Annotated in this window: 46 protein-coding genes, 1 pseudogene and 1 riboswitch (1 of these 48 running past the window's edge); of the genes and pseudogenes, 16 read left to right on the forward strand and 31 right to left on the reverse strand. The window is 66.3% G+C overall.

Features of this window, described 5'->3' with window-relative positions; translation table 11 throughout:
* From IFT58_RS05515 to IFT58_RS05525, 3 genes are all read right to left on the reverse strand, one after another.
* Positions 1-256: the 5' end (the start) of a HAMP domain-containing sensor histidine kinase gene (locus IFT58_RS05515; protein WP_188326107.1), read on the reverse strand. 1,016 nt of this gene lie to the left of the window's left edge; the window shows 256 of its 1,272 coding nt (coding positions 1-256); its start codon is at positions 254-256; its stop codon lies off the left edge, out of view.
* Positions 257-360: 104 nt separating this feature from the next.
* Positions 361-1,074: a response regulator transcription factor gene (locus tag IFT58_RS05520; RefSeq protein ID WP_042613699.1), complete on the reverse strand. Its 714-nt coding sequence runs from the start codon at positions 1,072-1,074 to the stop codon at positions 361-363.
* A gap of 88 nt (positions 1,075-1,162) precedes the next feature.
* A complete protein-coding gene (locus IFT58_RS05525; protein WP_192081211.1) occupies positions 1,163-1,807 on the reverse strand; it encodes an arylesterase in 645 nt (214 codons plus the stop codon).
* A gap of 75 nt (positions 1,808-1,882) precedes the next feature.
* Between IFT58_RS05525 and IFT58_RS05530 the strand changes: the two genes are divergently transcribed.
* The 4 genes from IFT58_RS05530 (at position 1,883) to IFT58_RS05545 (ending at position 6,801) form a co-directional block, all read left to right on the forward strand.
* The gene (locus IFT58_RS05530; RefSeq protein WP_188326105.1) at positions 1,883-2,530 is read left to right on the forward strand and encodes an ATP-binding cassette domain-containing protein; all 648 of its coding nucleotides are present in this window, start codon (positions 1,883-1,885) and stop codon (positions 2,528-2,530) included.
* Positions 2,527-5,043, forward strand: coding sequence for an FtsX-like permease family protein (locus IFT58_RS05535; protein ID WP_192094118.1), 2,517 nt, complete (start codon positions 2,527-2,529; stop codon positions 5,041-5,043). Before IFT58_RS05530 ends, IFT58_RS05535 begins: the two co-directional genes overlap by 4 nt.
* A 212-nt stretch (positions 5,044-5,255) precedes the next feature.
* The gene (locus IFT58_RS05540) at positions 5,256-6,398 is read left to right on the forward strand and encodes an alginate lyase family protein (RefSeq protein ID WP_192094119.1); all 1,143 of its coding nucleotides are present in this window, start codon (positions 5,256-5,258) and stop codon (positions 6,396-6,398) included.
* A 64-nt stretch (positions 6,399-6,462) separates the two neighbouring features.
* Positions 6,463-6,801, forward strand: coding sequence for a DMT family protein (locus IFT58_RS05545; RefSeq protein ID WP_188326102.1), 339 nt, complete (start codon positions 6,463-6,465; stop codon positions 6,799-6,801).
* A 120-nt stretch (positions 6,802-6,921) separates the two neighbouring features.
* Here IFT58_RS05545 and IFT58_RS05550 read toward each other — a convergent pair whose 3' ends face one another.
* The 3 genes from IFT58_RS05550 to IFT58_RS05560 form a co-directional block, all read right to left on the reverse strand.
* Positions 6,922-7,479 (reverse strand): Hemin transport protein, encoded by a 558-nt coding sequence (locus tag IFT58_RS05550; protein WP_249405108.1) that lies wholly within the window; start codon positions 7,477-7,479, stop codon positions 6,922-6,924.
* A 174-nt stretch (positions 7,480-7,653) separates the two neighbouring features.
* Entirely contained in the window at positions 7,654-7,848 is a 195-nt protein-coding gene (locus tag IFT58_RS05555; protein ID WP_188326101.1) for a hemin uptake protein HemP, read from the reverse strand.
* A 329-nt stretch (positions 7,849-8,177) separates the two neighbouring features.
* On the reverse strand, positions 8,178-9,152 hold the full coding sequence (locus IFT58_RS05560; protein ID WP_192094120.1) for an aldo/keto reductase: 975 nt from the start codon (positions 9,150-9,152) through the stop codon (positions 8,178-8,180).
* 190 nt (positions 9,153-9,342) lie between these two features.
* On the opposite strand from IFT58_RS05560, the gene IFT58_RS05565 reads away from it, so the two are divergent.
* The 4 genes from IFT58_RS05565 (at position 9,343) to IFT58_RS05580 (ending at position 13,788) form a co-directional block, all read left to right on the forward strand.
* Positions 9,343-10,641 carry a nucleoside transporter C-terminal domain-containing protein gene (locus IFT58_RS05565; RefSeq protein ID WP_192094121.1) on the forward strand — a complete coding sequence of 433 codons (1,299 nt, stop codon included), beginning with the start codon at positions 9,343-9,345 and terminating at the stop codon, positions 10,639-10,641.
* Between the two features lie 42 nt (positions 10,642-10,683).
* Positions 10,684-11,646: a ribokinase gene (locus tag IFT58_RS05570; RefSeq protein WP_192094122.1), complete on the forward strand. Its 963-nt coding sequence runs from the start codon at positions 10,684-10,686 to the stop codon at positions 11,644-11,646.
* A gap of 276 nt (positions 11,647-11,922) precedes the next feature.
* The gene (dusB, locus tag IFT58_RS05575; protein ID WP_192081207.1) at positions 11,923-12,918 is read left to right on the forward strand and encodes a tRNA dihydrouridine synthase DusB; all 996 of its coding nucleotides are present in this window, start codon (positions 11,923-11,925) and stop codon (positions 12,916-12,918) included.
* Between the two features lie 42 nt (positions 12,919-12,960).
* Entirely contained in the window at positions 12,961-13,788 is an 828-nt protein-coding gene (locus IFT58_RS05580) for a methyltransferase domain-containing protein (RefSeq protein WP_192081206.1), read from the forward strand.
* Positions 13,789-14,143: 355 nt separating this feature from the next.
* On the opposite strand, the gene IFT58_RS05585 is transcribed toward IFT58_RS05580, so the two are convergent.
* Complete coding sequence (locus IFT58_RS05585) at positions 14,144-15,178, reverse strand: metal-dependent hydrolase (RefSeq protein WP_192094123.1); 1,035 nt, start codon at positions 15,176-15,178, stop codon at positions 14,144-14,146.
* 252 nt (positions 15,179-15,430) lie between these two features.
* Here IFT58_RS05585 and metK point away from each other — a divergent pair, with 252 nt between their 5' ends.
* On the forward strand, positions 15,431-16,642 hold the full coding sequence (gene metK / locus IFT58_RS05590; protein WP_188326095.1) for a methionine adenosyltransferase: 1,212 nt from the start codon (positions 15,431-15,433) through the stop codon (positions 16,640-16,642).
* Between the two features lie 187 nt (positions 16,643-16,829).
* Positions 16,830-17,336, forward strand: a complete 507-nt coding sequence (locus tag IFT58_RS05595) for an acyl-CoA thioesterase (protein WP_188326094.1) — start codon at positions 16,830-16,832, stop codon at positions 17,334-17,336.
* 294 nt (positions 17,337-17,630) lie between these two features.
* Here IFT58_RS05595 and ppc read toward each other — a convergent pair whose 3' ends face one another.
* A complete protein-coding gene (gene ppc / locus IFT58_RS05600; RefSeq protein ID WP_192094124.1) occupies positions 17,631-20,342 on the reverse strand; it encodes a phosphoenolpyruvate carboxylase in 2,712 nt (903 codons plus the stop codon).
* A gap of 159 nt (positions 20,343-20,501) precedes the next feature.
* Complete coding sequence (locus tag IFT58_RS05605) at positions 20,502-23,006, reverse strand: prolyl oligopeptidase family serine peptidase (protein WP_192094125.1); 2,505 nt, start codon at positions 23,004-23,006, stop codon at positions 20,502-20,504.
* A 109-nt stretch (positions 23,007-23,115) separates the two neighbouring features.
* A riboswitch (S-adenosyl-L-homocysteine riboswitch) is annotated at positions 23,116-23,190 on the forward strand.
* 35 nt (positions 23,191-23,225) lie between these two features.
* Between IFT58_RS05605 and ahcY the strand changes: the two genes are divergently transcribed.
* The gene (gene ahcY, locus IFT58_RS05610) at positions 23,226-24,671 is read left to right on the forward strand and encodes an adenosylhomocysteinase (RefSeq protein WP_188326091.1); all 1,446 of its coding nucleotides are present in this window, start codon (positions 23,226-23,228) and stop codon (positions 24,669-24,671) included.
* Between the two features lie 140 nt (positions 24,672-24,811).
* On the opposite strand, the pseudogene ybaK reads toward ahcY, so the two are convergent.
* From ybaK to IFT58_RS05625, 3 genes and pseudogenes are all read right to left on the reverse strand, one after another.
* A pseudogene (gene ybaK, locus IFT58_RS05615) lies at positions 24,812-25,276 on the reverse strand (Cys-tRNA(Pro) deacylase); the annotation flags it as partial.
* 448 nt (positions 25,277-25,724) lie between these two features.
* Entirely contained in the window at positions 25,725-26,282 is a 558-nt protein-coding gene (locus IFT58_RS05620; protein ID WP_192094127.1) for a DUF3228 family protein, read from the reverse strand.
* A gap of 30 nt (positions 26,283-26,312) precedes the next feature.
* Complete coding sequence (locus IFT58_RS05625; RefSeq protein ID WP_192094128.1) at positions 26,313-26,735, reverse strand: hypothetical protein; 423 nt, start codon at positions 26,733-26,735, stop codon at positions 26,313-26,315.
* A gap of 385 nt (positions 26,736-27,120) precedes the next feature.
* Between IFT58_RS05625 and metF the strand changes: the two genes are divergently transcribed.
* Positions 27,121-27,948: a methylenetetrahydrofolate reductase [NAD(P)H] gene (metF, locus tag IFT58_RS05630; RefSeq protein WP_192094129.1), complete on the forward strand. Its 828-nt coding sequence runs from the start codon at positions 27,121-27,123 to the stop codon at positions 27,946-27,948.
* Positions 27,949-27,994: 46 nt separating this feature from the next.
* The gene (locus tag IFT58_RS05635; RefSeq protein ID WP_192094130.1) at positions 27,995-28,570 is read left to right on the forward strand and encodes a DUF4124 domain-containing protein; all 576 of its coding nucleotides are present in this window, start codon (positions 27,995-27,997) and stop codon (positions 28,568-28,570) included.
* 152 nt (positions 28,571-28,722) lie between these two features.
* Here IFT58_RS05635 and IFT58_RS05640 read toward each other — a convergent pair whose 3' ends face one another.
* The 4 genes from IFT58_RS05640 to IFT58_RS05655 form a co-directional block, all read right to left on the reverse strand.
* A complete protein-coding gene (locus tag IFT58_RS05640) occupies positions 28,723-29,679 on the reverse strand; it encodes a Nudix family hydrolase (RefSeq protein WP_192094131.1) in 957 nt (318 codons plus the stop codon).
* A 117-nt stretch (positions 29,680-29,796) separates the two neighbouring features.
* The gene (locus IFT58_RS05645; RefSeq protein WP_192094132.1) at positions 29,797-33,471 is read right to left on the reverse strand and encodes an autotransporter outer membrane beta-barrel domain-containing protein; all 3,675 of its coding nucleotides are present in this window, start codon (positions 33,469-33,471) and stop codon (positions 29,797-29,799) included.
* A 901-nt stretch (positions 33,472-34,372) separates the two neighbouring features.
* Complete coding sequence (gene secA / locus IFT58_RS05650) at positions 34,373-37,099, reverse strand: preprotein translocase subunit SecA (protein WP_188326083.1); 2,727 nt, start codon at positions 37,097-37,099, stop codon at positions 34,373-34,375.
* A 264-nt stretch (positions 37,100-37,363) separates the two neighbouring features.
* A complete protein-coding gene (locus tag IFT58_RS05655; protein WP_188326082.1) occupies positions 37,364-38,317 on the reverse strand; it encodes a M23 family metallopeptidase in 954 nt (317 codons plus the stop codon).
* A 12-nt stretch (positions 38,318-38,329) separates the two neighbouring features.
* Between IFT58_RS05655 and IFT58_RS05660 the strand changes: the two genes are divergently transcribed.
* Positions 38,330-38,770 (forward strand): DUF721 domain-containing protein, encoded by a 441-nt coding sequence (locus tag IFT58_RS05660; protein ID WP_192094133.1) that lies wholly within the window; start codon positions 38,330-38,332, stop codon positions 38,768-38,770.
* A gap of 273 nt (positions 38,771-39,043) precedes the next feature.
* Here IFT58_RS05660 and lpxC read toward each other — a convergent pair whose 3' ends face one another.
* From lpxC to mraZ, 15 genes are all read right to left on the reverse strand, one after another.
* Positions 39,044-39,955, reverse strand: coding sequence for a UDP-3-O-acyl-N-acetylglucosamine deacetylase (gene lpxC, locus IFT58_RS05665; protein ID WP_192081193.1), 912 nt, complete (start codon positions 39,953-39,955; stop codon positions 39,044-39,046).
* 220 nt (positions 39,956-40,175) lie between these two features.
* The gene (gene ftsZ / locus IFT58_RS05670) at positions 40,176-41,441 is read right to left on the reverse strand and encodes a cell division protein FtsZ (protein ID WP_188326079.1); all 1,266 of its coding nucleotides are present in this window, start codon (positions 41,439-41,441) and stop codon (positions 40,176-40,178) included.
* 164 nt (positions 41,442-41,605) lie between these two features.
* Positions 41,606-42,841, reverse strand: coding sequence for a cell division protein FtsA (gene ftsA, locus IFT58_RS05675; protein ID WP_042613652.1), 1,236 nt, complete (start codon positions 42,839-42,841; stop codon positions 41,606-41,608).
* A complete protein-coding gene (locus tag IFT58_RS05680; RefSeq protein WP_188326078.1) occupies positions 42,838-43,569 on the reverse strand; it encodes a cell division protein FtsQ/DivIB in 732 nt (243 codons plus the stop codon). Before IFT58_RS05680 ends, ftsA begins: the two co-directional genes overlap by 4 nt.
* Complete coding sequence (locus IFT58_RS05685; protein WP_192094134.1) at positions 43,566-44,543, reverse strand: D-alanine--D-alanine ligase; 978 nt, start codon at positions 44,541-44,543, stop codon at positions 43,566-43,568. The genes IFT58_RS05680 and IFT58_RS05685 overlap by 4 nt, the downstream gene beginning before the upstream one ends.
* Positions 44,540-45,976, reverse strand: a complete 1,437-nt coding sequence (murC, locus tag IFT58_RS05690; protein ID WP_188326076.1) for a UDP-N-acetylmuramate--L-alanine ligase — start codon at positions 45,974-45,976, stop codon at positions 44,540-44,542. Before murC ends, IFT58_RS05685 begins: the two co-directional genes overlap by 4 nt.
* Positions 45,977-46,019: 43 nt before the next feature.
* Complete coding sequence (murG, locus tag IFT58_RS05695; protein ID WP_192094135.1) at positions 46,020-47,111, reverse strand: undecaprenyldiphospho-muramoylpentapeptide beta-N-acetylglucosaminyltransferase; 1,092 nt, start codon at positions 47,109-47,111, stop codon at positions 46,020-46,022.
* Positions 47,108-48,469 carry a putative lipid II flippase FtsW gene (ftsW, locus tag IFT58_RS05700; protein ID WP_188326074.1) on the reverse strand — a complete coding sequence of 454 codons (1,362 nt, stop codon included), beginning with the start codon at positions 48,467-48,469 and terminating at the stop codon, positions 47,108-47,110. Before ftsW ends, murG begins: the two co-directional genes overlap by 4 nt.
* Entirely contained in the window at positions 48,469-49,554 is a 1,086-nt protein-coding gene (mraY, locus tag IFT58_RS05705; protein WP_188326073.1) for a phospho-N-acetylmuramoyl-pentapeptide-transferase, read from the reverse strand. Before mraY ends, ftsW begins: the two co-directional genes overlap by 1 nt.
* Positions 49,544-50,938 (reverse strand): UDP-N-acetylmuramoyl-tripeptide--D-alanyl-D-alanine ligase, encoded by a 1,395-nt coding sequence (gene murF, locus IFT58_RS05710; RefSeq protein WP_192094136.1) that lies wholly within the window; start codon positions 50,936-50,938, stop codon positions 49,544-49,546. The genes mraY and murF overlap by 11 nt, the downstream gene beginning before the upstream one ends.
* On the reverse strand, positions 50,935-52,422 hold the full coding sequence (locus IFT58_RS05715; protein ID WP_192094137.1) for a UDP-N-acetylmuramoyl-L-alanyl-D-glutamate--2,6-diaminopimelate ligase: 1,488 nt from the start codon (positions 52,420-52,422) through the stop codon (positions 50,935-50,937). Before IFT58_RS05715 ends, murF begins: the two co-directional genes overlap by 4 nt.
* Complete coding sequence (locus tag IFT58_RS05720) at positions 52,419-54,272, reverse strand: penicillin-binding protein 2 (RefSeq protein WP_192094138.1); 1,854 nt, start codon at positions 54,270-54,272, stop codon at positions 52,419-52,421. The genes IFT58_RS05715 and IFT58_RS05720 overlap by 4 nt, the downstream gene beginning before the upstream one ends.
* Entirely contained in the window at positions 54,269-54,532 is a 264-nt protein-coding gene (ftsL, locus tag IFT58_RS05725; RefSeq protein ID WP_188326069.1) for a cell division protein FtsL, read from the reverse strand. Before ftsL ends, IFT58_RS05720 begins: the two co-directional genes overlap by 4 nt.
* Positions 54,529-55,497 carry a 16S rRNA (cytosine(1402)-N(4))-methyltransferase RsmH gene (gene rsmH, locus IFT58_RS05730; protein ID WP_192081350.1) on the reverse strand — a complete coding sequence of 323 codons (969 nt, stop codon included), beginning with the start codon at positions 55,495-55,497 and terminating at the stop codon, positions 54,529-54,531. Before rsmH ends, ftsL begins: the two co-directional genes overlap by 4 nt.
* A 14-nt stretch (positions 55,498-55,511) precedes the next feature.
* Positions 55,512-55,958, reverse strand: a complete 447-nt coding sequence (gene mraZ / locus IFT58_RS05735; RefSeq protein ID WP_042613641.1) for a division/cell wall cluster transcriptional repressor MraZ — start codon at positions 55,956-55,958, stop codon at positions 55,512-55,514.
* A gap of 324 nt (positions 55,959-56,282) precedes the next feature.
* Between mraZ and IFT58_RS05740 the strand changes: the two genes are divergently transcribed.
* Both IFT58_RS05740 and IFT58_RS05745 read left to right on the forward strand, forming a co-directional pair.
* Positions 56,283-57,035, forward strand: a complete 753-nt coding sequence (locus IFT58_RS05740; protein ID WP_192094139.1) for an NRDE family protein — start codon at positions 56,283-56,285, stop codon at positions 57,033-57,035.
* Positions 57,036-57,180: 145 nt separating this feature from the next.
* A complete protein-coding gene (locus IFT58_RS05745; protein ID WP_192094140.1) occupies positions 57,181-57,666 on the forward strand; it encodes a DM13 domain-containing protein in 486 nt (161 codons plus the stop codon).
* The last annotated feature ends 5 nt before the right edge of the window (positions 57,667-57,671 follow it).

Below are 57,671 nucleotides of genomic sequence, written 5' to 3' on the forward strand. Positions count from 1 at the left end.
TCGCTGGCAGATTCAGGCTGGAACGCCCGGTTTCCACCAGATAGCCACGGATGTTCTGGGTGTTGGGCGGAGGCTGCGAGGGCGATGCGTCGTGCAGCGTCCAGTAATAGGCCGCCTCCTCGCGCAACGCCGCACTGACCAGACTGTGCTTGATCACCAGCGAGACCAGCCAGGCACCGAGAAGGATGCCAAGGCTGGCCAGCACGGCCTGCAGGATGAAGGCGATACGTATCTTGCGCGGCAGGCCGTGCGGCATCGGACGGGATCACTACAGAAGATGGCCGCGCCGAGTATAGGCAGCGGGTACGTCAGCCCCCTGTGCAGGCGTGGATGGCCTGCACAGGGGGCATGACTGCGACTTCAGCCCATCGGCTGGGCGATGTCCGCGATGCGGTAACCGGCGCTCTGCACGGTGTGCAGCAGCGGGCGATCGAAGGGCTTGTCGATGATCTTGCGCAGGTTGTACAGATGGCTGCGCAGGGTGTCCGAATCCGGCAGCCCATTGCCCCATATCTCACGCTCGATTTCCTGGCGTGTCACCACGCGCGGGGATTCACGCATCAGGATGGTCAACAGACGCAGGCCGATCGGCGAAAGCTGCAGCTCGGTGCCGGCACGCGTAGCACGCATGCTCACCGGATCCAGCACCAGATCAGCGACCTTCAGCACTTCCGAACCCACCTGACGACGCTCGCGACGGATCAGGGCACGCAGACGCGCTTCCAGCTCCTGGATGGCGAACGGCTTGGTCAGATAGTCATCTGCACCGAAACCCAGGCCAGTGAGCTTGTCGTCCAGCGTGTCGCGCGCGGTCAGCATCAACACCGGCGTGGACTTGCGGGCGTCGTTGCGCAGGCGGCGGCAGACTTCGATGCCATCCAGGCGCGGCAGCATCAGGTCCAGCACGACGACGTCGTAACTGTTCTCAGCCGCCAGACGATAACCGTCCAAGCCGTCCTGGGCATAGTCGACCTCGAAACCGCGGCCTTCCAGATACTCACCGATCATCTCGGAGATATTACGGTTGTCCTCCACGACCAGAACAAGGCCGGAGGTTTCCTTCGTCTGACGCATGGTCTTCCCTCTAACTTCAGCTTTGTGAAACATGCCGGATCGAGGGTGCACGGGATGTGAAGTGCCTGCACGGTGCAGGCAACGTGTTTCAGAGCAGCGGCTGCAACAGCGGCCAGACGTTGGCCAGCACCTTGGGTTGCGCCTGCGCGGTGGGATGCAGGCCGTCAGATTGCATCATTCCGGGCTGCAGGGCCACGCCTTCCAACAGGAACGGGAGCAGCGGCACCTTGTACTGGTCGGCCAGCGCGCGATACACCGCGGCCAAGCGCTGGCGGTAGGCCGGCCCATAGTTGGGCGGCACGTCGATGCCCAGCATCAGCACCTTGGCCCCGCTTTTCTGGCTGGCCTGGATCATCTTCTCCAGGTTGCCGCGGATCTGGGCCGGGGTCAGGCCCCGCAGGGCATCGTTGCCGCCCAGGGCAAGCACCACCACCCCCGGTTTCTCGCGTGCCAGCAATCCCGGCAGCCGGGTTGCCGCGCCGGCGGTGGTTTCACCGCTCATGCTGGCATTGACCACGCGGGCTGTCGGACCCGAACGGGTGCTGAGCCGCTTGCCCAGCAGGTCCACCCAGCCGCTGCCGGCCGGGATATTGTGGGCAGCGCTGAGGCTGTCGCCGAGCACCAGCACCGGCCCGGCTTGACCTTTGGCACACGCCAGCACCGGCAACAGCAGCAACCATGCCAGCAGCATCCCCATCCGGCCCCACGGCCGGTTCTGTCCTGTAATGCGCATTGGAGTCTCCTTATCGACAGCCTGTCCCCCCGCAGCGCGCCCGTCGCCATCGCCGTCGACCAGGTCGGCAAATCCGTGCATGGCCCGGAGGGTGAAGTCCACATACTGGACAACATCAGCATGACCGTACATGAAGGGACCTCGGTCGCCATCGTCGGCGCGTCCGGTTCCGGCAAGACCACCCTGCTCGGGCTGCTGGCCGGGCTGGACCTGCCCAGCCGCGGCCGCATCACGCTGGCCGGCAGCGAGCTCGGCACGCTGGACGAGGAAGCGCGGGCGCAGCTGCGCGCACGTGAAGTCGGCTTCGTGTTCCAGAGCTTCCACCTGCTGCCTGCCCTCACCGCTGCCGAGAACATCGCGCTGCCGCTGGAGCTTGCTGGCCGCGAAGACCGCAAGCGGGTGGACGAGGTGCTGGCGGCAGTGGGCCTTTCGCACCGTGCGCGCCATTACCCGCGCCAGCTGTCCGGCGGGGAACAGCAGCGCGTCGCACTGGCGCGTGCCTTCGTGGCCCGTCCGCGGATCCTGTTCGCCGACGAGCCCACCGGCTCGCTGGACCAGTCCACCGGCCAGCAGATCAGCGATCTGCTGTTCGCCCTGAACGCCGACACGGCCACTACGCTGGTGCTGGTCACCCATGACCTGCGGTTGGCACAACGCTGCCAGTACATCCACCGCATCGACAATGGACGCCTGCAACAGGTGCACCACGAGGCCGTCGCATGAACCTGCTGCGCCACGCCCTGCGTTCGCTGCGACGGGAAGCGCTGGCCGGCGACCTGCTGACGGTGTTTGCCGCGCTGGTGCTCGGCGTGGCGGTGATGACCGCGGTGGGTACGTTGGTGGACCGGGTCAACCTTGCGCTTGCCAACAGCACGGCTGAAATGATCGGTGGCGACCTGGGCGTCAGTGGACGCGCCGAGCCGCCTGCGGAATTCGCCGCCGAGGCCACGCAGCGCGGTCTGCGCAGCACCCGCATCGCCGCGTTCGGCAGCGTGTTGTTCCATGGTGAGGCCAGCCAGATGGCCACCATCAAGGCCGTGGAAGCGGGCTATCCGCTACGCGGGCAGCTTCGCATCCGCACGGGCAGCGATGCGCGGCTGGACGATGCCGCCGCCGCGCCTGCACCGGGCCAGGCCTGGGCCGACCCGCGCCTGCTGCAGGCCCTGGACCTGCGCATCGGCGATGACCTGGAGTTCGGCGCGGGCACCCTGCGCATTGCAGGCAGCATCGAAGCCGAGCCGGACACCTCAAGCGAGCTGCTGACCCTGTCACCGACGTTGCTGGTCAACCGTGCAGACGTGGAAGGCACCGGCCTGCTCGATCCGGGCAGCCGCATCAGTTATCGCACCATGTTCGCCGGCGAACCGGAGGCCATCGCCAGCTTCCGCGCGTGGCTGCAACCGCGCGTGCAAGGGCTGCGGCTGGTCGGGCTCGGCGATACCCAACGCGGCGTGCGCGAGTCGTTCCAACTGGCCGGACGCTTCCTCGGCCTGAGCGCTCTGCTGGCCGTACTGCTGTCCGGCGTGGCCACCGCGCTGGCGGCGAACCGGTTCGCCCTGCAGCGCATCGATCAGGTCGCCGTGCTGCGCTGTCTGGGCGCCCGCCAGCGCGACATCCTGGCCGGCCTGGCCCTGCAGTTGCTGCTGATGGCCATCCCTGCCTGCCTGGTCGGCGTGCTGATCGGCATGGCCGCGCAGGAAGGGCTGGTGCAGATTCTCGGCGGACTGGTCCCGCAGCGTTTGCCGTTGCCGCAGGCGATGCCGGCCCTGACGGGCGCAGGTATCGGCTTGCTGCTGCTGATGGGCTTCGGCCTGCCGCCCCTGCTGCGCCTGCGCAACGTCGCGCCGATGCGCGTGCTCAACCGCAGCTTCGCCACCCTGCCGCCCACCTCGGTCCTGGTGTACGCCGGCGCGTTGCTGGCCAGCCTGGCGCTGACCGTGCAGGTCACCGGCGACCTGAAACTTGCCCTCTGGGTACTGGGCGGGCTGGCCGCGCTGGCACTGCTGGCCGGGATCGGTGGCTTCGCGCTGCTGACGCTGGTGCGCGGGGTGCAGCACCGGCTGCATGGCAACTGGCGGCTGGGCCTGGCCGCGCTGACCCGCCGCCGAGGCCTGGCGGTGATGCAACTGGTGGGTCTATCGCTGTCGCTGTGCTCGCTGCTGATGCTGGCCGTCGTGGGTCCGGGCCTGCTGCAGCAGTGGCGTGACCGCCTGCCGGCCGACACCCCGAACTATTTCCTGATGAACATCCAGCCGGACCAGCGCCAACGTGTGCTGGACGCATTGCAGGCGCAGGGTGCCGTGGATGCGAGTGTGGAACCGTTCGCGACCGGTCGCCTGCTGGCGTTGAATGGTGAAGCCCCGCGCCGACGGGGTGATGATCAGCAAGCCGAGCAGGATAATGGCCCGCAGCAGCCTGCCGGGGCCGACAACGATCGCGACCGGCCACTGAACTTCAGCTGGCGCACGACCTTCCCGCCTGCGAACCAGCTGCTGCAGGGTCGGTTCTGGGCAGCCGACAGCACCGCGGCGGAGGCCTCCGTGGAAGAAGGCTGGGCCACGCGCTACGGCGCCAAGCTGGGGGACCGCATCACCCTTCAAGTGGGCGAGCAGCAGCGCGACTACACCGTCACCAGCATCCGCAAGGCCGAATGGAACAGCTTCCGGGTGAACTTCTTCCTGCTGGTGAATGCCAATGCGGTGGGCGATGCGCCCTACAACCTGATCTCGGCCTTCCACCTGCCGCGCGCGAAGGCCGCGGGCTTGGGCAAGCTGGTGCGCGAGCAGCCCAACCTGTCGCTGCTGGATATCGATGGCCTGATCAGCGAGGTGCGGCAGGTGATGGACCGCGTTGCGCAGGCGATCCAGGTGGTCATGGGGTTCAGCCTGCTGGCCGGCGTGCTGGTGCTGCTGGCTGCATTGCAATCCACCGCCGGTGAGCGTCGCTATGACAGTGCGGTGCTGCGCACGCTGGGTGCCACGCGCCGGCAACTGCGTGGCGCGGTGCTGGTGGAATTCGGTGCGCTGGGCCTGCTTGCGGCGATCCTCGCCGTGGGTGCGGCCGCGATCATCGGCGTGGTGGTGTCGCGGCAGGTGTTCGAACTGGCCTTGTCGCCGCCGTGGACCGGGCTGTTGCTGGGTGGCGCAGGCGGTGTGGCGCTGAGCGTGGTCGCCGGCTGGTGGGGCACGCGGCGCATCCTGCACACCCCGCCGGCCCTGGCGCTGCGCGAGGTATAGGGGAACGGGCGGCCACCCGCCTGACCCTCTGACCGGTTCCGGAAACTGAAAAACGGTAGCGCCGAGCCATGCTCGGCGGAACGTGTCCGAACCCATCGGCAACGCGCCGCCGCGCGTCGCAGTCGTGTACCGACGCGCACGTCAGTGCTTGGCCGATGACCTCTGGATTCCGACGCGATTAGCGTGGAGGCTCCTTCAAGGAGGTCGCTCCGATGCGCACACCTGCGTTGCTGCTCTCGTTCACCCTGCTGTCCCCCGCCATCGCCCAGGCGCAGGCCTTCATCCATCCCGGCATCCTGCTCGATGCGCCGGCGCTGCAGGCAACACGCGAAGCGCTGCGCGCAGGCGATCCGCTCAAGACCGCCGCCATGGCCGCCCTGCGGCAGAGCCCCTTGGCGTCGCTGGATCATGTCGCCACCCCGTTCGCGAAGGTGGAATGCGGGTCGTACGACAAGCCCAGCATCGGCTGCAAACCCGAACGTGATGATGCCAAGGCCGCGTACACCCACGCGTTGCTGTGGGCGTACCTGGGCGATGAGGCGCATGCACGCAAGGCCGCGGAGATCATGGACGCCTGGGCGACCACGCTTTCCGGCGGCCACGAAAACAGCAACGCGCCGCTGCAGGCATCGTGGACGGCGCAGCTGTGGACGCGTTCGGCAGAGATCATCCGCCACACCAGCACGGTGTGGCCGGCAGGGGATGCGCGGCGCTTCGGTGATTGGCTGATCGCGCAGTACCTGCCCGACATCAACCGGATGGGGGCGTGTCCGGGAGGAAACTGGCATGCCAGCGGTATCGAGGCACGCATGAACATGGGCATCTACACCGATCGACGCGATCTCTACGACAGCGCGGTGAATGATTGGAACACCCGCTTGCCTACCTATGTGTACATGCCGGTGGATGGCGCCACCCCGCTACCGCGTCCTGGCTGCGCGACGCCCATCGAAACCTTGTGGTTCGGCCAGACGGTCATGGCGGCCGGACTGGCAGAGGAGACCTGCCGCGACCTGGAGCACACGGCCTACGGCCTGGCCGCCTACCTCAATGCAGCGGAGACCAATCGGCTGCAGGGGGGCAGCCTGTACCAGGCGCAGGGCGAGCGGCTCATGGCAGCGATGGAGTTCCACACCGATATGCTGGGCCGCCCGGACATCCCGACGTGGTTGTGCAAGGGGAAACTGGTATCGGATGTGCGCGGCACGCTGGAGATCGGCTATTCCCATTTCGCCGGCCGCCTGGGGCAGGCACTTCCACACACCGCCGGATGGCTGGCCACGCACCGTCCCAGCCAGGGTGACTTCCATTTCCTGTGGGAAACCCTGACGCACGGCTCCGCACTCAAGGATTGAAGGCCGTTGACCTGTCGCCCACGCCGCAGGCGCATAATCCGCCCACTCCACCGGCGTGATCGACATGGCCCAGTACCTTTATCCCGTGTTGCTGCTCCTGGGCAGCAACATCTTCATGACCTTCGCCTGGTATGGGCACCTGAAGTTCAAGACCGCGCCGCTGATGACGGTGATCCTGATCAGCTGGGGAATCGCGTTCTTCGAGTACTGCCTGCAGGTACCGGGCAACCGACTGGGCAGTGCGGTGTATTCGGCCCCGCAGCTCAAGGGCATGCAGGAAGTCATCACCCTGGTGGTGTTCGCGGTGTTCTCTGCGTTCTACCTCGACCAGCCGCTGAAATGGAACCACTACGCCGCGTTCGCGCTGATCGTGGTCGCCGCGCTGCTCATGTTCAAGGAGTGAGGGAGCGCCCCGGTAGCGACGGCCGCCGGACGCGGTAGTGACGGCCGCTGGCCGTCAGCTGTTCTGACTGGCACCGGGCAGGCCGTGCGCCTGTCACCGGGCAACGCGTCGCTGTGCGTGCTACAGCAGATGCAGCGCCGCCCGGGGCGACGTGTCAACGGCGCCGTCGGCACTTTCCAGCCGCGCGATGCGTCGAGCTGCCGCGCTTCCCAGCGACGACAACGGCGCCAGGCTTGCCGCGAGGCCACTGCCCTGCTCCACCGCGTGCAACTGCACAACACACATGCGCCACCGCTGACCACCGAGGCTGCCGGCGAGACGGCGCCATAGTCGCTCGCCCACGCTGGCATCCTCGCTGCCTACCGGGCGTACGGCGAGACCGCTGACAAGCCGGTCCCATGCCAGGAAGTCACTATCAGGCAGCAGGTACAGGCGCCAGCAACAGCGGCCTCGCGCATCGGTGAAGCACAGACTTTCGCGCACGCCTTCGCTGTCCAGGCCTTGGCAGGCGTGGGCGGCCACTGCCTGTTGCCAGCCGGCCAGTTCATTGCTGTCGGCGCGATAAAGGCACAGCACGGTTCCGAGCGCCGCGAGCTCGGAGGCGCTCGGGCGGTGGATGGGCTGCAGCGGCAGGCTGCGCGGCAAGGACGCGCGCACTGCAGGCAAGGCTCTGCTCATGGAATCACCTCGTGGAGATCGCAAGGAGCGGAAGAGGAGCCCCCGGCCGCCGCCATCGCCACGAGGGCAATGGGCGGAAGACGAGGGGGAGAGAGACAGGTGGGGCGACCGCCTGTGACAGTGGCAGCGCACCGGGTGCGCTGACACCGGGAGGGAGGGAGGCGGCCGACCCGGTTACTTGGTCAGGATCAGCTTGTCGTTGCTGGTATGGCGCAACCGGTAGAACCGGTCACCGTGCTGGATGAGGATCTCGCGGCGCCCTTTCAGCAGGGCTTCGCTGTCGATCACTTCCTCGGCAGGCACGGCGCGGACCGGGCGATCGCGGAGGGTCAGGACTTCGGGGCGCAGCAGCACAGCTTGAGCATTCATCGTCTGGACTCGTTGCGAGGGGCGATTCAAATGATAACGATTCTCAGTTCGCAATCAACACCCATTCTCAATTTGATTGATGGGATTGATGATCGCTTAATCAATATCGATAGCCCCTATCTATCAAATTAACGTGTTTCGGGAGATTGGTAGCGCCGAAGGAGGCGGCAGGAGCCGCCGCCAACGTCGCTTGCGACGGCCCGCAGGGTGCCGGTCAGGACGACCCGCATAGCCACGCTCGGCGAGCGCGCAGCGCAGCGCGGTGCTTCAGCTGCCCGCCGAGCACGGCTCGGCGCTACAGGGAGGATGCGACACGTCCGCCCCGGGCCTCAGCCGGCGAACACGGCCTCGACCTGGGCCCATACCTCGTCATCCACTGCGGTCAGCAGCTCCAGCGCCTGCAGGTTCTGCAGCAACTGCTCCACCCGGCTGGCACCGAGGATCACGCTGGACACGTTCGGATTGCGCAGGCACCAGGCAATGGCCAGCGTGGCCGGCGACTGTCCCAGATCGGCTGCCAGTCGTGCGTAGCGACGCAACTGTGTCATCCGCGCCGGACCGTCCGCCCCCAACACCAGGTCCTGCAGCCATTCCATCCCGTCCCGCCCCAGTCGGGAGCCGGCGGGGAATCCATCGTTGTATTTGCCGGTCAGCAGCCCGGACGCCAGCGGCGAGAAGGTGGTGATGCCCAGGCCCGGATGCGCATACAGCGCGGCGTACTCGCGTTCCACCCGGTCGCGATGCAGCAGGTTGTACTGTGGCTGCTCCATGGTCGGACCGTGCAGGTTGTGGTGCTGCGCAAAATCCACCGCCTCCTGGACCTGCAGCGCCGACCATTCAGAGGTGCCCCAGTACAGCACTTTGCCCTGCCGCACCAACGTATCCATCGCGCGCACGGTCTCCCCGATGGGCGTATCCGGGTCAGGCCGGTGGCAGTAATAAAGATCCAGATAGTCCACCCGCAGCCGCTTCAACGCCGCATGGCAGGCATCGGTGACGTGCTTGCGCGACAGCCCGCGCTGGGTCGGCCCCGGGTCGGCCGCACTGCCGAAGAAGACTTTGCTGGACACGCAGAAACCATCGCGCGGCAGGCGCAGGTCGGCGATCACATCCCCCATCACCTGTTCGGCGCGACCGTTGGCATAGGCCTCGGCATTGTCGAAGAAGTTGATGCCGTTGTCCCACGCCGCAGCTACAAGATTGCGCGCCTGGTCCCGGGCGATCTGCTCGCCAAAGGTGACCCAGGCGCCGAAGGACAGCGCGGAAAGCTTCAGCCCGGAAGACCCGAGACGGCGGTAGAGCATGCAAATCTCCTGCTGCAGGCCCGCAGACCGGGCTTCAAGGTCCATATTCTACCTGCAGGGATGCCTTGCCCTGCCTGCCACCCGCGGGCCGTTTCGCCGCTGATCGCATCTTGCTCGCCGCTTTTCCTTGCCCCCGCCCCTGCCCTGCACTAGGCTTCCCGTTTTTCGCGGTGCCCTCAGGGGATTCATCATGGTCGAAGGTTTGGGCAGGATCGGCTTCGGCCTGTTTGGTCTGGCGGTGCTCATCGGCATCACTTGGCTGTTCTCCAACAACAAGCGTGCGGTGGACTGGAAACTGGTCATCACCGGCCTCGTCCTGCAGATCGCCTTCGCCGCGGTGGTGCTGCTGGTGCCGGGTGGTCGCGATGTGTTCGATGCACTCGGCCACGGTTTCGTGCGCGTGCTGAGCTTCGTCAACGAGGGCTCCGGCTTCATCTTCGGCTCGCTGATGAACGTGGACAGCTACGGCTTCATCTTCGCCTTCCAGGTGTTGCCGACCATCATCTTCTTCTCTGCGCTGATGGGCGTGCTGTATCACCTGAACGTGATGCAGGCGATCGTGCGCGTGATGGCGCTGGCGATCACCAAGGTCATGCGGGTATCCGGCGCGGAAACCACCAGCGTCTGCGCCAGCGTGTTCATTGGTCAGACCGAAGCTCCGCTGACGGTGCGTCCGTACATCTCCAGGATGACCGAGTCCGAGCTGCTGACGATGATGATCGGCGGCATGGCGCACATTGCCGGCGGTGTCCTGGCGGCGTATGTGGGCATGCTGGGCGGTGGCGATCCGGAGGCGCAGGCGTTCTACGCCAAGCACCTGCTGGCCGCCAGCATCATGGCCGCGCCGGCCACGCTGGTCGTCGCCAAGCTGCTGATTCCGGAAACCGGCACGCCGCTGACACGCGGCACCGTGAAGATGGAAGTGGAGAAGACGTCCAGCAACATCATCGATGCGGCCGCCGGTGGCGCCGCCGATGGCCTCAAGCTGGCCCTGAACATCGGCGCCATGCTGCTGGCCTTCATCGCCCTCATCGCGCTGATCAACGCACCGCTGACCTGGATCGGTGATGTGACCGGCCTGGCGGCAGCCATTGGCCGCCCGACCAACCTGTCGACCATCTTCGGCTATCTGCTCGCGCCGATCGCCTGGGTCATCGGCACCCCGTGGGCCGATGCCAGCACGGTCGGTTCGCTGATCGGCCAGAAGGTGGTGATCAACGAATTCGTCGCGTATTCCGAGCTGTCGCGCATCATCAACGGCCAGGTCGCAGGGGTTACCTTGTCCGACGAAGGCCGCCTGATCGCCACCTACGCACTGTGCGGCTTCGCCAACTTCAGCTCCATCGCGATCCAGATCGGCGGCATCGGCGGGCTTGCGCCGGAACGCCGCCACGATCTGGCCCGTTTCGGCCTTCGCGCGGTGTTGGGCGGTACCATTGCCACCTTCATGACCGCCACGATCGCCGGCGTCCTGACCCACTTTGGTTGATACGCTTCGGATCAACCGCGCTTCACTGAGAACAGTTTTCCTATGAGCAGCAACGTCGTTGTCGTCGGTTCCTTCAATGTCGATCATGTGTGGCGCTGCGAAGCGCTGCCGGCACCCGGGGCGACCATCGCCGGGCGCTACAGCACCGGCCCGGGCGGAAAGGGCTTCAACCAGGCCGTCGCGGCACGCCGCGCCGGTGCAGACACCACCTTTGTCTGCGCCTTGGGCGACGACGCGGGTGGCGCCATGGCCCGTGGCCTGGCGGCACAGGACGGCTTCACCCTGACCGCCGAGGCGAGCAGCGAGCCGACCGGCACGGGCGGCATCTACGTCGATGCCCGTGGCCGCAACACGATCGTCATCGGCCCCGGTGCCAACGCCGCCCTGAGCATCGGCTTCGTCCAGCAGCAGCAAGCGCTGCTGGCGGCTGCCAAGGTCGTGCTGGTGCAGCTGGAATCGCCCGTGGAGACCATCGAAGCGGCGCTGGCGCTGGCCCGCGAGGCCGGTGTCACCACCGTGCTCAATGCGGCACCGGCCGACGCGCCGTCCAGCATCGGCCTGCTCAAGCTGGCCGATGTGATCACCCCGAACGAAACCGAGTTCGCCGCCCTGCTCAGCCGCCACGTAGGCGAGCGGATCGACCCGAACGATGTCGCCGCCTTGGACGGCGCCAGCCTGCATGCGCTGTGCCGCAAGCTGGTGGGCAGTGGTACGGTCGTGGTGACGCTGGGCGCCGTGGGCGTGTTCGTGTCGCACGACGAAGATACCCTGCGCGGTGACAACCAGCCTTACTACCGCGTGGGGGCCGAGCAGGTCCACGCGATCGACACCACCGGGGCCGGCGATGCCTTCAACGGTGCGTTGGTGGCGTCCATCGCACACGCGCCGGATGCTCCGTTCGCGCGCCACGTGCGTTTCGCCAACCAGTTCGCCGGGCGTTCCACGGAAAAGGAAGGCGCGGCCGCCGCCATGCCGCACTTCACCCCGGACGACCAGCACGCCTGATCAGCGAATGGTGACGGCCGCTGGCCGTCACGGTGTCGCCGCTACGCTCGCCGAGCGTGGCTCGGCGCTACCCTTGTTTGCCTGGCAGCGCCGAGCCATGCTCGGCGGGGTTCGTTCGACAGACCCAGCCGCCCACCATGGCCCCGCGCTGCGACCGGCGGAAGCAACCGTCAAGCATCTGCTGATGCCGGTGCGGCATGAGCCCCTTCCAGATCGGCCTGAACCGGGCCGCAGCCGGGCGTCTTCGGCCCGCACACCGGCACTACAATGGCCGCCATGCAGATCGGCCCTTATTCCATTGCCCCCAACGTCGTGCTCGCGCCCATGGCCGGGGTCACCGACAAACCGTTCCGCCTGCTGTGCAAGCGGCTGGGCGCAGGGCTGGCTGCCTCGGAAATGACCATCAGCGACCCGCGCTTCTGGACCACGCGCAAGTCGCTGCATCGCATGGACCACGCGGGCGAGCCGGATCCGATCAGCGTACAGATCGCCGGCACCGAGCCGCAGCAGCTGGCCGAGGCCGCGCGCTACAACGTCGACCATGGCGCGCAGATCATCGACATCAACATGGGCTGTCCGGCCAAGAAGGTGTGCAACGCCTGGGCCGGATCGGCCCTGATGCGGGATGAAGACCTGGTCGCGCGCATCCTCAGCGCGGTGGTCGGTGCGGTCGACGTGCCGGTCACCCTGAAGATCCGCACCGGTTGGGACTGCGACCACCGCAATGGGCCGCGCATCGCCCACATCGCCGAAGACAGCGGCATCGCCGCACTGGCGGTGCACGGCCGCACCCGCGACCAGCACTACACCGGCCAAGCCGAGTACGAGACGATCGGCGCGATCAAGGCCGCACTGCGCATCCCGGTGATCGCCAACGGCGATATCGACTCGCCGCACAAGGCAGCGCAGGTGCTGGCGAAGACCGGCGTGGATGCGGTGATGATCGGCCGCGCCGCGCAGGGCCGACCCTGGATCTTCCGCGAAGTCGCCCACTATCTGGCGACCGGTCAGACCCTGCCGCCGCCCTCGCTGGCAGAGGTCCGCGACATCCTGCTCGGTCACCTGTCCGCACTGCACGCGTTTTACGGCGAGCCTCAGGGCGTGCGCATCGCGCGCAAGCACCTGGGCTGGTACGCCAAGGATCGGCCTGAGAATGCCGCGTTCCGCGCAGTGGTCAACCGCGCTGAAGACCCGAACAGCCAGATCGCCTTGACCACTGAGTACTTTGATCGGTTGATCGCCGATGCGCGCGAGACAGCGCTCGTCGACTGACCCTTTCGCCGAGCACCACTCGGCGCTACCCGGATACCCCCCATGACGCCGCCGATTTCTTCGCCCACCTACCTGCATGGCTTTTCCAGCACGGAACAGGAGCGCCTGATGACCCAGGCGCGCCTGCTCGAACCCACCATCTTCGGGCAGATCGACTACACCGGCGTCAGCCGGCTGCTTGAAGTCGGCAGCGGCGTGGGCGCACAGACCGAGATCCTGCTGCGCCGTTTCCCGGAACTGCATGTCACCGGCGTGGACCTGAGCGAAGCCCAGCTGGCGACCGCGCGGGCCAACCTTGAGAAGACGCCGTGGTGCAGCGACCGCTACGTGTTGCATCACGCCGATGCCGGCGAACTGCCGTTCGGTGCGCGCTCGTTCGACGGCGCGTTCCTGTGCTGGGTGCTGGAACATGTGCCGTCGCCGGCGCGGGTGCTCAGCGAAGTGCGCAGGGTGCTGTCTCCGGGCTCGCCGGTGTACATCACCGAAGTGATGAATGCCTCTTTCCTGCTCGATCCGTACTCGCCGCACATCTGGCGTTACTGGATGGCGTTCAACGATTTCCAGCATGATAACGGCGGTGACCCGTTCGTCGGGGCGAAACTGGGCAACCTGCTGCTGGCCGGGGGCTATCGCGATGTACACACCGAGATCAAGACGATCCATCTGGACAACCGCGAACCCGCCCGCCGCAAGACGATGATCGCGTTCTGGGAACAGGTGCTGCTGTCGGCGGCCGAGCAGCTGCTGCAGGCCGGCACCGTGGACGAAGAGACCGTGGACGGCATGCGCCGCGAGTTCCGCCAGGTGCAGAACGATCCGAATGCCGTGTTCTTCTTCTCGTTCGTACAGGCCCGCGCCACGGTCTATTGACCGTCGCCCCGATACGCACGCGATCTGCCCTGGTAGCGCCGAGCCGTGCTCGGCGAGCGCGCAGCGCGGCCTGCGTCAGACACCATCACGCCGGACAGATTCCGCCGAGCATGGCTCGGCGCTACCCCTTACGCACGCGATCTGCCCTGGTAGCGCCGAGCCATGCTCGGCGAGCGCGCAGCGCGGCCTGCGTCAGGCACCATCACGCCGAACAGATTCCGCCGAGCATGGCTCGGCACTACCCCTTACGCACGCGATCTGCCGTGGTAGCGCCGAGCCGTGCTCGGCGAGCGCACAGCGCGGCCTGCGTCAGACACCATCACGCCGGACAGATCCCGCCGAGCATGGCTCGGCGCTACCGTACGGGTTCGTGCCAGATGCGGTCCCACATCTCGCCCAACCGGCGACTGACGTCGGCGCGCGCTTCGGGACTGCTGTAATCACTGCGCAGCTGCTCCGGCACGATGCCGCGCCATTGCCCGTCGCGCTGTTCGGCCACTGCGAAGTTGAACGTGTAATCCGGTTCCAGGCCCATCCGCAGGTCACTCAACACCAGACGCCCATCGACCACCTGCGCACGCATGAAGCCACGATTGAACCAGGTCAGGCGCTTCACCGACGGGATATCACCGGCTTGCCGCAGCGCCTGTACGTTGGAGGCGAAACCTTCAAAGTGCATCGGCCCCTCATCGGCCACCAGCGAACGGTCCGCCACCACATACCCGCTCGGCGTCATCGCCACCACCCGCCACAGCAGCGTGTTGAACGGCATCGGCACGGAGAACCGCGGGGCGTCCCCCAGCCCCATCGACGCCAAGCTCTGCTGCGCGGCGCGGTCGACCTGTGCCTTGGCCAACAGGCTCCAGCCCAGATAGCCGCTGCTGACCACCAGCGCGACCGCCAGTGCCCTGCCCGCCCACGGCCGGCTTCGGCCGAACCACGCCAACACACAGCCCAGCAGCAACCACACCGTGTACAGCGGATCGATGATGAAGATGTTCGAGCCCATGGCCGGCGAGGGCTGCAGCGGCCACCACAGCTGCGTGCCATAGACCGTCATCGCGTCCAGCAGCGGATGGGTGACCAGCGCCAGCTGCATCGCCCAGAACCAGCGCACCGGCGCCTGCGCCACGCGTCCGTTGCCGAACCGTTTGAACAACCACCACAGCACGGCGGCGACCCACGGCAGCACCAGCAGCGAGTGGCTGAAGCTGCGGTGCTCGGTCATCACCGCGACCGGGTCGGCCGCCATGAAGCCCAGCCACAAGGCGTCGAGATCCGGCAGCGTGCCCAGCGCGGCGCCGGCCAGCAACGCAGCGCGACGGTGGCCGGCCGGGGCGATGACAGCGGCTACGGCGCCGCCAAGTACGATCTGGGTAAGGGAGTCCATCGGCCGATGCTAGCAGCCGCGCGCTGCGTGTGGACTGTTGCCGCTGCGCTCGCCGAGCGTGGCTCGGCGCTACCCAAGCCGCCGAGCATGCCGCCGCGCTACCACGCGCCGGTCATCGTTCCCCGCTACCCTCACATCCGGGCACAACACCTTAACCACGGGCAACCCGTTGCAGTCCACAATGCACGTGCGACGCGCGCCGTGTATCATTCGCGCCCATCTTTCCATCCGAATCAAGGGATATAACGCCTGATGTCCAGCTACCTGTTCACATCCGAATCGGTCTCCGAAGGCCATCCGGACAAGATCGCCGACCAGATCTCCGATGCGGTTCTGGATGCGATCCTGGCCAAAGACCAGCGCGCCCGCGTGGCCTGCGAAACCATGGTCAAGACCGGCGTGGCCATCGTGGCCGGCGAGATCACCACCAGCGCGTGGATCGACCTCGAAGCCCTGACCCGCCAGGTCATCCTGGATATCGGCTACAACAGCTCCGACGTCGGCTTCGACGGCGCCACCTGTGGCGTGCTGAACCTGATCGGCAAGCAGTCCCCGCACATCGCGCAGGGCGTTGACCGCAAGAAGCCCGAAGAGATGGGTGCGGGCGATCAGGGCCTGATGTTCGGCTACGCTACCAACGAAACCGACAGCTACATGCCGGCGGCGATCCACCTGTCGCACCGTCTGGTCGAGCAGCAGGCGAAGATCCGCAAGAAGAAGAATTCGCCGCTGTCGTGGCTGCGTCCGGACGCCAAGAGCCAGGTCACCCTGCGCTACGAAGACGGCCAGGTTTCGGCCATCGATGCCATCGTGCTGTCCACCCAGCACGCCCCGGGCATCAAGCAGAAGGACCTGATCGAGGCCGTCCGCGAAGAGATCATCAAGCCAGTGCTGCCGGCCAAGTGGCTGCACAAGGGCACCAAGTTCCACATCAACCCGACCGGCAAGTTCGAGATCGGCGGCCCGGTGGGCGACTGCGGCCTGACCGGCCGCAAGATCATCGTCGACACCTACGGCGGCTGGGCCCGTCACGGCGGCGGCGCGTTCTCGGGCAAGGATCCGTCCAAGGTCGACCGTTCGGCGGCTTATGCGGCCCGCTACGTCGCCAAGAACGTCGTGGCGGCCGGCCTGGCTGATCGTTGCGAAGTGCAGGTCTCCTACGCCATCGGCGTGGCCGAGCCGACCTCGATCTCGGTCACCACCTTCGGCACCGGCAAGATTCCGGACGAGCAGATCGAAAAGCTGATCCGCAAGCATTTCGACCTGCGCCCGTACGGCATCATCAAGATGCTCGACCTGATCCACCCGATGTACCAGCAGACCGCGGCCTACGGCCACTTCGGCCGCAAGCCGAAGGAGTTCAGCTACATCAATGGCACCGGCGACACCGTCAATGCCACGGCCTTCTCCTGGGAGAAGACCGACCGCGCCGCCGCCCTGCGCGCGGATGCGAAGCTGAAGTAAGCGGAACACAACACGTACTACCCGAAGGGCCGCGCAAGCGGCCCTTTTTTTTTCGCCAATCGAACGCCCGCGTAGGTTGCGGGTAGAGCCGACTTCAGTCGGCTGGCGTTTTCCATCAAGGCCCCGCAGCCGACTGAAGTCGGCTCTACCAGGGCACTGGCTTGCCGCCCCATGCGAAGATGGCCACATGTCGACCGAACTCAAATCCCACCAGCTCACCATGACGGTGTTGATGACACCGGACATGGCCAATTTCTCCGGCAAGGTCCATGGCGGTGCCGTGCTGCGCCTGCTCGACCAGGTGGCCTATGCCTGCGCGAGCCGCTTCGCCGGTCATTACGTGGTCACTCTGTCGGTGGATCAGGTGATGTTCCGCCAGCCTATCGCCGTGGGCGAGCTGGTCACGTTCCTGGCGTCGGTGAACTACACCGGCACCTCGTCGATGGAGATCGGCGTCAAGGTCGTGGCCGAGGACATCCTCAAGCGGAGCGTGCGCCACGCGAACAGCTGCTTCTTCACCATGGTGGCAGTGGATGAGGAAGGCCGCCCCACGGCCGTGCCTGCGTTGCAGCCGACCTCCTCCGACGAGAAGCGCCGCCACGCCGCCGCACTGCTGCGTCGCCAGTTGCGGCAAGAGATGGAACAGCGGCATCTGGAACTGCTTGCATCGAACCCGCCTGCGCCGGAAGGATGAGGTAACGCTGACCCGTGCGCGGCGTGTGCCACACACCACCGTGCCGGACAGATTCCGCCGAGCGTGGCTAGGCGCTACGGACGCACGGAAGCGGCCCACCTGGTAGCGCCGAGCCATGCTCGGCGAGCGCGCAGCGCGGCCTGTGCCACACACCACCGTGCCGGACAGATTCCGCCGAGCGTGGCTCGGCGCTACAGACGCACGGACGCGGCCCACCCGGTAGCGCCGAGCCATGCTCGGCGAGCGCGCAGCGCGGCCTGTGTCAGACCTCAGCTGGCTGGGCGCACCCAAGCGTCAGCCGGTATTCTGCACGCCCTGCGACACCCCATTGACACACGCCACCAGCGCGCGCAGCAGGTCGTCGTCTTCGCCGCCGCTGGCCCGCCAGCGCTGCAGCAGATCCACCTGCAGCACGCTGATCGGGTCCACGTAGGGGTTGCGCAGGCGGATCGACAGCGCCAGCCGCTGGTCGTGCTCCAGCAGTGACGGCTGGCCGGTCAGCGCCAACAACCAGCGCTCGGTCAGGGCCCACTCGTCCTGCACCTTCGGGAAGAAGCTGCCGTGCAGTTCGCCGGACAGCCGTGAGAACTGTTCGGCGATGGTGATGTCGCCCTTCGAGAGCACCATCGCGATGTCATCCAGGAAGGTGCGGAAGAACGGCCAGTCCTGCGCCATCTGCCGCAGCGTGTCTTCGTGGCCGGCATCCACCGCGGCCTGCAGGCCAGTGCCCACACCGTACCAGCCCGGGATCACCGCACGCGCCTGGCTCCAGGCGAACACCCAGGGAATGGCGCGCAGGTTGGTCAGCGCTGCGTCCTGGCCCAACCGGCGCGAGGGACGCGAACCCAGTGTCATCCGCTCGATCACATCGATCGGCGTCGCGGTGCGGAAGTAATCCATGAAGCGCGGTTGTCCGACGAACGCACGGTAGGCGGTGCTGCTCGCATCGGCCACCATGTCCATCACCGGCCGCCATGCCTCCTCGCGCGGCTCAGGCGCGCGAGGACGCAGGCTGGAACGCAGCACCGCGCCGGTGGCCTGCTCCAGCGAGCGCACCGCCAGCGCGCGGATGCCGTACTTGCGATGGATTACTTCGCCCTGTTCGGTGACCCGCAGACGACCGTCGATGCTGCCACGCGGCGAGGCATCGACCGCGTGCGTGGTTTTACCACCGCCGCGACTGATCGAACCACCGCGGCCATGGAAGAAGGTCAGCGCGATGCCGTTCTCAGCGGCCACGTCCAGCAGTTCCACCTGGGCGCGCTGCAGGCCCCAGCGCGATGCCGCGATGCCGCCATCCTTGCTGCTGTCGGAGTAACCCAGCATTACCATCTGCACGTCATTACGCGATGCCAGATGAGCGCGATAGACCGGATCGGCCAACAGGTCGCGCAGGGTCGCGGTGCCATGACGCAGATCGTCCACCGTTTCGAACAGTGGTGCGATGTCCAAGGGTACAGCGCCCTCCTCATCCACCAATCCGCCGCGGCGGGCCAGCGCCAGCACGGCCAGCACGTCACCGCGATCATGCGCCATCGAAATGATGTAGCTGCCCAGCGCATCGGCACCGTGGCGTTGGCGTGCGTCAGCGAGTGCGGCGAACACCGCATCCAGGCGTTGGTTACCCTCTTCATCGGTGACCGGCAGCGCCTCGTCACCACTGGCATACGGCCCCAGCAGCGCAGCACGCGCTGCGACGTCGCGGGCCTGCCAGGCGTCTTCGCCGTCCAGCGACAACGCCAGCGCACGTGCATGCACGCTGGATTCCTGGCGTACATCCAGCCGTGCCAGATGGAAGCCGAACGTCTTTACTCGCCACAGCAGCCGCTGTACTGCAAAGCCGCCGGCGTGTTCCCCGCGATTGGCGATCAGGCTGTCCAGAATCAGCTGCAGGTCCTCGATCAGCTCACCCGGGCCCGCATAGGCGCCGTCGCCATCATCCAGCGTCGCCTGCAGGCGAGCGCGCATGCGGTCGTTCAACAGGCGGTACGGCATGTCGGCATGGCGCGGCCGCGACTGCACGTCGGGCAGGCGCTGCAGATAGTCGTCCAGCCTTGCCTTCAATGCAGGACTCACCGCCACCCGCTCGGTGGACTGGCTGAGCAGGCTGGCCAGCTGCAGCAGTTCCTTCTGGTACTGGCCCAGCACCGCGCGGCGCTGCGCATCCAGTGTGTTGCGGATGGTGCTGGCATCCACGTTGGGGTTGCCATCCATGTCGCCGCCCACCCATGTGCCGAAGCGCAGCAGGCGTGGCAGCGGCAGATTCTCGCCGTAGGTGTCGCGCAGCGCCTGCTGCAGCGACTCGTACAGCACGGGAATCACGCGGTACAGCACCTGCACCAGATAGAAGCCGACATGTTCGCGCTCATCATCCACGGTCGGCCGCACCGGTGAGGAATCGGTCGTCTGCCAGGACGCGGTCAACGCCATGCGGAAGCGTGCATCGTCGGCAGCCGCTTCCCCGGGCGTTCGCTGGCCGTCCAGGTTGTCCACCAGGCTGGCGACCATCAGTTGCTCTTTCTCCAGCAACGCGCGTCGCACCGCCTCAGTGGGATGCGCGGTAAACACCGGCTCGATGTCGATGCGCGGCAGCCAGCGTTCCAGCTCGTTCAACGTCACGCCCTGCGATTTCAGGTGCTGCAGCGCATCCTGCAGGCCATCGGGCTGCGGGGCGTGCGTGCCAGCGCGCTGGTAATCGCGGCGTCGGCGGATGCGATGCACACGCTCGGCGATGTTGACCACCTGGAAGTACGTGCTGAAGGCCCGGACCATCGCCTCGGCCTCCTGCGGCGAGCGGCCCGCCAGGCCGTCGGCCAGGTCGGACAGCGGCGACGCGTTCTCGCGGCGGGCAATGGCCCGCGTGCGCACACTTTCCACGTCGTCGAAGAACGCCTCTGATACCTGCTCCACCAGCAGGTCGCCCACAAGGGCGCCAAGCCGGCGCACATCGTCGCGAAGCGGGATATCGGGGGTGGCGAACATGATGCTGCTGCGGAACTCGTTCATCGGCGACGCACGAACCTCAAGCCAGGAGCCTGTACCAAGCGTAGCGCAGTTCAATTGCGTGCCGACGGTTGGTTTCAACGGTGACGGCCGCGGCCTCGATACAGACGGCCGCCGCGTCGGTAGTGACGGCCGCTGGCCGTCAGATGCATCCGGCTCCGGTCACCGGCCGATGCGCTCGCCCTTGCCGATGGTCTGTTCCAGCCAGCGCTCACTCTCGGCCAGCATGGTCATGATCGACTCGCGTGCGCGGTACGCGTGCGATTCGTTGGGCAGCATCACCAGCCGCGAGGTCCCACCCAGTCCCTTCACTGCCGCGAACATGCGCTCGCTCTGCATCGGGAAGGTGCCGGAGTTGTTGTCGTCCACGCCGTGGATGAAGAGGATCGGGTCCTTGATGTTGCCCGCGTAGTTGAAGGGCGACATCTTCAGATAGGTGTCCTGCGCCTGCCAGTAATTGCGCTCCTCGGCCTGGAAACCGAAAGGTGTCAGCGTACGGTTGTAGGCACCGCTACGGGCGATGCCGGCTTTGAACAGGCGGCTGTGGGCCAATAGGTTGGCGGTCATGAAGGCACCATAGGAGTGCCCGCCGATGGCGATGTGGTCGCGGTCGGTAACGCCGCGCCGTACCACTTCATCCACCGCGGCCTGTGCGTTGGAAACCAGCTGCTCCAGATACGTATCGTTGGGCTCCTTGTCGCCCTCGCCGATGATCGGCATGGTCGGGCTGGCCAGCACCACATAGTCCTTCGCAAGGAACGCCTGCGGACCCCAGTAGCTGATGGCATTGAACAGATAGGGCGAGCCGGTGACCTGACTTGCGGCTGCCGCACTCTTGTACTCGCCCGGGTAGGCCCACATCAGCAGCGGCCGCGGGCCATCGCGCTTGGGGTCATATCCCGGTGGCAGCAGCAGCGTTGCAGTGAGGTCAACGCCATCCTTCCGCTTGTAGCGGATCTGTTCCTTGCTGACACCCCGCAGCGCCGGCAAGGGATGGGCGAAGGTGGTCAGCGCGCGCGGTGCCACGCCAACGGCAGCGTCACCCAGCGGCTGCACGTAGAAATTCGCGGGCTGCTCCGGGCTCTCGCGGGTGAACAACAGCGACGATGCATCAGCACCCAGCAGGGCGATGGGCACCGAGTACGTCGGCGCCTGCGAATGGAAGAGCCGCGTGGTCTTGCCGCTGGCCAGCTCATAGCGGTCAAGGAACGGCCGGTCGCCTTCCGGCGATGCACCGGCTCCATAGAAGTAAATACTGTTGCCATCGGCGCTGGTCTGCAGCAGCGCGCGGCCGTTGTCATCGCGCAGCGTGCCCGGCTTGCCCGGATCGCTGTAACGGTCCTGTGCATCGCGGTCGAACAGCAGCCTCGGATCGGTCGCTGCCTCATCCGGGGCGATCAGCCAGGTCTTGCTGCGGCGCGTCTTCCACCACGCTTCGTTGAGCAGGGCCAAGTCACCGCGCGCCCAGGTGATGCCGGCATAGCGGCTACCCAGTTGCGCCAGCGTCACCGGCGGTTTGTCGAACGGTGCGGCCTGCATCAGCACCGCATCGCGGATCGCCGCCTCGCGGTTCGGGTCGCCGCCGTCCTGCGCCTCGGCCCATACCAGGGTTGCCGGCACATCCGCGCGCCAACTGATGTCCCGCACGCCGGTCACCTCGGCGTCGTTGCCGGTCGGCAGGCCCTCCACCAGCGGCCGCACGGCGACGGTGTGGACCAGCTTGCCGCCGCGGTCGAGCACCTCGATGCGGCGCGGGAAGCTGCTCACCGGCACCACATAGGAATAGGGCCGCTGCGCACGTTGGCTGAGCAGGTAGCCGCCATCAGGCGACAGGCTCAGGCCGAGGTATACACCGGCCATGCCCACCGCCTTTGCCTGTCCGTCCAGACCGATCTCGGTCGGTTGGCTGGTGGCGTAGTAATCGAACAACCGGGCGTCGGCTTCGTTCTTCAGCAGGTCCTGATAGGTGCGGATGGACACCACACCGGCGCCCGCACTGGTCTGCTGCACGGCCGGGCCGGTGGGGGCGACATCGCTGGACGGTGGCGCGCCTGCGTTGGCAAGGCGGCTCATCACCAGCAGGCCGCGACTGTCCGGCAGCCATTGGTAGCCATCGCCGAGCACGGTATTCAGGTCACCGCGCAGGCGTCGTGCACTGGCATTGGCCACGTCCACCAGCCACAGCTCATTGGCGCCACTCGCCGGATCGACCTGGTTGAAGGCCAGCCACTTCTGATCCGGTGACCACGCCAGGCTGGCAACAGACAGCACGGGCGGCAGCCCGCTGATCTGCCGGTCCTTGCCGTCCCCGATGCCCATCAGCCACAGCTTCGCACCGTAACTGAAGCGGCTGTCAGAGAACGTGCGCGGATTGATGCGGCGGCCGGCGAGCTTCAGCTCGGGCTGCGCCACCACGCCAATGGAGGGCAGCGGCGGCATCTGCAGCATGGCGGCCAGGTCACGCTGCGGCGACAGGAACAAGCCGGGTGCGCGCGGCTGGTCGACGACCGCCTGCAACGCGGCGGAGGGAAGCTGGTAGCCGGCGACCTCGGTACTGGCCGTTGTCACCTGCGGGGTCGCGGCCCACGCGGTCGGCATGACCGCCAGCAACGCCATCGACAGCACCGCCCCCTTCCATCGGCCCGAACGCCGCACACGCTTGCTCATGTCCACCCCTTCAGTTGCTTGTTGAACCCCGACCTTAACAGCCGCCGCGCCGTTCACACCCTGCCGATGGTTGGGGCCCCCCCGGGCCGCGATATAATGGGCCTCTTCCCCTGCCGAGGGGCGCTGCGACCGGACAACCCGGCCAGGCTCGGAGGGTGGCAATGTAAAACGGCGCCCGGCTAGATACGAGCAACCGCTCGTCCACAACCGGAGCAATGAATGAACGCTGTTGCCAAGACCTTCTCCACCGAAGGTGATTACAAGATTGCCGATATCTCGCTGGCCGACTGGGGCCGCAAGGAACTGGACATCGCCGAGCACGAGATGCCGGGCCTGATGTCGATCCGCCGCAAGCACCAGGCCGACCTGCCGCTGAAGGGCGTGCGCGTGACCGGCTCGCTGCATATGACCATCCAGACCGCCGTGCTGATCGAAACGCTGAAGGACATCGGCGCGGACGTGCGTTGGGCGTCGTGCAACATCTTCTCCACCCAGGACCATGCGGCCGCTGCGATCGCCGCGACCGGCACCCCGGTGTTCGCCTGGAAGGGCGAGACGCTGGAAGAGTATTGGGACTGCACCCTGGACGCGCTGACCTTCACCCTGGCCGATGGCACGCTGACCGGTCCGGAACTGGTGGTCGATGACGGCGGCGACGTCACCCTGCTGATCCACAAGGGTTACGAGCTGGAAAACGGCAGCACGTGGGTGAACGAGCCGGCGGCATCGCACGAAGAACAGGTCATCAAGAACCTGCTCAAGCGCGTGGCCACCGAGCGCCCGGGTTACTGGGGCCGCGTCGTCCAGGATTGGAAGGGTGTCTCTGAAGAGACCACCACCGGCGTGCACCGTCTGTACCAGCTTGCCCAGGCCGGCACGCTGCTGATCCCGGCGATCAACGTCAACGACTCGGTCACCAAGAGCAAGTTCGACAACCTGTACGGCTGCCGCGAGTCACTGGCCGACGGCCTGAAGCGCGCGATGGACGTGATGCTGGCCGGCAAGGTGGCCGTGGTGTGCGGTTACGGCGACGTCGGCAAGGGCTGCGCGGCCTCGCTGCGTGCCTACGGCGCGCGCGTGGTGGTTACCGAGATCGACCCGATCTGCGCCCTGCAGGCGGCGATGGAAGGCTTCGAGGTCAACACCCTTGAGTCCACCTTGGGCCGTGGCGACATCTATGTCACCACCACCGGCAACAAGGACATCATCCGCATCGAGCACCTGAGCAAGATGAAGGACCAGGCCATCGTCTGCAACATCGGCCACTTCGACAACGAGATCCAGGTCGATGCCCTGAACGCCCTTGCCGGCGTGCAGAAGATCAACATCAAGCCGCAGGTCGACAAGTACGTGTTCGACAATGGCAACGCGATCTTCCTGCTGGCCGACGGCCGCCTGGTGAACCTGGGCTGCGCCACCGGCCACCCGAGCTTCGTGATGTCCAACTCGTTCGCCAACCAGACGCTCGCGCAGATCGACCTGTGGGCGAACAAGGACAGCTACGAGAAGAAGGTGTACCTGCTGCCGAAGAAGCTGGACGAGGAAGTGGCGCGTCTGCATCTGGAAAAGATCGGCGTGAAGCTGACCACGCTGAGCAAGGAACAGGCCGATTACATCGGCGTGCCGGTGGAAGGTCCGTTCAAGCCGGATCACTACCGCTACTGATCCAGCGGTTCACCGCGATGATCCATGGACGGGCGCCTTCGGGCGCCCGTTTCTGTTTGAGGACTGCCGTTGTGCCTGTCGAACACGGTAGCGCCAAAGGCAGCGGCAGGAGCCGCTGCCACCGTGCACCGCTCGGCATACCGTCCGATCGCGCAGAAGATCGCACGGGTGAGCCGCGCCAGATCACCCGGCGCCAGCTCCACTTCCAGGCCGCGCCGTCCCGCACTGACATTCAGTGTTGCCAGCGACTCGGCGCTGATATCGATGAACGTGCGCAGCCGCTTCTTCTGCGCCAGCGGACTGATGCCACCGACCAGATACCCTGTCGCGCGCTGCGCGGCGTCGACATGGGCGAGCTCGCACTTACGGCAATTTGCGCTGTGCGCCAATGCTTTCAGATCAAGCTGCCCGGACACGGGCACGAGGGCGACCAGCAGTTCGTGGCCCTCGGTACTGACCACCAACGTCTTGAACACCTGTTCCGGCATCAGTCCCAGCTTTTCCACCGCCTCGTGACCGAAGGAATCCGCGTGCGTGTCATGGACGTAGCTGCGCACGGTGTGATCGATCTTTTCGCGCTTGAGCAGGTTGATGGCGGGCGTCATCGCGCCATGGTAGCGCCGAGCCGTGCTCGGCGAGCGCAGCGGCGGCTCCTACACGGCCAGCCGGCAGGGCGCAGAGCACCGCGCGGGGCGCTCGCCGAGCGTGGCTCGGCGCTACCAGGGCCGCTGATCGGCCCACACGCTTCCCGCCTGCGCGCATCGTTGGTAGCGCCGCTGATCGGCCCACATGCATCACGCCTGCGCGCATCGTTGGTAGCGCCGAGCCGTGCTCGGCGAGCGCAGCGGCGGCCTCTACACGTCCAACCAGCAGGGCGCAGAGCACCGCGCGGGGCGCTCGCCGAGCGTGGCTCGGCGCTACCAGGGCCGCTGATCGGCCGACACGTATCCCGCCTGCGCGCATCGTTGGTGGCGCCGCTGATCGGCACGCACGCATACCGCCTGCGCGCATCGTTGGTAGCGCCGAGCCGTGCTCGGCGAGCGCAGCGGCGGGTTATGGGCGCCAGTTGGCGTTGCTGTCCCAGAACGCGACCGCTCGCGCGTAGGCATTGCGGTCCAGCGGCACGCCGGATCCGCCCTCTTCCACGCCCAGGGCGTTGCGCATCATGGTGATCGGTGCCATCGGCACTTCTTCCGGCTCGGCGGTGTAGATGCAGCCGACGATGCCCCACTCCGCATCGATCGGTGAGCCTTCCTTTGCCAGCTGCTCGGCGCTGTACAGAATCACCACCAGATAGTTCGCCACCGGCGACTCCACGCCTTCGAACCAGCGGACCAGCACCGGCAACTCGTCACGATTGCGCGCTTCATAGCCGCTGCGCAGCAGGTGCTGGTTCTGCGCGGTGATGGGCACGGTCAGGCAGCGGGTGCTTGTCCAGTTTTCATACACGAAGAGTTTGCAGAACGGCGCGTAGCCCTCGAGCACCGTCAAGGGTGCGTGGCCGTTGAGGTGCTGCACGAACTGCTCGGCCGTGCAGTCCTGGATGGTGTTGGCGCGGGGCTTGCGCGGGAACAGGCGGGGACGGGCGAACTCGGTCAGGACGATGGACATGGCAGGCACGGCGGGGCGGGAAACGTAGGCCTAGGGTACAGGCGCGCCGACGCTGACGCGCAGCTCCACACCCAGCGCACGCAGGGCGCCCAGCACCGTGCTGAAGGTCAGCGTGCGGCGGCCGGACAGCTGCCGCTGCAGCACATCGAAGGAGAGCCCACAGGCCTGTGCGATGCGGCGCAGGTCGCCGGGATCGGTCACATCCCGCAACGCCTCGGCCAAGGTTCCGGGATCACCGCCGCTTTCAAAGATGCAGGCATCCAGATGATTGGCGATGTCCAAGGGGGTGCGCGGCCTTTCCTGCTCTACAGCGGTGCGCAGGCCCGTGGGATCGCGCATGCCGTTGCGTTCCAGAAGGCGTTCAACGTGCTGGGCCACCTCGGTGGCAAGTTCGCGCACGTCATCACCGATCAGCGAACGCAGGCGCGCAACAGGGAGAGCGGGATCCGTCATGGGGTTTAGCCTCGCTAACGTGGAGGCCGCCTGCGCCAGGGCGCGAGGCGGCGGACGATGCGGGTTGGAGTACCGGGAGCTAACCAAAAAAACCGGCGGATATGATCCCCACGCATCGCCCGCCAGAGAGCTGGCGCGGAGATGCATTCTCCGCCGTGCCCAGAGGGCAAAACAGAGGCAAAAGGGTTAGCTGTGCAGGACTCCAATCCCGGCCGGTGCTTCTACGTCACCGGCCTGCACATCCTGCCCAGTAGGGCCCGAGCCGGTCCATCAGGAAACCTGCAATGCCACGAGACGGCTGCCGCGCGCTGCCCCGACCTTGATGACTTGCATATCCATCGCGATGGAGAGATATAATGAACTCAAGCCCGCTGCCGCTACCGCCATGACCTCTCTCAGCTTCGAGTTCTATCCTCCCAAGACCGACGAACAGCGCGGCCAGCTGGACCGTACGGCGGCCAAACTGCGCAGCTTCGCGCCCGAGTACGTGTCGTGTACGTTCGGTGCCGGCGGGTCCACCTTGAGCTATACCTCCGAGACCGTACGCCACCTCAAGCAGCACCACCGTTTCGAGTCCGCACCGCATCTGTCCTGCGTGGGCGGCAGCCGGCAGGAAATACGCGAGCTGCTCAAGCTGTACCGCGCCATTGGCTGCACCCGCATCGTCGCCCTGCGCGGCGACCTGCCCTCCGGCATGGGCCATCCCGGCGACCTGCGCTATGCGGCCGAGCTGATCGATTTCATCCGCGCCGAGCACGGCGACGCTTTCCGCATCGAAGTGGGCGCCTATCCGGAAACGCATCCACAGGCGGCCGACGCGCTGACCGACCTGAAGCACTTCAAGGCGAAGGTGGATGCGGGCGCCGATGCGGCCATCACCCAGTACTTCTACAACGCCGACGCCTACTTCCACTTCGTCGATGCCGTACGCCGTCTTGGCGTCACGGTACCGATCGTGCCCGGCATCATGCCGATCTCCAACTTCAGCCAGCTGCGCCGCTTCTCTGAGCAGTGCGGTGCTGAGATCCCGCGCTGGATCAGCCGCAAGATGCAGGCTTACGGTGACGACAGCACGGCCATCCGGGCGTTCGGGTCCGAGGTGGTGGCCCAGTTGTGCCAGCGCCTGCTGGACGGCGGCGCGCCGGGCCTGCATTTCTACACGTTGAACCTGGCCAAGCCCACAACGTCGGTGTTGAAGCTGCTGCGCAGCTGAGGCGGCACACCACCACGGCAGGCCGTGACCCGCTACTCTGCAGGCAATGAACATCTTCGCCGCCTGCCTGCCCCTGCTGCTGTTGGTTTCCGCCGTGCCGTCGGCGCATGCGCAACCGCAGCGCCTCAACCGCTGCACCGACGCAGGGGGGCAGAGCGTTTACACCGACCGGCCGTGTGAGGCCGTGGGTGCACGTGCACGCTTACCCGAGGCCACCGCGCCGGCAGCAGGGAACACGCAGGAGCGCAATACGCTGGGCGCAAGCTGTCCGCGCCGGCTGAGCGAGCTGGTTGGTGCGTTGCGCGGTGCGGTCGCTGCCAATGACGTCAATCGACTCTCGACGCTGTACTTGTGGAGCGCGGTGTCCGACGTCGGTGCACAACGCATCCTCGGCCAGTTGGAATCCATTGCGCGGCGCCCGCTGGTCGATATCGTGCCGGTGTATCCGACGGACGAACCCGATCCGGGCACGCCGCTGGCCGAGTCGACCGGCGATGTAGCGCAGCCGCGCGCGAACCCGATCGGCCTGCGTTTGCACCAGGTGTTGCCGGGTACGGCAACGCCCTCGAGCACCGTGCTGGGCCTGCGGCGGCAGTACGGGTGTTTCTGGATCACGCTGTGAGGTAACGCGGCGCCGGGCTCGGCGGGGGCCGCATGCGCCGCTGCGCTCGCCGAGCGTGGCTATGCCGGTCGTCCTGACCGGCACCCTACGGGCCGTCGCAAGCGACGTTGGCAGCGGCTCCTGCCGCTGCCTTCGGCGCTACCACGGCACGGTCAGTCGGTCGGCCAGAGGCCGCGGATCGCGGCGATGCCCTGTGCGCCATGTCGGCGCGCGGTGGTGATGTCCTGCACGCCCAGGCCACCGAGCGCGTAGATCGGCAGGGCGACCTGTGCGCGCAGCGCGGCGAAGCGCTCCCAGCCCATCGGTGCGGCGTCGGGGTGGCTGGCGGTAGGCTGCACCGGCCCCAGCACCACGAAGTCGCAGCCCAGGGACTGCGCTGCCTGCAGCTGCTGCAGGTCATGGCAGGATGCCGCGACGGGCTGTTCGGCAGGCAGGGGGCGCTCGCGTAATGCCGTCAACTGCTCTGCGCCAAGGTGCACCCCGGTCCCAAGATGACGGGCCAGTTCGATGTCCCGGTTGACCAGCCATTGGCTGACGCCCCGGTGACGACGCACGGCGGACTCGCACAGCTGCGCACGCTGTGGATGATCGGCTGGCAACCGCAACTGGATGCGCTGATGACCTGCGTCGACAGCGCGCCACAGTTGCTCGTGCCAGCGCTCGTTGTCGATGTCATCCTCGAGGGGCGCGGGCGTGATCAGATAGCGATCCGGCTCGCGCAGCGCAGCCACGACCGGCAGGTCGGCCGGCGGCATGGAGTAGCGGCCCAGTTTGTCCGGCGCGACCCAGGTGATGGCCTGGCCTTCACGACCGCGCGGTGTGCCCTTCCAGCTGCGTACATGGCGCACTTCCAGCACCAGGTCCTTGTCCGGGTAGCACTGGGGTACGTCCATCAGCCACTCACCGATGTCCGCTTCGATGCCCAGCTCTTCGTGCAGTTCGCGGGCAAGCGCCTGTTCAGAGGTTTCGCCGGGCTCGCGCTTGCCGCCGGGGAATTCCCACAGACCGGCCAGATCGCTGTGTTCAGTACGCCGGTTGAGCAGCACGCGGCCGCGGGCGTCGGTGATGACGCCGGCCACCACGTGTATCGATCGTTTGGGGGAGGACATGGAAGCAGCATGCCCAAAACGAGTGAGGTGACGCAAGATGCCTGTCCGCCGTAAGCGACCAGACGACAACGGGCCCCCGAAGGAGCCCGTTGCCGTGTCCACATGCTCAGCCGTGACTCAGAACGCGACGTTCCAGTTCAGCTGCGCACCCACTTCCCGCTGACCTTCACCTGCACGGCCCTGGGCGGCCAGCGACAGGCGGCTGCGGCTGGAGGTGTTGACCGACACGCCCAGCTCGGCGATGCCCACGTTGCGGGCCAGCGGCAGGCCAACAACGGTGAACGGGCTGCTGCCGGCCACGAACTGGTGGCGGGAATCCGCGCGCAGTTCGCCGGCCGCGTTCTGCCACGCCAGCCCCGCTTCCAGCCGTGCGCCATCCTGCTGACCGCCGCTGATGTCCCAAGCGGCCCGCACGCCGGCGGTGGTCGTCCACACCTCGTCCTTGCTGGAGGCGATCGCCAAGGCGGCATTGCCACCGGATTCGACGCCGCCCTCGGTGGACAGGCGCGTGTAAGCCAGTGCCACGTACGGGGTCAGCGTCAACGCATCGTCGACCTGGAAATCCCAACCGCCTTCCACGAAGCCCGATATCGCGTGCGCGTCACGGCGGCTGGACAGCGACTGTCCCCATGCCGTGCCCGCGCCCACGGTGCGACGCGTATCCAGCGTGTAGTCCGCATAGCTGGCGCCCCCGTTGACGTACAGCGCATCGCCACGGAATCCGCCATACAGACCGCCGTGCACGGCATCGACTTCCGTCGTTGCGTTGCGCGCATCGACCTGCTGGCGCAGCGACTCGGGGCCACCGGCCACACCGACCGTCCAGCGCTCGCCGATGCTCCAGTCCGCACCGGCCATCAGGCCTTCACGGTGGTCGCGGGTGCGGGCTGCCGTGCCATCGCCATCGCGGCGGCTGGACGCGCCACTGCCCCCGATCCAGGCGGACGGGCCACCCTCACTGGCCGGCATGCCGCTACGCAGGCGCTGGCCGATGCCATCGCGCAGGAAACGGTCTTCCAGCAACAACGCACGACTGCTGGCGTGAATTTCGCCGGACAGGTCATCGAACGCCAGGCGTGCGCTGTCCGCATCCAGCATCAGCAGGCGGTTGTACAGCGCCAGGGCGTCACCTGACTGCTGCAGCGTATCCAGCGCAGCGGCCGTGGCGAGCTGGTTGCCGGTGGCGGCGACGGTGACGAACACGCGCGGCGGTGGCGGCGGGGTAACCGGATCCACCGGCGGGATGATCGGGTCCACCGGCGGATCGACCGGCGGGTCCACCGGCGGATCAACAGGGGGATCCACCGGGCCGGTGTCTTTCACCGCGATGTTCAGCCGCACGTCGTTGGCGGTATAGCTCAGCGATGTATCCAGGAAGGGCGAGCGGGAGATCACGTCGTCGAAGGTGCCGACGACCCCGCCTGCTGCGGTCAGGATGGTGTAGGTCTGTCCGTCCTGGTAGCTGGTCGCAGGATCCAGTGCGGTGACGCGCACGCCGGTGTCGCCGGAGTTGGCGAGGTTCGCGCCGCGGCCGATGTTCGCCTTGCCGGTCACCGTCAGCAGGTCGGCCTGCCCGTTGCCCAGCACGTCCACGTCAAAGAACGCCTTGTTGGCGACCTGTTCGGAGAATGCTGCGCTGGTGTTGAAGAACAGATCACCATCGATGGTCATCGTGCCGACACCGGCGTTACCTGGCGACAGCGTGCCGCCATTGAACACGTAGGTGCTGCCCAGCGTCGCATTGCCTGCCAGCACGCCGGATCCGCTTACTTCGGCCAGCGAACTGCGGCGTACTTCGCTGCCCAGGCCGGCACCGAAGTCGATGTCCTGCTGGAAGCCGGATGCACCGTTCAGCACCAGCGTGCCGCCCTGCACATTGATCTGCTGCTGCAGGGCCTGGCTGGGGCCCACATAGCCCGCGCCGGCATACATGTCCGAGTTGATCACGAGCGTGCCGCCGGTGACGGTGACATCGCCGCCGAAGGCACTCAGGTCGCCGTCGAGCGTGGTGGTGCCCGCCACTTGGGTGAGCGCGCCGCCGTGCAGGTGGGCGTTGGACGTTCCCGACGAGACGGTCTGGATGGTGTTGCCCAGTGCGATGTCGCCGGTGTGGTTGAACACCAGCCCGCCCGCGCTGCCGTTCATCGAGATCGCCGCGCCGTCCAGTGTTCCGGCTTCTTCCGCGGCCAGCCACTGCGGACCGCCGTCGGCCACGGACCACGTCGCCATGCCGCCGCCCAGCACCAGGTAACCGCTCTGGCCCAGCACGATGCCGCTGCCACCGGCAACCCGCCCGCCGTTGCTTACGCTCAGCATGCCGTACGGCCCTTTCAGCAGCACCGCGCCCACGGTCAGCCCGTTCGCCGCTTCGATGGCCGAGCCGGCACCGCTCACACGGGTCTGTTCGTCCACCGCCACGGGCGCCATGCTGGCGTCGTTGAGACCGCCACTGATGTTCACCGCATCACTGCGGATGACCGCCCCATCCAGCACATCGAGGTTGGTGCTGATGTCCATCGCGCCGGTGTTGGTCCACGTGGTATCCGCGCCGGTGATGAGCGCCGTGGCGGTAGTCGGGCCGAAGCTGTCCTTGATCGCCGCACGGTCGGATACGATGGCGCCACCGGCTTCCAGCAGCAGGTGGTTGGTGACATCCACGCGTGCGGCGCGGATCGCCGAGCCTGCGCCGGTGACCACGATGCTGCCGGTCTGGCCGAAATCGCCACTGCCCAAGGCGTCGTACTTTTCGGCATTTACTTCATCGGCGGTGACCACGCCGCCGTCCTGCACGCGCAGTGTGCCGTCGCCGTTCTGTCCGACGCGCACCGTAGTGGCATCAACCACCGAACCGGCGCCGCTGACGGTCAACGTGCCGGTGGCGTTGTTGGACGCACCGAGCACGAGATCCTGTGACACCAGCTGGCCACCGCCACTGACGGTGATCTCACCGCGGCCGCCCTGGGTGGCACCGGACTGTGTGCCCGCGCCGACATAGATGCCGCGATCCGCCGTGACCCGGCCGCCATCGATCGTCAGGGTGCCCTGTCCGACCTGTCCCACCAACAGGTTGTTGTCAGTGACAAGCAGTTCGCCACCGTTGCTGACGTTGATCGCACCGCTGCCTGCAGTGTCCGAGCCGACGCTGAGGCCGAAGTTGTTGACCACGCTGTAGGCCATTGTGGTGGCGACACGCCCGCCATCGATGTCCAGCGTGCCGGTGCCCTGGCGACCGACCAACAGCTGGCGCGCGGTGAGGCTGGAGTCGGCACCGCGCACGACGGCGTTGCCCGTGCCGCCTGCGCCGTAGCCCAACGACACCGTGTTGTTGGAGGTCGCCTTGCCACCATCCAGCAGCTGCAGGCTGCCGGTTCCCGCTTCACCCACGCGCAATGCAGCGCCGGTCATCTGCAGGTAGGCCGTGGGCCCGATCACGCGCAGCGTGCCGTTGGCGCCGGCGACCGTGCCCAGCGACACCAGGCCGTTGGCGGTCAGGTTGCCGCTGCCGACCAGATCGATCGCCACGGTGCCGGTGTTGCCGATGAAGAAGCCGTCGGCGTAGACGCGGGAATCGCCCACCACTTCGTCGGACGTAAAGTCGTAGGGCACGGCGAAGGCCGACGGCACGGAGGCGGCGCTGAGGCCGAGCGCCGCCAGCACCGCAACGCCCAGCGGCGAGCGACGGCGCGTCGCAACGGCAGCGCGGGCCGGTGCGGAAAGTGTAGAGGCCAGTTCAGAGGCCACCTGCATGACGCCGGTAGCCCGGTTGAAGACCAAGCGGTAAATCCTGTTCATGAAGCTCCTTGGGATAGCGATCTGGACGCGGAGGGGACCGCGTCCCGCACACGGGGGATGTGCAGTGGACCCTGCGAGTTGAAGAACGCGCGGGGCCTGTGACCCTACGGGTGATGTCAGAAAATACCGAGGGCGTGATCCGACTTCCGTGTGGGGATCTGACCAATATGTCCGTAAGGGTTTTCTGATCTACGCTGATTGGTGACACGCATCACCCGAGGCATAGCGAGCGTGATGCATTTGTAGTCGCGTGTTTTGCGATCGGCCTGCACGTTGTGGAGACGCAGATGAAACCGATGCGTTGGATTTAGTGCAGGAAACGTCATCGTTCGCGATGGTCCTGCGACCACTCGTGCGATCGTCCAGCGGTGGTTTGCCGTCGTCTTGCAATGGTCGCTGGATGGTCGTGGTTTGGACGCGGCTTGGTCGTGGCTTGGACGTGGCTTGGTGGCGTCTTGGTCGCGGTTTGGACGTCGCGTGGTCGCGGTTTGGTCGCGGTCTGGTGGCGGTTTGGTCGCGGTTTGGTCGCGGTTTGGTCGCGGTCTGGTGGCGTCTTGGTCGCGGCTTGGACGTGGCGTGGTCGCGGGATGGCTGCGGCTTGGTAGAGCCGACTTCAGTCGGCTGGCTGTGTGCGGAAAAAGCAGCCGACTGAAGTCGGCTCTACCGTCGGCTGGCTGTGTACGGAAAAAGCAGCCGACTGAAGTCGGCTCTACCGGCGGCTGGCTGTGTGCGAAAAAGGCAGCCGACTGGAGTCGGCTCTACCGTCGGCTGGCTGTGTGCGGAAAAAGCAGCCGACTGAAGTCGGCTCTACCGCCGGATTTACCGGCGGCTATACCGTCGGGTTTACCGGCGGGTTGCGCGAGATAAAAAAAACCCCGCTTGCGCGGGGTTTTTTCTGGAGTCAGCTCAGCTGCCCGTGGCAGTGCTTGTACTTCTTGCCGCTGCCACAGGGGCAGGGGTCATTGCGGCCGATCTTCGGCTCGCCGCCCTGGCCCTGCGCGACCTGCGCGGCTTCCACCTGCGCGGCTTCTTCGTCAGCGCTGTAGCCGCCGGCATCCTGATGCTGGAACTGCGACTGGCTGAGGCGCGCCTGTACCTGCTGACGCTCGGCGGCTTCCAGTGCCGCCACTTCCTCGTCGCTGCGGATGCGCACGCGCGACAGCATCGTCACCACTTCGCGCTTCACGTCTTCCAACATGTTGGAGAACAGCTCGAACGCTTCCTTCTTGTACTCCTGCTTCGGCTGCTTCTGCGCATAGCCGCGCAGGTAAATGCCCTGGCGCAGGTAATCCATGCGAGCCAGATGCTCCTTCCAGCTCTGGTCGAGCACGGTCAGCATCACGTGCTTCTCCAGCGCGCGCATGGTGTCTGCACCGACGCCACTTTCCTTTGCATCGAAATGCGCGTTGACGCGCTCCTGCACCTTCTGCGCGATGCCTTCGGCGTCCAGCTCTTCGTGGCTCTTGACCAGGTCGGTGACCGACATGTCGAGGCCGAACTCGGACTGCAGCGTGGCTTCCAGGCCCGGCAGGTCCCACTGTTCATCGATCGAGTTCGGCGGCACGAAGCGGGCGACGATGTCGAACACCACGTCGTCGCGGATGCCATCGACGTTGTCCTTGACCGAATCGGCATCCAGCAGTTCATCGCGCTGCGAATAGATCACCTTGCGCTGGTCGTTGTTGACGTCGTCGAAATCCAGCAGGTTCTTGCGGATATCGAAGTTGTGCGCTTCGACCTTGCGCTGGGCCTTTTCGATCTGCCGGCTGACCAGGCGGTCTTCGATGACGTCGTCTTCCTTCATGCCCATCATGCGCATGGCCTTCTGCACCCAGTCGGAGGCGAAGATGCGCATCAGGTTGTCTTCCAGCGACAGGTAGAAACGGGACGAACCCGGATCACCCTGGCGGCCGGAACGACCACGCAGCTGGTTGTCGATACGACGCGATTCATGGCGCTCGGTGCCGACGATGTGCAGGCCACCGGCGGCCTTGACGGCGTCATGCCGGACCTGCCACTCGGCCTTGGCCGCGGCGCGCTGGGCGTCGCTGGCCTCCTCGCCCATCTCGTGCAGTTCGGTTTCCAGCGAGCCGCCCAGCACGATATCGGTACCGCGACCGGCCATGTTGGTGGCGATGGTCACCGCACCCGGACGACCGGCGTTGGCGACGATGGTCGCTTCGCGGTCATGCTGCTTGGCGTTCAGCACTTCATGCTGCACACCGGCCTTGGCCAGGTGTTCGGACAGCATCTCCGAGGTTTCAATCGAGGTCGTACCCACCAGCACCGGCTGGCCCCGCTTGTTGCATTCCTGGATATCGGCCAGCACCGCGTTGAACTTGCCCTGGCGATTGAGGAACACCTGGTCCGGCGAGTCCTTGCGGATGGTCGGGCGGTTGGTCGGGATGACCACCACTTCCAGGTTGTAGATGCTCTGGAACTCGAAGGCTTCGGTATCGGCCGTACCGGTCATGCCGGACAGCTTCTTGTACATGCGGAACAGATTCTGGAATGTGATGCTGGCCAGCGTCTGGTTCTCGCGCTGTACCGGCACGCCTTCCTTCGCTTCCACCGCCTGGTGCAGACCGTCCGACCAGCGACGGCCGGCCAGGGTGCGGCCGGTGAACTCATCGACGATGACGACTTCGCCATCGCGCACGATGTAGTCCACGTCACGCTGGTAGATGGCATGCGCGCGCAGCGCGGCATTGAGGTGATGCACGACGGTCAGGTTCTGCGCCGCGTACAGGCCTTCGGTCTCCGCGTCGAGGATGCCGGCTTCGACCAGCAGACGCTCGGCGTGCTCCATGCCTGCTTCGGACAGGTGCACCTGCTTGCCCTTCTCGTCGATCCAGAAGTCGCCCTCGGCTTCTTCGTTTTCCTGCTTCACCAGGTTCGGCACGATGCGGTTTACGCGGATGTACAGCTCCGGGGAATCATCGGCCGGACCGGAAATGATCAGCGGGGTACGCGCTTCGTCGATCAGGATGGAGTCGACTTCATCGACGATGGCGTAGTGCAGGCCGCGCTGGTAGCGGTCGGCCTTGGACAGCGCCATGTTGTCGCGCAGGTAATCGAAACCGAATTCGTTGTTGGTGCCGTACGTGATGTCGCTGCCATAGGCCTCGCGCTTGTCACCGTGCGGCATGCCCGGATACACGACGCCCACGCTCAGGCCCAGCCAGTTGTACAGCTTGCCCATCTGCGCGGAGTCGCGGCGCGCCAGGTAGTCGTTCACGGTGACCACGTGCACGCCCTTGCCTTCGAGCGAGTTCAGATAGACCGGCAGCGTAGCGACCAGGGTCTTGCCTTCACCGGTGCGCATCTCGGCGATCTTGCCCAGGTGCAGCACCATGCCACCGATAAGCTGCACGTCGTAATGACGCATGCCGAGAACACGGCGGCTGGCTTCGCGGCAGACGGCGAACGCTTCCGGCAGCACCTTGTCCAACGCCTCGCCATCGGCGATGCGCTGCTTGAATTCCGGCGTCTTGGCCTGGAGCTGCTCATCGCTGAGCGCTTCCATCTCCGGCTCCAGCGCATTGACCTTGGCGACGATGCGATTGAGCTGGCGCAGCTGTCGTTCATTACGACTGCCGAATACGCGGGTAAGCAGGCTGTTGATCATTGAGGGAACCGGTTGTCAGGTGAACGCCGGCACGGCTCCATCGGGAATCCGTCCGCCGCAAACGAAACGAGGCGCCCTGCGCCCCGTCTATGGCATCACCCATTGTAACTTGGGATGGACGTGGGAGGATTCAAGCGCTTTGGCGGTTCGCTGGCCGGACCATAGCGCCGAGCGATGCCCGGCGGCGTGCCCGCCACATTCGGCACACCCCGGGTGGGGCTGCCGCTGCGCTCGCCGAGCATGGCTCGGCGCTACCGGAACCCGTCAGCCGCGCGAAACGCGACCGACCGGGGTGTTGCCGCCGTCACCCAGGAACTTGCGCGGATTGACCACGCGCCCGCTCTCCCAGACTTCGAAGTGCACATGGGCACCGGTGGAACGACCCGTGGAACCGGCCTTGGCCACTTCCTGTCCGGCACGGACCAGGTCACCCACCTTCACCACCAGGCGCGAATTGTGCGCGTAGCGGGTCACGTAACCATTGCCGTGATCCACATCGACGACGTTGCCGTAGCCGCCCTTCACACCGGAGAAGCTGACCACGCCTTCGGCGACAGACATCACCGGATCGCCGACCTTGGCATGGAAATCAATGCCTTTGTGACTGCGTGCACCGCGACCGAACGGATCAGCACGGGTGCCGAAGCTGGACGTGACATAGCTGTTGCGGATCGGCATGCGCGAGGGCACGGCGTTCTGCTGCAGCTGATGGTCGAACATCAGCGATTCCATCACCGAGAGCTGGCTGCCTGAAGCAGCGAATCGCTGCTCCAGCACCTGTAAGTCGGCGTTGATGTCCTTGACCGGGATATCCACGGTCGGACCGCCGGCGTCGCCTTCACCCAGGCCGGGGGTTTCCTGGAAGTCGAACTCGCCGTCTTCCAGTTTGCCCATCTGGGTCAGGCGCTCACCCAGCGCATTGAGGCGGGTGGCTTGTGCCTGAAGTTCCCCCAGGCGCGCCGCGAGGGCGTTCACCTCGGTCTGCGACTGCAGGCGGACCTGGGCGAGTTCCCGCTCCTGGCGGTCTACCTTGGCCTGCAGGCGGGAATCGCCCAGCAGGTTGGCCCCCATTCCACCGGCGAAGCCGATAATGCAGCCCATGCCCAGCACGCTGCCCAGCAGGGCGCGGGGACGATCCTCGAAGTAGAAGCGAAGACGCGCAAGGGGCGTTTTTGCCTTTCCATCACGCGTTTTGATTACGATCTTTTTGAATGCCATCAGTGAGTTTTCATGTCTGAGCCGAAATCCAGTGGTCGTCCCGCATCTACGCCTAAGCCGGCGCTGGATGCGGTCATGGGTGACAAAACCGGGAACCCGCTGCGTCGTGCCTTATGGCTCGATGCGTTGGACCAACAATTACGCCCCCACTTGCCGCTCACCCTGCGCAACCATTGCAGGCTGGCGAACGTGAACGACGAACACCTCGTTTTTCTCGTCGAATCCCCTGTCTGGCATGCCAAATTGCGGCTTGCCGAAGCACAGTTGATCGACGCGGCCCGGTCCATCGGGCTGAAGGCCACCAAAGTGACCATCAAGACTGCGTCCCCCGCTCCACCACGCTCCCCAGCGATCGACAACCGGAATGGACCCCACGCAGTTTCAGCCGCCACGCACAAAGGACTACGCGACGCCTTGGCCAGCCTCCAGGACACGAAACCGTCCAGGTCCTGATGACCGCGAAGCATCCGGCTCCGCTTCCCCGCTCTGCCAACATGCCGTGGAAATGGCGTGAAGCTTTTGCGAGGACCGTGGGGCATCCTAACGGCGTCGGGCCGTCCAGTCGTTAGAGTTTTGTTATTTAAACGTTAAGTTCAGGCTTCTGACGTAACAGGTTCACAAACTGTGACGCCGTACTGGCCCCTTCCTGCTGGCCGTGAAGACCAGGGCCCTGAACGCGAAACGCCGCCCGAGGGCGGCGTCAACTGGCTGATATCGCAGTGTTTTTCAGGCGTAGGCCGGAGCGCCGTAGGCGACCGGCTCGGCAGCGGCGGGGGATTCGTAGCTCACCCACTCCCACGCGCTGGCATCGGCCATCAAGGCACGCACCAGCTTGTTGTTCAGCGCATGACCGGACTTGAACCCTTCATAGGCGCCCAGTACCTGGCCGCCGGCAAGGTACAGATCGCCGATGGCATCAAGGATCTTGTGCCGCACGAATTCGTCGGCATAGCGCAGGCCGTCTTCGTTCAGCACGCGGAACTCGTCCAGCACGATGGCGTTGTCCATCGAACCGCCCAGGCCCAGGTTGCGCTCGCGCATGTACTCCAGGTCACGCATGAAACCGAAGGTCCGGGCGCGGGAGATTTCCTTGGTATAGGCCATCGTGGAGAACTCGATTTCCTGCCGCGACTGCTTGGCGGGGATCATCGGGTGATCGAACTGGATGGTGAAACCGAGCTTGTAGCCCTCGTAGGGATCAAAGCGCGCGACCTTGTCACCTTCAGTGACTTCCACGGTCTTCAGTACGCGGATGAAGCGCTTGGCGGCGTCCTGTTCGATGATGCCCGCCGACTGCAGCAGGAACACGAACGGGCCGGACGAACCGTCCATGATCGGCAGCTCGGCCGAGGACAATTCGACAATGATGTTGTCCACACCCAGGCCGGCCAACGCTGACATCAGGTGTTCGACGGTCTGGATCTTGGCGTCGTTGCAGGTCAGCCCGGTGCACAGGGTCACTTCGGTCACCAGCTCGGCCTTGGCCGGAACATCGACGACCGGGTCCAGATCCACGCGGCGGAACACGATGCCATGGTTGACCGGTGCCGGGCGCAGGGTCATGTAGACCTTGTCGCCGCTGTGCAGGCCAACGCCGGTGGCGCGGATCGTGTTCTTGAGGGTGCGTTGCGGAATCATGGGGGGTGACCAGAAGCGTGCGGCGGGCCGCGATGGCCTGCCCCAGGGGGTGCAACAGATTAACACGCGGTCGCCCCTACTCCGGCTGAAGCCAGGCAGGTGGTGGCGCCACGCGGGTGCGGCGGGTGCGATTACAAGGCGGCCGGGCCCATCCTGGCCCGGCGCCTGCAATGCAGGACATGGTGCGTGATGCCGGGGAGGACAACCCCGGCAGCATGGATCAGTCGGCCTGGCGGCGCAGGAAGGCCGGGATGTCCAGGTAATCGTTGGGCAGTTCGGCGGTCGGCGTGCTGCCCGCGCTGGCGCTCGAGCTGCTGGACGACGAAGACGACGCGCTGGACGAAGAGGACGCCGCTACGCTGTCGCTGCTCGCGCGACGCAGGCCCAGGCCGACACCGCCAACGGCCTTGGACACCGCGTCACCGCCGTTGTCGAAGTCGGAGAACTCCGGCTGGCCGGTGGTGGCGTTGCGGACCAGCTTGATCGGCGCACGCTCGCCCGGACGCTGGCTCTTGCCGGCGGCCACGCGGTTGAGGCCGGTCGCGACCACGGTGACGCGCACTTCGTCCTGCATGTCCGGATCGAGCACGGTGCCGACCACCACGGTGGCGTCTTCCGAAGCGAAGCCGTCGATGGTGCGGCCGATCTCGTCGAACTCGGCCATGGTGAAGTCGGCACCGGCGGTGATGTTGACCAGGATGCCGTTGGCACCGGCCAGGTTCACATCGTCCAGCAGCGGGTTCTGGATGGCCGACTCGGCAGCGGCCTGCGCACGGTCATCACCGCGGGCGGTACCGGTACCCATCATCGCCAGGCCCATTTCGGACATCACGGTGCGCACGTCGGCGAAGTCGACGTTGATCAGGCCCGGACGCACGATCAGATCGGCGATGCCCTGCACGGCGCCCTGCAGCACGTCGTTGGCGGCACGGAACGCCTGGATCATGGTGGCGTTGCGGCCCAGGACAGTGATCAGCTTTTCGTTGGGGATGGTGATCAGCGAATCGCAGTGCTGGCTCAGTTCTTCGATGCCCTTCAGCGCGACCTGCATGCGGCGACGGCCTTCGAACGGGAACGGCTTGGTGACCACGGCAACCGTCAGGATGCCCATCTCCTTGGCCAGCTGCGCCACCACCGGTGCAGCGCCCGTGCCGGTGCCACCGCCCATGCCGGCGGTGATGAAGACCATGTCCGCGCCCTGCAGCGCGTCGATGATGCGCTCGCGATCTTCCAGCGCAGCCTGGCGACCCACTTCCGGGTTCGCACCGGCGCCCAGGCCCTTGGTGACGTTGGTGCCCAGCTGCAGCTGCAGCTTCGCACCGCAATTCTTGATGGCCTGCGAGTCGGTGTTGGCGGTGATGAACTCCACGCCATCCACCGCTGAGTTGACCATGTGCGCTACAGCGTTTCCGCCGCCACCGCCCACGCCAACGACCTTGATCACCGCATTGGGTGCCATCTTTTCGATCAATTCAAAATGCGCCATGTCCGTGTCCTCGGTTGTATCCGCTTCCTTTGGCATGTTGCGGGAGAGGCATCCTGCCCTCCGCTGCATGCCGCCGTTGCGGCTGTAGTGGTTTGTGTATCCGTGTGTTGCGTGTTGCGGTGTTGCGTTTTCTTTCAGCCGACTGAAGTCGGCTCTACCCGCGATCAGAATTCGCCGCGGAACCAGGTTTTCAGTTTCTTGAACATGCTGCCCGCACGGCCTGCCGGCAGCGACGGCCGACGCGGGTGTTCGATCTGGCTTCCCATCAGCAACAGGCCGACGCCGGTTGCATGCACGGGGTTGCCCACCACTTCGCCCAGGCCGGTGACATGCTGCGGGATGCCCACACGTACCGGCATCTGCAGCATCTCTTCGGCCAGTTCGACCACACCTTCCATCTTCGATGCACCGCCGGTCAGCACCATGCCGGCGCGGACCAGTTCTTCGAAACCGGAGCGACGCAGTTCGGCCTGCACCATCTCGAAGATTTCCTCGTAACGCCCCTGCACCGCCTGCGCCAGCGCGTGGCGCGGCATGCGACGTGGCGGCCGGTCGCCGACGCTCGGCACCTGGATGCTTTCTTCGGCGGTCGCCAGCTGCGCCAGCGCGCAGGCGTAACGCACCTTGATCTGCTCCGCTTCCGGGGTCGGTGTGCGCAGCATGTGGGCAATGTCATTGGTGACATGGTCACCGGCGATCGGCAACGACGCGGTGTGGCAGATCGCGCCCTGCACGAACACGGCGATGTCAGTGGTGCCGGCGCCCATGTCGACCAGCACCACGCCGAGCTCGCGCTCGTCGGCGGTCAGCACGGCGACGCTGGAGGCCAGCGATGACAGCACCAGATCGTCCACCTGCAGGCCACAGCGCTGCACGCACTTGCTGATGTTGGCGGCAGCCGACTGCGCGCACACCACCAGGTGGGCATGCACTTCCAGGCGGACGCCGGTCATGCCGACGGGGTTGCGGATGCCTTCCTGCGAATCGTCCAGCACATACTCGCGCGGGATCGCATGCAGGATCTTCTGGTCGGCCGGGATGGCCACGGCCTTGGCCGCGTCGAGCACCCGGTCCAGGTCGCCCCAGGTCACTTCGCCGTCGCGGATCGGGACGATCCCGGGCGAGTTCTTGCACTGCACGTGGTTGCCGGAGATCGACGCGTACACCGAGCGGATCTCGCAACCGGCCATCAGCTCGGCCTCTTCCACCGCACGCTGGATCGACTGCACCGTGGACTCGATGTCCACCACCACGCCGCGTTTGAGCCCGCGCGATTCGTGCGAACCGATGCCGATCACCTCGATGGGGTTGCCCGGCGAGTACTCACCCACCAGCGCCACCACCTTGGAGGTGCCGATGTCGAGCCCGACGATCAACGATTTATCACCCTTGCGATTCATGTCCTGTCCTGCGTTTTTTTCGGCTCTGGCGCCGGTGCTTCACCCCAGCTGAGGGTGAAGCCATTGGTGTATCGGAGGTCGGCGCGCTCGATCGGCGCGGCCTGGCTGGCGAGCTGGGGCAGCACGCGTACGTAGCGCTGCAGGCGTGAGCGCGCATCGTCGCGGCCCACCACGACTTCGGTGCCGTTGCTGAGCAGCAGCGACCAGCTGCCGCGTGCATCCATCGTCAGGCGGCTGACGTCCAGCCCGGACGGCGCGAACAACGCCCGCGCATCGTTGTACAGCGACACCACTTCTTCGGTCTGGCTGTCTGGACCGTCCAGCTGCGGCAGCTGCAGGTCGGCCAGTTTCTTCGGCGTGGGGAACAGCTTGCCCTGCTCGGAAAGCAGGCGATCGCCGCCCCATCGCGCGAACGGCTTGTGCTCGACCAGGGTGACTTCCAGCACATCCGGCCACTGCTTGCGCACGCGTGCGCTTTCCACCCACGGCAGGCGCTCGATGCTGTCCTGTGCATCCTGCAGCTTCACCGCGAAGAAGCCGGCGTGCGCGTAAGGCAACAGCACCTTCTGCAACTGCTCCGCCGGCACGCGCTTGAACTCACCGTGCACGCGCAGCTTCGCCAACGGCCAGCGCTCGGCGCCGACCCAGCCGTTGAGCACGGCCACGACGGGCAGGGCCACCACCGACAGGGCCAACAGCCAGACGAAGATGCGCAGCACCGCGTTCATGCGTGACCGTTCTCCTGCACTGTAGTGGCGAGGGTCTGTTCGAGCACACGCCAGACCAGGTCTTCAAAGCCGATCCCGGCCTGGCCTGCGGCTTTGGGCACCAGCGAATGGCTGGTCATGCCCGGCGCGGTGTTCACTTCCAGCAGGTACAGGCGGCCGCTGGTGCGGTCGCGCATCACATCCACCCGGCCCCATCCACGGCAGCCTGCAGCGCGGAACGCAGCCAGGGCGAGACGACGGATCTCCTCTTCGTCGGCATCCCGCAGGCCTGGACACAGATACTCGGTGTCATCGGCCTTGTACTTGGCGTCGTAGTCGTACCACTGGCCCTTGGGCACGATACGGATCGACGGCAGCGCAACATCGCCGAGGATGCCGACGGTCAGCTCGTCGCCGACCACCATCTGCTCCATCAGCAGCTGGCCGTCGTAGCGCGTTGCCAAGGCCACCGCCTCGTCCAGGCCGGCATCGTCGAAGACCCGGCTGATGCCCACGCTGGACCCTTCATTGGCCGGCTTCACCACCACCGGCAAGCCGAGTTCGGCGGCCTGCGCGTGCACGTTTTCCGCGGTGACCTTGCGGTACTGCGGAGTGGGGAGGCCGACCGACAGCCACACCTGCTTGGTCCGGATCTTGTCCATGCTCAGCGCCGAGCCCAACACGTCGGAGCCGGTGTACGGCACGCCGAACGCTTCCATCAGGCCCTGCACGATGCCGTCCTCCCCCCCGCCATTGTGGCCGTGGAGGATGTTGAACACGCGGTCCACTTCGCCCGCGGCCAGCGCGTTGGCCAGTGCCGGGATGCCATCGATGGCGAATGCGTTGATGCCGCGCGCCTGCAGCGCTTCGAGCACGTTGCGACCGGAATCCAGCGACACCTCGCGTTCGCTGGACGTGCCACCCAGCAACACACCGACACGACCGAACACGGCCGGGTCGATCGTGCGGGGTGCGGGGAAGTTGAAAGCGGTCATGCCTGGGCCTCCACGCTGAAGCCTTCGGTTGCGATCTGCTGGGCCACGGCGCCGATGTCGCCGGCCCCCATCATCAACAGAAGATCGCCGTCCTGCAGCACGTCGGGCAGCACGTGCGCGAGTTCGGCCGCTTTGCCGACCACCACCGGCTCACTGCGCCCGCGCGCACGGATGGCGCGTGCCAGCGCTTCCGAATCCGCACCGGCGATCGGCTCTTCGCCGGCCGGGTAGACCTCGCTCAGCACCAGCGCGTCCACGCTGGACAGCACGGCGGCAAACTTGTCGAACTGGTCGCGGGTCCGGCTGTAGCGGTGCGGCTGGAACGCGACGACCAGGCGCTTGTCGGACCACCCACCGCGTGCAGCAGCGAATACCGCCTCCAGCTCGCTGGGATGGTGGCCGTAATCATCGATCACCTGCACCCGGGCGCCGCTGGCGGTGGTGACCTCGCCGAGGTCATTGAAGCGACGGCCGACGCCGGCGAAGCTTTCCAGCGCACGTGCGATCGCATCCGGTGCAACACCCAGCTGCCAACCCACGGCGGCGGCGGCCAGCGCGTTGAGGACGTTGTGCTTGCCGGGCAGCGCCAGGACCACTTCCTGGCTGGTGCCCTGCGGCAGGCGCAGGGTGAAGCGCATCCGCGCTCCTTCCTGCACCACGTTTTCGGCGCGCACGTCGGCGTTGTCGCTCAAGCCGTAGCTCATCACATGGCGCGGGGTCTTCGCCGCCAGCGCAGCGACTTCGGGGTCGTCGATGCACAGCACCGCCAAACCATAGAAAGGCAGGCGCTGCAGGAATTCGGCGAAGGCCGCCTGCACGCGGGCGAAGTCGTTGCCGTAATTTTCCAGATGATCGGCATCAATATTGGTGATGATCGACATCAACGGATTCAGGCGCAGGAAGCTGCCATCGCTTTCATCCGCCTCGGCGACCAGCCACTGACCGCCGCCCAGCTTGGCGTTGGCACCGGCGGCCAACAGTTGGCCCCCGATCACGAAGGTCGGATCCAATCCGCCCTCGCTCAGTACCGCCGCCGTCAGGCTGGTGGTGGTCGTCTTGCCGTGCGTGCCGGCCACCGCGATGCCGCGGCGGAAACGCATCAGCTCGGCCAGCATCGCGGCGCGCGGCATGATCGGGATGCGCTGGCTGCGCGCTTCCATCAGTTCAGGATTGTCTTCGCGGATCGCGCTGGAGACCACCACACAATCGGTGCCGAGCACGTTGGCGGCGGAATGTCCCCGCATGATGCGTGCGCCGAGGCTGCCGAGGCGACGCGTCGCGGTGTTGTCCGCGTTGTCCGAGCCTGACACTTCATAGCCCAGCGTCAACATCACTTCCGCGATGCCGCTCATGCCGGTGCCACCGATGCCAACGAAATGCACGCGCGGGAAGGCGCGCACCAGGTCGTTGGTGTCGTGCAGGCGGCGGATCATGCGCAGCTCCGCGTCGTGTCGGCGCGCTGGCGCGGCACAGTGTTCATACAGCTTCCTCGAGGATGATATCGGCGATGCGCTCTGCGGCATCGACCTTGGCCAGCGCACGTGCGGCTTTCGCCATCTGCATGCGGCGGGCGGGATTTTCGGATAGTTCACGCAACAGTGACGTGATGCCGGTGACCAGCGCATCGCCCTGCTTCAGCAGCACGGCGGCATCGCGCTCGACCAGGTATTCCGCATTGCGCGTCTGGTGATCATCGACCGCGGCCGGGAACGGCACCAGCACGCTGCCGACGCCCACGGCACACAGCTCGGCGAGCGTGGACGCGCCGGAGCGGCACACCACGATGTCAGCCCACGCGAAGGCATCGGCCATGTCGGCGATGAACGGCGTGATCTCGGCGGTGACCCCGGCCTTGGCATAGGCCTCCACCGCCTCGGCGTGCATTTTCTCGCCGCTCTGGTGGCGCACCTGCACCGGATGCGAAGCACCCAATGCGGCGATCGCCTGCGGGACGCCCATGTTCAAGGCGCGCGCGCCCTGGCTTCCGCCCACCACCAGCACACGCAATGGACCACTGCGACCGGCGAAGCGCTGCTCGGGCGGTGCAATCGCAGCGATCTCGGCGCGTACGGGGTTGCCGACGGCTTCTTCGCGTGCGGCGAAGCTGCCGGGAAAACCGGTCAGCACGCGCTGCGCAAAGCGGGAGAGGAAGCGGTTGGTCATGCCGGGTGCGCGGTTCTGCTCATGCACCAGCAGGGGCAGCCCATGCAGACGCGCAGCCAGCCCGCCCGGTCCGGAGGCGTAACCGCCGAACGCGATCACCGCACGCGGATGACGGTCGCGCAGGATGAAGCCTGCCTGGCGGATCGCACGCAGCAGACGCCACGGCGCGCCGAGCAGGGCCAGCTTGCCCTTGCCGCGCAACCCGGCGATATCCAGCGTATCGATCGGCACGTCATGCTGCGGCACCAGGCGGGTTTCCATCTGGCCGACAGCGCCCAGCCAAGTGACCGGGATACCGCGCGCGCGCAGCACCTTGGCCACTGCCAGACCGGGGAAGATGTGTCCGCCGGTGCCACCGGCAAGAATCATCACGGGGCGCGGGGCCGCATCATGCATGGCGCTCATGACAGCCTCCCGAAGGTCGGCTCGACGCGCGTCTGCAGGCGGCTGGTGCCACGCGTGGTGCTGCCCGGCGCCGAGGTGGTCGGCGTCGCGCTCGTACTGGCAGTGGCCGGTGCGCCCGCATTGGCGACGCGGGACGGCTTCGGCGTCGCGGCCGGCCCCGCTGGCGGAGCGGTCACGATCTCGTCGGCCACCTCATCGCCCCCGCCCATGCGAACGGCATGGCGGCGCTCGGCGCGATCCAGCTCGTACGACACGCGCAGCAGCAACCCCATCGCGACGCAGGTCATCAGCACGCTGGAACCGCCCGACGAGATCAACGGCAAGGTCAGCCCCTTGGTCGGCAGGATGCCCAGGTTGACCCCGATCGAGACGAAGCTCTGCATGCTGATCCACAGCCCGATGCCGAAGGCCACGTAGCCGGAGAAGTGGCGCTTCATCTCTACGCAGCGCATGCCCAGCCACAGCGTGCGACCCACCAGCAGCGCGTACAGCGCGATCACCAGGCAGGTGCCGAGGAAACCCAGCTCTTCGGCCGTGACCGAGAAGATGAAGTCGGTATGTGCCTCGGGCAGGTAATAGAGCTTCTGCACCGAGTTGCCCAGGCCCACGCCGGTCCACTCGCCGCGGCCGACGGCCATCAGCGCGTTGGACAGCTGGTAGCCGTCGCCCTGCTGGTCGGCCCACGGATCCAGGAAGGAGGTGATGCGGCGCATGCGGTACGGTTCGATGATCGCCAGCGCGCTCATGCCGACCATGCCGATGATCACCGGCATCGACATGCGCGGCATGTTGACCCCGCCCAACACCAGCATGCCGGCGGTGATCGCCAGCAGCAGCGTGGACGAGCCGAAGTCGGGCTGCAGCAGCATCAGCACCACCAGCGCCCCGGCAACGCCCAGCGGCTTCAGCATTGCCGGCCACGTCGCGTTGACCTCGTCCCGGAAGCGCACCAGGTAGCTGGACAGCCACACGATGTAGAGCACCTTGACCGCTTCGACCGTCTGGAACTTGGAAACGCCGAGATTGATCCAGCGACGTGCCCCGTTGACGCTGCTGCCGAGGCCCGGCACGAATACCACCACCAGCAAGGCGAAGCAGCCCAGCAGCAGCAGCTGGTTGTACTGCTCGATGGTCTTCAGTTCAGTGCGCATGGCCAGCCCGGCCAGCACGATGCCCACCGCCAGGAAGATCAGATGGCGATTGAGGTAATAGAACGGGCTGCTCATCAGCGCGATCGAGCTCGACGCGACCATCACCACGCCCAGCCCGGTCAGCGCGATGATCGCGCCGAGCAGCCACTTGTCGAAGTGGCCTCCGATGGCTTCAAGGCGTGTTGCCTGGCGCGAGAGATCATTCATCAGCGCACCTTCAACGTGGCCAGACCGACCAGCACCAGCACCACCGAAATGATCCAGAAGCGCACGATCACGCGCGGCTCCGGCCAGCCCTTCAGCTCGAAGTGGTGATGGATCGGCGCCATGCGGAACACGCGCTTGCCGGTCAGCTTGAACGAGGCGACCTGGATCATCACCGACAAGGTTTCAACCACGAAGACGCCGCCCATGATCACCAGCACCAGCTCCTGGCGCACGATCACCGCGATGGTCCCCAGCACGGCGCCCAGCGCCAGCGCACCGATGTCGCCCATGAAGACCATGGCCGGGTAGGTGTTGAACCACAGGAAGCCCAGGCCCGCGCCGGCGATGGCGGCGCAGATGATGACCAGCTCACCCGCTCCGGGGATCTGCGGAATCTGCAGGTAGTTGGAGAACACCACGTTGCCGGACGCGTAGGCGAACACGCCCAGCGCGCAGGCGACCAGCACGGTCGGCATGATCGCCAGGCCGTCCAGGCCATCGGTCAGGTTGACCGCATTCGAAAAGCCCACGATCCAGAAGTACGCGATGGCCACGAAGCTGATGCCCGCCAGCGGCAGCGCCACCGACTTGAACATCGGAATGTAGAACGTCAGCGCGGAGGGCACGTCGGCGGTGAAGTAAAGGAACAGGCCAGCGGCCAGGCCGAAGATCGACTGCAGCAGGTACTTCCAGCGCGACTTCAGGCCATTCGGGTCACGGCGGACGATCTTGATCCAGTCGTCGTACCAGCCGATCGCACCGAAGCAGATCATCACCGCCAACACCAGCCACACGTAGCGGTTGCTCAGGTCGGCCCAGGCCAGCACCGCGAGGGTGACCGTCAGCAGGATCAACGAACCGCCCATGGTCGGCGTGCCGGCCTTGGCGAAATGGGTCTGCGGGCCATCCTTGCGGATCGGCTGCCCGCCCTTGAACTGGGCGAGCCTCCGGATCACGGCCGGGCCCATCCACAGCGACAGGAACAGCGCCGTCAGTGCCGCCAGGATGGCGCGGAACGTCTGGTAGTTGAAGAGCGCAAACGAGCTCTCGAACTGCTGCAGCCAGCGGGCCAGTTCATACAACATGAGGCGATTCCTCTCCTTGCGCGAGCAGCGCTTTCACAATCTTGTCCATGGCGCTGCCACGGGAGCCCTTGACCAGGCAGCGCACGCCCGCATGCAGTTCATGCTGCAGGGCCTGCGCAAGCGCGTCATGGGTTTCAAAAGAACGACCGCCTTCACCGAAGGCAGCAGAAGCCGAGGCGCTGAGCGGCCCCAGCGTGTACAGCCGCTTGAGCCCGGCCTGACGTGCACGCAGGCCTGCCTGCGCGTGCAGCGCGGCTGCATCGGGGCCGAGTTCGCGCATGTCACCCAGTACCAGCCAGCCGTCGTCACCGCTGCCGGCCAACGCCTCGATGGCAGCCACCAGCGAACCCGGATTGGCGTTGTAGCTGTCGTCCACCAGAACGGCCCCGCTGTGCAACCGATGGGCGATCTGGCGTCCCGGCACCGGTTCGGTGACGGCCAGCGCCGCCACGACATGCGCCAACGGGATGCCGGCGGCCAGTGCGAGTGCGGTGGCCGCAAGCGCGTTGCCGATGTTGTGGCGACCCGGCAACGGCAGCGACACCGCAGCCTGCCCGACCGGCGTGTGCAGCTCGAAATGACTGCCCGCCGCATCGAAGCGGATTGCCGAGGCGAACACGTCGGCACTGTGCTCCAGGCCGAAACGCAACACTGCGCAGCGCGGCGGGGTGCCGATGAAATGCTGCTCGAACCAAGGCGCAAAGGCGTCGTCGGCATTGATCACCGCCACCCCGTCCGCCGGCAGGGCCGCGTAGATCGCGCCCTTGGTGTTGGCCACACCCTGCAGGCTGCCCATCCGCTCGAGATGGGCGGCCGCGATGTTGTTCACCAGCGACCAGCGCGGACGGACGATGTCGGTCAGGTACGCGATGTCACCCGGCTTGCCGGCACCCATCTCGTACACGGCGAAATCCGCGTCTTCCGGCGCGTCGATCACGGCCAATGGCAGGCCGATCTCATTGTTGCGGTTGCCCGGATTGGCGTAGACCACCTTGCCGGCGATCTGCGCGTGCTGCTGCAGGATGCCCAGCAGCAGCGCCTTGACGCTGGTCTTGCCGTTGCTGCCGGTGATGGCGAACACACCAGTGGCGCGGTCGCGCTGCATGCCGGCGGCGATGCGCGCCAGGGCCAGCTCGCTGTCGGCCACCAGCACCTGCGGCAGGGTCAAGGGCAGCAGGCGTTCGACCAGCAGTGCACTGGCGCCGCGCGCAAGCGCATCTGCACCGAAATCATGTCCATCGAAGCGCTCGCCACGCAGCGCCACGTACAGGCTGCCGGCCGCCATCTGACGGGTATCGTTGCTGATCGCGTCGATGGCCGCATCGTCACCGTGGATCTCTCCACCGGCCCAATGGGCGATCAACGACAGCAGGGTGCGCCTCATGGCGTCACCTCCTGCACCGCAGCGACCAGCGCGGCAGCGGCGACGTCGGTGTCATCGAAGGCATGGCGTACTCCGGCGACTTCCTGGTAGGGCTCGTGGCCCTTGCCGGCGATCAGCACGATGTCACCCGGTCCCGCCCCGCCGATCGCCAAGGCGATGGCACGCGCGCGGTCACGCTGGACCACCACCTTGTCGGCACTGTCGAAGCCGGCAAGGATATCGGCCACGATGCGGTCACCGTCTTCGCTGCGCGGATTGTCGTCGGTGACGATCACCTGGTCAGCCAGCCGTTCGGCAATGGCCGCCATCTGGGGCCGCTTGCCGGTATCCCGTTCGCCGCCACAGCCGAACACGCAGACCAGGCGGCCGTCGACATGCCCACGCAGGCTGTCCAGTGCCTGTTCCAAGGCATCCGGCGTATGCGCGTAATCGATCACGACCGTCGGCTGCCCCGCTTCACCGCCGAGGCGGTTCATCCGCCCGCGGATCGGTTGCAGCTGCGCCAGCACCTCGACGATGACATCCAGCGGCTGCCCCAGCGCATGCAGCACACCGGCCACCGTCAACAGGTTGTCTACATTGAAGCGGCCAAGCAGCGGCGAGCGCACACCGCGCGACTGCCCGTCGAGTGTCAGCGTGAACGCTACACCCAGGCCGTCCAGCACGATCCCGCTCGCCCGCACGCTGGCCTGCGACGCACCGCGCGAGCTGACGCCCACCGCCTTCTGGCTGGCCGGCACGCGCGCATGCAACGTGGCACCGAATGCGTCATCGAGATTGACCACCGACGCACGCAGGCCGGCGCGATGGAACAGCCGCTCTTTGGCTGCACCGTAGGTCTCCATGTCGCCGTGGTAGTCGAGATGGTCACGGGTGAGGTTGGTGAACACGGCCACGTCGTAATGCACGGCATCCACACGGCCCTGGTCCAGCGCATGCGAGCTGACTTCCATCGCGATGGCCTGCGCACCGGCGTCGCGCAGGTCGGCCAGCAGCGCATGCATCTGCAGCACCAGCGGCGTGGTGAACCCCGTCGGCTGCACGTCGCCGAACAGGCCGGCGCCCAAGGTACCGATGCTGCCGCTGCGGGTGCCCAGCAGTTGCCAGGCCTGGGCCAGCAGTTGCACGGTGGACGTCTTGCCGTTGGTACCGGTGACACCCACCATGGTCATCGCGCGCGACGGCGCGCCGTGGAACTGGTCGGCCATCGCGCCCATGCGGGCGCGCAGGCCCGGCACGGCAATGGCATCCGACGGTGCAGGCAGCTCCGCAGGGGCCGGCGCTTCAAACAGGATGGCGACTGCACCATTGGCACGCGCCTGCTCGACGAAGCCCAGGCCATGTGCGCCGAACCCGGCGATCGCCACGAAGGCATCACCCGGTTGCACGGCGCGGCTGTCCATCACCAGGCCGCGGATATCCACATCCCGACCGGCCAGGGCCACGTCAGGCAGCAGGCGGGAAAGCGCCATCGTGCGGCTCATTGCGTGCCCCCGGTCGGTGCGGGCACCGGCGTCGCAGGTGCCTGCGCGGTCGGCAGGGCCGCATCGAATTCGGCGGCGGCATCGGGAGGCAGCACGGCGTCGGCCGGGGGCGTCGGCAACACCGAGGCGGAATGCCCGGTCTTGCCGGACTGCTGCGCGGCCAGCCACGACTGGATATCGTCCGGCGGCACGTCCATCAGGCGCAGCGCACCGTCCATCACATTGTGGAAGACCGGTGCCGCCACCAGGCCGCCGTAGTATTTGCCGGCCTGCGGATCATTGATCACGATCACCGTGGCAAAGCGCGGGTTGCTGGCCGGCACCACGCCGGCGAAGAGCGCGTTGTAATGCCCGCGCTCGTAACCGCCCGGGCCTGCCTTGCGCGCCGTACCGGTCTTGCCGGCCACGTGATACCCCAGCACGGCCGCCTGCTTGGCGCCGCCCTGGGTCACCACGGTTTCCATCATCGCCACCACTTCTTTCGCGATCTGCGGGTCAAGGATCTGACGCGCTTCGTTGTGCTGGCCTTTGACGAAGGTCGGCGGAATCAATTTGCCGCCGTTGCCCAGCGCCGAGTATGCCGTGGCGATCTGGAGGGGTGTGACCGACAGTCCGTAGCCATACGACATGGTGGTCTTGGAGGGACCACTCCAGCGCGCGGGGCGCGGCAGCACGCCGGCGGATTCGCCGGGGAAACCGCTGCCCGGACGCGAGCCATAGCCGAAACTGTGGATCGAATCGTAGAACACCTGGTCGGGCAGCTTGGCCGCGATCTTGGCTGCGCCCACGTTCGAGCTGCGGGTGATCACACCGGTCACGTTGAGCACGCCGTTGTTCCGCGGCACGTCGCGGATGGTGTAGCGCCCCAGTGACATGTAACCGGGGTTGGTGTCGATGATGGTGTCCTTGGTCACCACGCCGGCCTGCAGTGCAGACGCGATGGTGATCGGCTTCATCGTCGAACCGGGCTCGACCAGGTCGGTCACCGCGCGGTTGCGGCGGGTGTCCGGGATCGCGCCCTGCAGCGAGTTCGGGTTATAGGTCGGCAGGTTGACCATCGCCAGCACTTCACCGGTGGCCACGTCCATGATCACCATCGAACCGCCGGCGGCCTTGTTGGCGACCAGCGCGTTGCGCAGCTCTTTGTACGCCAGGTACTGGATGCGCCGATCGATGCTCAGGGTCAGGTCTTTGCCCGGCGTGGCGGCACGCAGCAGGTCACTTTCCACCGTCTCGCCCTTGCGGTTGCGGATGATCCGCTTGGCACCGGGTTCACCGCGCAGCCACTCGTCGAAGGCCAGCTCCAGCCCTTCCTGGCCGCGATCATCGATGTTGGTGAAACCCAGCACGTGGGCCATCGCCTCACCCTGCGGGTAGAAGCGGCGGAACTCGCGCTGTGCAGCCACGCCTGGAATCTTCAGGGCGACCACTTTCTCTGCGTCGTCCGGGTTGATCCGGCGACGCAGGTACATGAATTCCTTGTCCGACTTCTGGCTCAGCCGGCTGCTCAGGTCGTCCACCGCCAGCCCGAGCGCGCTGGCCAGCTCAGGAATGCGGTCCGGCGAGCGCAGCAGCTCCTGCGGGTTCACCCAGATCGAGGCCACCGGCGTGGACACCGCCACCGGCTCGCCATTGCGGTCGGTGATCATGCCGCGCGAGGTCTTGATGGGCAGTTCGCGCAGGTAGCGTGCTTCGCCCTGGCGTTGATAGAAGTCGCTGTTGATCAGCTGCACATACGCGGCACGGCCCACCAGCGATACCGAGCACAGGCCAAGAGCCAGCGCGACCCAGCGCAGCCGTTGGCGCAGGTTGAAGGCATTGCGGGGGCGGTTGCGGCCGGTCCGGCTCATGGGCGGATCACCACCACGTCGGCGGCTTCGGGAAACTTCATGCCCAGTTTCTCGCGGGCCACCTGGTCCACGCGATTGGCTTCTGCCAACGTGGCCTGCTCCAGCTGCAGCCGGCCGAATTCGATGTTCAGCTCATCGCGCACGCGCTCGGCGCGCGCCAGTTCGATGAACGTCTGGCGATGGCGGTGGCGCACGAAGACCACCCCGATCGCCGAGGCGATCGTGCAGGCCAGCAGCACGATCAGGATGAGCCGGCTCACCCGGCCACCTCACGCTTCTGGGCCACGCGCAACACCGCGCTGCGGGCGCGCGGATTGACGGCCAGCTCGTCGTCATTGGCCTTGATCGCACCGCCGATCAGGTCCAGCGTTGGCACGAAGGCCTGCTGCTCCGGCAGACGGCGATTACTCGGAGGCGCCTTGGCCAGCCGGTTGAAGTACTGCTTGACGATGCGGTCTTCCAGCGAGTGGAAGCTGATGACGGCCAACCGGCCACCCGGCTTCAGCCGCTCCACGGCGGCGACCAGGCCGGCTTCGAGGTCGGCCAGTTCACGATTGATATGGATGCGGATCGCCTGGAAGCTGCGGGTGGCCGGGTGAATCTTGTCCTTGCCGCGCGGCATCGCCGACGCGATCAGGTCAGCCAGTTCCCCCGTACGGGTGAACGCCTGCTTCTGCCGCTGCGCCACGATGGCCCGCGCGATACGGCGGCTCATACGCTCCTCACCGTAGGTCCACAGCACGTCGGCGATCTCGGTGTCGTCGGCGCGTGCCAGCCACTGGGCCGCGCTCTCGCCGCTGTCCGGGTCCATGCGCATGTCCAGCGGGCCGTCCTTGCCGAAGCTGAAGCCCCGCTCGGCCACGTCCAGCTGCGGCGAGGAAACGCCGAGGTCGAACAGCACGCCATCCAGGCCGTCGGCCGTCTGCTCCCACTGCAGCAACTGGGCAAAGCTGCCACGGAAGATCGACACGCGCGGGTCGGGCGCGAAGTCGCGCTCGGCGGCCGCGATGGCTTCCGGATCCTTGTCCATCAACAGCAGGCGGCCTGCGCCACCAAGCTGGGCCAGTACGCCACGCGCATGCCCGCCACGGCCGAACGTGCCGTCGAGGTACACACCGTCTTCGATCACCCTCAGGCCTTCAAGGACCTGGGTGTACAGGACCGGCAGATGACCCGCCGGCGACTGCGACACCGGGAGGTGACCGGCCTGCGCTGTTCCGCGCACCCGGGCACCCCGGCTCACAATTTCAGATCGAGAAGCCCATCGCCCAGATCCTCGTCAGACAATGTCTGCTGGATCAATGCGCGGTGCGCCTGCTCGCTCCAAAGTTCGAATTTGTCACCCATGCCGAGCAATACCGCCTTTTTTTCGATGCCCACCGCGCCGCGGTGGCTGGCGGGGATGCTGATGCGGCCGTTGCCGTCCAGTTCCAGGTGTGCGGCCGAACCGACCAGCTTCTGCTGCAGCAGCCGAACGACCCGCTGGGTGTTCGGCTTGGCCATCACGTCGTCCCGCACGCGCTCCCACTCCGATTCCGCGTACAGCCAGAGGCAGCCGGATTCAAAGGGGTTGTAGGTCAGGACCAGCCGGTTGTTGCTCACACGCGCAACGAGGTCGCGATGAACGGTTGGAACCGCCATGCGCCCTTTATCGTCAACCGTGATGGCCGTCTCGCCCTGAAACACGACGCGTGCACCTTTCCTTCAGATGGATGAAACATTGAACCACGAAAAACCACAAAAGACCCGGTTTTCCCTCTGATGCCCACCTTATCAGCGGTCAAAGGGTTGTCAACAACTTTTGCAGGGGGAAATCACCTGTGCCATCAATGGCTTGCAGCAATCTTTAGAGACTTGTTCAAGGCTTATCCACAAGTTGCTGTTTCGTCTCAAATTTTGAGATTGGGGCGAAGTTCAGGGGTGTGTAGAGGGCGTGAAACATGTGATGCGCATTCATTGACTGTGCCGATCCCGTAGCGAGGTGTTGCGCAAAACAGCACAATGCGACGCATGTGCCTACTTGCTCTGGCTTGGCTCCACCACCCGCGCTGGCGGTTGGTGATGGCTGGCAATCGCGACGAGTTCCACGCCCGCCCAACCGCTCCGCTGTCCCGCTGGAACGACGCACCCCGCGTGATCGGCGGGCGAGACCTGCGCTCCGGCGGCGCCTGGGCCGGGGTCGCCGCCGATGGACGCATGGCGGTGGTGACCAATGTGCGGGATCCGCACGCTGCTCAGGCAGGGGAATCCCGCGGCGCGCTGGTGGCCGACTATCTGCGTGGCACGGTGCCGGCCCACGTATGCGCTGATGGATTGGCAGGCAGTGCCAGGGCCTACCCGCCGTTCAACCTGCTGTTGGCGGATGCGGACAGCGTGGAGTACGTTGGCAACCATCCGGCCGGTCGGCAGCGGCTCGCCCCTGGCGTGCACGGCATGTCCAATGGCGCACTCGACACCCCTTGGCCGAAGACGCGGCGATTGATGGACGCGATTGCCGACTGGTGTGCGACCGACACCCCCGCGCTTGATCGGTTGTGGGCCGCCCTTGCGGACGAGCATCGGCCTGATCCCACTGACCTGCCGGATACCGGCATCGGCCCCGAACGCGAGCAGTGGCTTGGCACGGCGTTCATCCGCGGCGTCGAGTACGGCACCCGTGCCAGCACGATCATCCTGGTCGACCATGCAGGGGAAGGCGCCATCCACGAGCGACGATTCGGCCCGGGCGGCGCTGCCGAAGGCAAGGGACTGCTGTATTTCTGAACGGACAGCGCGCACCCCAGAGACTCAGGGCTGCCACCGCCATGCCCGTTCGCGGATGCCACTGACAACGGCGCGCTGTCGCGTTGAAGATGAGCATGCCCTGTACCCAGCAGGCTTGTCTTCAACACTGCCGTGGAGTCACCACATGAGCCGACGCTTGTCCTTCCTCGCCGCCAGTCACTTTCTCGTGGCCTGCCTGGGCTTCGGCCTGGGCGTGTACCTGCTCCCCATCCTGACCGCGCCTGCGGATCCGCCGGCGGACGCTGTCAGGACGGCGATCAACGATGCGACCTACCACGCCGCGTTCAAGCGCGACCTTCCCGGCAGCGATCGGCTGCACTGGGCTGAAGGCAGCGTCGGTGTCGGCCAGAAGACGATCGCGTTTTCCGGCGAAATGGCGCCAGGGCCGGATTACAAGGTGTATCTCACCCGCGACTACGTGGACACCATCGATGGCTTCCTGAAGGTAAAGGCCCAGGCGCGCCGCGTCGGCGAAGCACGATCCTTCAAACGCCTTCTGATCGACGTCCCGCCGGACGTCAACGTGAAGGACTACACGACGGTGGTGGTGTGGTGTGAAACGTTCTCGAAGTTCATTTCAGCAGCCCAGTATCGCGATCCGGAGCGCTGAGCCAT

It is taken from the genome of Stenotrophomonas sp. CFBP 13718 (genome assembly GCF_014842145.1).
Taxonomy (GTDB): domain Bacteria; phylum Pseudomonadota; class Gammaproteobacteria; order Xanthomonadales; family Xanthomonadaceae; genus Stenotrophomonas.

What these genes read in the sequence shown, in the direction of transcription:
- IFT58_RS05520 (WP_042613699.1), bottom strand. Translation starts at nt 1,074, where the DNA reads ATGCGTCAGACGAAGGAAACCTCCGGCCTTGTTCTGGTCGTGGAGGAC.
- IFT58_RS05525 (WP_192081211.1), bottom strand. Translation starts at nt 1,807, where the DNA reads ATGCGCATTACAGGACAGAACCGGCCGTGGGGCCGGATGGGGATGCTG.
- IFT58_RS05535 (WP_192094118.1), top strand. Translation starts at nt 2,527, where the DNA reads ATGAACCTGCTGCGCCACGCCCTGCGTTCGCTGCGACGGGAAGCGCTG.
- IFT58_RS05540 (WP_192094119.1), top strand. Translation starts at nt 5,256, where the DNA reads ATGCGCACACCTGCGTTGCTGCTCTCGTTCACCCTGCTGTCCCCCGCC.
- IFT58_RS05545 (WP_188326102.1), top strand. Translation starts at nt 6,463, where the DNA reads ATGGCCCAGTACCTTTATCCCGTGTTGCTGCTCCTGGGCAGCAACATC.
- IFT58_RS05550 (WP_249405108.1), bottom strand. Translation starts at nt 7,479, where the DNA reads ATGAGCAGAGCCTTGCCTGCAGTGCGCGCGTCCTTGCCGCGCAGCCTG.
- IFT58_RS05555 (WP_188326101.1), bottom strand. Translation starts at nt 7,848, where the DNA reads ATGAATGCTCAAGCTGTGCTGCTGCGCCCCGAAGTCCTGACCCTCCGC.
- IFT58_RS05560 (WP_192094120.1), bottom strand. Translation starts at nt 9,152, where the DNA reads ATGCTCTACCGCCGTCTCGGGTCTTCCGGGCTGAAGCTTTCCGCGCTG.
- IFT58_RS05565 (WP_192094121.1), top strand. Translation starts at nt 9,343, where the DNA reads ATGGTCGAAGGTTTGGGCAGGATCGGCTTCGGCCTGTTTGGTCTGGCG.
- IFT58_RS05570 (WP_192094122.1), top strand. Translation starts at nt 10,684, where the DNA reads ATGAGCAGCAACGTCGTTGTCGTCGGTTCCTTCAATGTCGATCATGTG.
- dusB (WP_192081207.1), top strand. Translation starts at nt 11,923, where the DNA reads ATGCAGATCGGCCCTTATTCCATTGCCCCCAACGTCGTGCTCGCGCCC.
- IFT58_RS05580 (WP_192081206.1), top strand. Translation starts at nt 12,961, where the DNA reads ATGACGCCGCCGATTTCTTCGCCCACCTACCTGCATGGCTTTTCCAGC.
- IFT58_RS05585 (WP_192094123.1), bottom strand. Translation starts at nt 15,178, where the DNA reads ATGGACTCCCTTACCCAGATCGTACTTGGCGGCGCCGTAGCCGCTGTC.
- metK (WP_188326095.1), top strand. Translation starts at nt 15,431, where the DNA reads ATGTCCAGCTACCTGTTCACATCCGAATCGGTCTCCGAAGGCCATCCG.
- IFT58_RS05595 (WP_188326094.1), top strand. Translation starts at nt 16,830, where the DNA reads ATGTCGACCGAACTCAAATCCCACCAGCTCACCATGACGGTGTTGATG.
- ppc (WP_192094124.1), bottom strand. Translation starts at nt 20,342, where the DNA reads ATGAACGAGTTCCGCAGCAGCATCATGTTCGCCACCCCCGATATCCCG.
- IFT58_RS05605 (WP_192094125.1), bottom strand. Translation starts at nt 23,006, where the DNA reads ATGAGCAAGCGTGTGCGGCGTTCGGGCCGATGGAAGGGGGCGGTGCTG.
- ahcY (WP_188326091.1), top strand. Translation starts at nt 23,226, where the DNA reads ATGAACGCTGTTGCCAAGACCTTCTCCACCGAAGGTGATTACAAGATT.
- IFT58_RS05620 (WP_192094127.1), bottom strand. Translation starts at nt 26,282, where the DNA reads ATGTCCATCGTCCTGACCGAGTTCGCCCGTCCCCGCCTGTTCCCGCGC.
- IFT58_RS05625 (WP_192094128.1), bottom strand. Translation starts at nt 26,735, where the DNA reads ATGACGGATCCCGCTCTCCCTGTTGCGCGCCTGCGTTCGCTGATCGGT.
- metF (WP_192094129.1), top strand. Translation starts at nt 27,121, where the DNA reads ATGACCTCTCTCAGCTTCGAGTTCTATCCTCCCAAGACCGACGAACAG.
- IFT58_RS05635 (WP_192094130.1), top strand. Translation starts at nt 27,995, where the DNA reads ATGAACATCTTCGCCGCCTGCCTGCCCCTGCTGCTGTTGGTTTCCGCC.
- IFT58_RS05640 (WP_192094131.1), bottom strand. Translation starts at nt 29,679, where the DNA reads ATGTCCTCCCCCAAACGATCGATACACGTGGTGGCCGGCGTCATCACC.
- IFT58_RS05645 (WP_192094132.1), bottom strand. Translation starts at nt 33,471, where the DNA reads ATGAACAGGATTTACCGCTTGGTCTTCAACCGGGCTACCGGCGTCATG.
- secA (WP_188326083.1), bottom strand. Translation starts at nt 37,099, where the DNA reads ATGATCAACAGCCTGCTTACCCGCGTATTCGGCAGTCGTAATGAACGA.
- IFT58_RS05655 (WP_188326082.1), bottom strand. Translation starts at nt 38,317, where the DNA reads ATGGCATTCAAAAAGATCGTAATCAAAACGCGTGATGGAAAGGCAAAA.
- IFT58_RS05660 (WP_192094133.1), top strand. Translation starts at nt 38,330, where the DNA reads ATGTCTGAGCCGAAATCCAGTGGTCGTCCCGCATCTACGCCTAAGCCG.
- lpxC (WP_192081193.1), bottom strand. Translation starts at nt 39,955, where the DNA reads ATGATTCCGCAACGCACCCTCAAGAACACGATCCGCGCCACCGGCGTT.
- ftsZ (WP_188326079.1), bottom strand. Translation starts at nt 41,441, where the DNA reads ATGGCGCATTTTGAATTGATCGAAAAGATGGCACCCAATGCGGTGATC.
- ftsA (WP_042613652.1), bottom strand. Translation starts at nt 42,841, where the DNA reads ATGAATCGCAAGGGTGATAAATCGTTGATCGTCGGGCTCGACATCGGC.
- IFT58_RS05680 (WP_188326078.1), bottom strand. Translation starts at nt 43,569, where the DNA reads ATGAACGCGGTGCTGCGCATCTTCGTCTGGCTGTTGGCCCTGTCGGTG.
- IFT58_RS05685 (WP_192094134.1), bottom strand. Translation starts at nt 44,543, where the DNA reads ATGACCGCTTTCAACTTCCCCGCACCCCGCACGATCGACCCGGCCGTG.
- murC (WP_188326076.1), bottom strand. Translation starts at nt 45,976, where the DNA reads ATGATCCGCCGCCTGCACGACACCAACGACCTGGTGCGCGCCTTCCCG.
- murG (WP_192094135.1), bottom strand. Translation starts at nt 47,111, where the DNA reads ATGAGCGCCATGCATGATGCGGCCCCGCGCCCCGTGATGATTCTTGCC.
- ftsW (WP_188326074.1), bottom strand. Translation starts at nt 48,469, where the DNA reads ATGAATGATCTCTCGCGCCAGGCAACACGCCTTGAAGCCATCGGAGGC.
- mraY (WP_188326073.1), bottom strand. Translation starts at nt 49,554, where the DNA reads ATGTTGTATGAACTGGCCCGCTGGCTGCAGCAGTTCGAGAGCTCGTTT.
- murF (WP_192094136.1), bottom strand. Translation starts at nt 50,938, where the DNA reads ATGAGGCGCACCCTGCTGTCGTTGATCGCCCATTGGGCCGGTGGAGAG.
- IFT58_RS05715 (WP_192094137.1), bottom strand. Translation starts at nt 52,422, where the DNA reads ATGAGCCGCACGATGGCGCTTTCCCGCCTGCTGCCTGACGTGGCCCTG.
- IFT58_RS05720 (WP_192094138.1), bottom strand. Translation starts at nt 54,272, where the DNA reads ATGAGCCGGACCGGCCGCAACCGCCCCCGCAATGCCTTCAACCTGCGC.
- IFT58_RS05740 (WP_192094139.1), top strand. Translation starts at nt 56,283, where the DNA reads ATGTGCCTACTTGCTCTGGCTTGGCTCCACCACCCGCGCTGGCGGTTG.
- IFT58_RS05745 (WP_192094140.1), top strand. Translation starts at nt 57,181, where the DNA reads ATGAGCCGACGCTTGTCCTTCCTCGCCGCCAGTCACTTTCTCGTGGCC.